The organism is Paenibacillus sp. J31P190 (assembly GCF_059692075.1).
Genome location: NZ_JCAUAS010000005.1, coordinates 1 through 57,671, shown reverse-complemented (window position 1 = coordinate 57,671; position 57,671 = coordinate 1). Strand labels below are relative to the sequence as shown.

The 57,671-nt window shown below is 44.4% G+C and carries 48 protein-coding genes and 1 pseudogene (1 of these 49 running past the window's edge); 40 read left to right on the top strand and 9 right to left on the bottom strand.

Annotation, left to right across the window (positions count from 1 at the left end):
* The 5 genes from AC58U0_RS11910 to AC58U0_RS11890 all read left to right on the top strand — a co-directional run.
* Positions 1 to 1,067: the 3' end of a glycosyl hydrolase family 95 catalytic domain-containing protein gene (locus tag AC58U0_RS11910; protein WP_497379236.1), read on the top strand. It extends 1,462 nt beyond the left edge of the window; the window shows 1,067 of its 2,529 coding nt (coding positions 1,463-2,529); the start codon falls outside the window, past its left edge; it ends in the stop codon at positions 1,065 to 1,067.
* Between the two features lie 364 nt (positions 1,068 to 1,431).
* Entirely contained in the window at positions 1,432 to 1,866 is a 435-nt protein-coding gene (locus AC58U0_RS11905; protein WP_497379235.1) for a MarR family winged helix-turn-helix transcriptional regulator, read from the top strand.
* Positions 1,867 to 2,611: 745 nt separating this feature from the next.
* Complete coding sequence (locus tag AC58U0_RS11900) at positions 2,612 to 3,658, top strand: LLM class flavin-dependent oxidoreductase (RefSeq protein WP_497379233.1); 1,047 nt, start codon at positions 2,612 to 2,614, stop codon at positions 3,656 to 3,658.
* 348 nt (positions 3,659 to 4,006) lie between these two features.
* The gene (locus AC58U0_RS11895) at positions 4,007 to 4,252 is read left to right on the top strand and encodes a hypothetical protein (RefSeq protein WP_497379232.1); all 246 of its coding nucleotides are present in this window, start codon (positions 4,007 to 4,009) and stop codon (positions 4,250 to 4,252) included.
* Complete coding sequence (locus tag AC58U0_RS11890; protein WP_497379230.1) at positions 4,252 to 4,950, top strand: response regulator transcription factor; 699 nt, start codon at positions 4,252 to 4,254, stop codon at positions 4,948 to 4,950. Before AC58U0_RS11895 ends, AC58U0_RS11890 begins: the two co-directional genes overlap by 1 nt.
* 1,335 nt (positions 4,951 to 6,285) lie before the next feature.
* Here the strand turns inward: AC58U0_RS11890 and ytxJ are convergent.
* On the bottom strand, positions 6,286 to 6,624 hold the full coding sequence (gene ytxJ / locus AC58U0_RS11885; RefSeq protein WP_497379229.1) for a bacillithiol system redox-active protein YtxJ: 339 nt from the start codon (positions 6,622 to 6,624) through the stop codon (positions 6,286 to 6,288).
* A 385-nt stretch (positions 6,625 to 7,009) separates the two neighbouring features.
* Between ytxJ and AC58U0_RS11880 the strand changes: the two genes are divergently transcribed.
* From AC58U0_RS11880 to AC58U0_RS11800, 17 genes are all read left to right on the top strand, one after another.
* Entirely contained in the window at positions 7,010 to 7,663 is a 654-nt protein-coding gene (locus AC58U0_RS11880) for an ArsR/SmtB family transcription factor (protein WP_497379228.1), read from the top strand.
* A 459-nt stretch (positions 7,664 to 8,122) separates the two neighbouring features.
* Positions 8,123 to 9,085, top strand: a complete 963-nt coding sequence (locus AC58U0_RS11875) for a zinc-binding dehydrogenase (RefSeq protein ID WP_497379227.1) — start codon at positions 8,123 to 8,125, stop codon at positions 9,083 to 9,085.
* A gap of 212 nt (positions 9,086 to 9,297) precedes the next feature.
* Positions 9,298 to 9,618 (top strand): thioredoxin, encoded by a 321-nt coding sequence (trxA, locus tag AC58U0_RS11870; RefSeq protein WP_497379226.1) that lies wholly within the window; start codon positions 9,298 to 9,300, stop codon positions 9,616 to 9,618.
* Positions 9,619 to 9,777: 159 nt separating this feature from the next.
* Positions 9,778 to 10,548 (top strand): SDR family NAD(P)-dependent oxidoreductase, encoded by a 771-nt coding sequence (locus AC58U0_RS11865; protein ID WP_497379225.1) that lies wholly within the window; start codon positions 9,778 to 9,780, stop codon positions 10,546 to 10,548.
* A gap of 82 nt (positions 10,549 to 10,630) precedes the next feature.
* Positions 10,631 to 11,398, top strand: a complete 768-nt coding sequence (locus tag AC58U0_RS11860) for an SDR family NAD(P)-dependent oxidoreductase (protein WP_497379224.1) — start codon at positions 10,631 to 10,633, stop codon at positions 11,396 to 11,398.
* Between the two features lie 85 nt (positions 11,399 to 11,483).
* On the top strand, positions 11,484 to 11,741 hold the full coding sequence (locus AC58U0_RS11855; RefSeq protein ID WP_497379223.1) for a TetR family transcriptional regulator: 258 nt from the start codon (positions 11,484 to 11,486) through the stop codon (positions 11,739 to 11,741).
* Positions 11,742 to 11,819: 78 nt separating this feature from the next.
* Complete coding sequence (locus AC58U0_RS11850) at positions 11,820 to 11,936, top strand: hypothetical protein (RefSeq protein ID WP_497379491.1); 117 nt, start codon at positions 11,820 to 11,822, stop codon at positions 11,934 to 11,936.
* An 81-nt stretch (positions 11,937 to 12,017) separates the two neighbouring features.
* Positions 12,018 to 12,671, top strand: a complete 654-nt coding sequence (locus tag AC58U0_RS11845) for an ArsR/SmtB family transcription factor (protein WP_497379222.1) — start codon at positions 12,018 to 12,020, stop codon at positions 12,669 to 12,671.
* Between the two features lie 2 nt (positions 12,672 to 12,673).
* Positions 12,674 to 13,759, top strand: coding sequence for a flavin monoamine oxidase family protein (locus AC58U0_RS11840; RefSeq protein ID WP_497379490.1), 1,086 nt, complete (start codon positions 12,674 to 12,676; stop codon positions 13,757 to 13,759).
* 206 nt (positions 13,760 to 13,965) lie between these two features.
* On the top strand, positions 13,966 to 14,901 hold the full coding sequence (gene trxB / locus AC58U0_RS11835; RefSeq protein WP_497379221.1) for a thioredoxin-disulfide reductase: 936 nt from the start codon (positions 13,966 to 13,968) through the stop codon (positions 14,899 to 14,901).
* Between the two features lie 5 nt (positions 14,902 to 14,906).
* Positions 14,907 to 15,317 (top strand): rhodanese-like domain-containing protein, encoded by a 411-nt coding sequence (locus AC58U0_RS11830; protein ID WP_497379220.1) that lies wholly within the window; start codon positions 14,907 to 14,909, stop codon positions 15,315 to 15,317.
* A gap of 172 nt (positions 15,318 to 15,489) precedes the next feature.
* The gene (locus tag AC58U0_RS11825; RefSeq protein WP_497379219.1) at positions 15,490 to 15,840 is read left to right on the top strand and encodes a thioredoxin family protein; all 351 of its coding nucleotides are present in this window, start codon (positions 15,490 to 15,492) and stop codon (positions 15,838 to 15,840) included.
* 312 nt (positions 15,841 to 16,152) lie between these two features.
* Positions 16,153 to 16,881 carry a DsbA family oxidoreductase gene (locus AC58U0_RS11820; protein ID WP_497379218.1) on the top strand — a complete coding sequence of 243 codons (729 nt, stop codon included), beginning with the start codon at positions 16,153 to 16,155 and terminating at the stop codon, positions 16,879 to 16,881.
* A gap of 182 nt (positions 16,882 to 17,063) precedes the next feature.
* Complete coding sequence (gene trxA / locus AC58U0_RS11815) at positions 17,064 to 17,381, top strand: thioredoxin (RefSeq protein ID WP_497379217.1); 318 nt, start codon at positions 17,064 to 17,066, stop codon at positions 17,379 to 17,381.
* A 165-nt stretch (positions 17,382 to 17,546) separates the two neighbouring features.
* A complete protein-coding gene (locus AC58U0_RS11810; protein WP_497379216.1) occupies positions 17,547 to 17,888 on the top strand; it encodes a thioredoxin family protein in 342 nt (113 codons plus the stop codon).
* A gap of 100 nt (positions 17,889 to 17,988) precedes the next feature.
* On the top strand, positions 17,989 to 19,038 hold the full coding sequence (locus tag AC58U0_RS11805) for an NADH:flavin oxidoreductase (protein ID WP_497379215.1): 1,050 nt from the start codon (positions 17,989 to 17,991) through the stop codon (positions 19,036 to 19,038).
* Positions 19,039 to 19,208: 170 nt separating this feature from the next.
* A complete protein-coding gene (locus AC58U0_RS11800) occupies positions 19,209 to 19,862 on the top strand; it encodes a carboxymuconolactone decarboxylase family protein (RefSeq protein WP_497379214.1) in 654 nt (217 codons plus the stop codon).
* A gap of 401 nt (positions 19,863 to 20,263) precedes the next feature.
* On the opposite strand, the pseudogene AC58U0_RS11795 reads toward AC58U0_RS11800, so the two are convergent.
* A pseudogene (locus tag AC58U0_RS11795) lies at positions 20,264 to 20,354 on the bottom strand (IS6 family transposase); the annotation flags it as partial.
* A gap of 242 nt (positions 20,355 to 20,596) precedes the next feature.
* Here AC58U0_RS11795 and AC58U0_RS11790 point away from each other — a divergent pair.
* The 5 genes from AC58U0_RS11790 to AC58U0_RS11770 all read left to right on the top strand — a co-directional run bounded on the left by AC58U0_RS11790 (position 20,597) and on the right by AC58U0_RS11770 (position 26,671).
* On the top strand, positions 20,597 to 21,820 hold the full coding sequence (locus AC58U0_RS11790) for a sensor histidine kinase (protein ID WP_497379212.1): 1,224 nt from the start codon (positions 20,597 to 20,599) through the stop codon (positions 21,818 to 21,820).
* Positions 21,810 to 22,460, top strand: a complete 651-nt coding sequence (locus AC58U0_RS11785; protein ID WP_497379211.1) for a response regulator — start codon at positions 21,810 to 21,812, stop codon at positions 22,458 to 22,460. The genes AC58U0_RS11790 and AC58U0_RS11785 overlap by 11 nt, the downstream gene beginning before the upstream one ends.
* 180 nt (positions 22,461 to 22,640) lie before the next feature.
* Entirely contained in the window at positions 22,641 to 22,979 is a 339-nt protein-coding gene (locus AC58U0_RS11780) for an Asp23/Gls24 family envelope stress response protein (RefSeq protein ID WP_497379210.1), read from the top strand.
* A 32-nt stretch (positions 22,980 to 23,011) separates the two neighbouring features.
* Positions 23,012 to 25,237, top strand: coding sequence for an MMPL family transporter (locus AC58U0_RS11775; RefSeq protein WP_497379209.1), 2,226 nt, complete (start codon positions 23,012 to 23,014; stop codon positions 25,235 to 25,237).
* A 258-nt stretch (positions 25,238 to 25,495) separates the two neighbouring features.
* Entirely contained in the window at positions 25,496 to 26,671 is a 1,176-nt protein-coding gene (locus AC58U0_RS11770; protein WP_497379208.1) for a glycoside hydrolase family 43 protein, read from the top strand.
* A gap of 364 nt (positions 26,672 to 27,035) precedes the next feature.
* On the opposite strand, the gene AC58U0_RS11765 is transcribed toward AC58U0_RS11770, so the two are convergent.
* Together AC58U0_RS11765 and AC58U0_RS11760 are read right to left on the bottom strand one after the other, a co-directional pair.
* Positions 27,036 to 28,637, bottom strand: a complete 1,602-nt coding sequence (locus AC58U0_RS11765) for a response regulator (RefSeq protein ID WP_497379207.1) — start codon at positions 28,635 to 28,637, stop codon at positions 27,036 to 27,038.
* Positions 28,615 to 30,159: a sensor histidine kinase gene (locus AC58U0_RS11760; protein ID WP_497379206.1), complete on the bottom strand. Its 1,545-nt coding sequence runs from the start codon at positions 30,157 to 30,159 to the stop codon at positions 28,615 to 28,617. The genes AC58U0_RS11765 and AC58U0_RS11760 overlap by 23 nt, the downstream gene beginning before the upstream one ends.
* A gap of 327 nt (positions 30,160 to 30,486) precedes the next feature.
* Here AC58U0_RS11760 and AC58U0_RS11755 point away from each other — a divergent pair, with 327 nt between their 5' ends.
* From AC58U0_RS11755 to AC58U0_RS11735, 5 genes are all read left to right on the top strand, one after another.
* Complete coding sequence (locus AC58U0_RS11755) at positions 30,487 to 32,196, top strand: extracellular solute-binding protein (RefSeq protein WP_497379205.1); 1,710 nt, start codon at positions 30,487 to 30,489, stop codon at positions 32,194 to 32,196.
* Positions 32,197 to 32,258: 62 nt separating this feature from the next.
* Positions 32,259 to 33,173, top strand: a complete 915-nt coding sequence (locus tag AC58U0_RS11750) for an ABC transporter permease (RefSeq protein WP_497379204.1) — start codon at positions 32,259 to 32,261, stop codon at positions 33,171 to 33,173.
* A gap of 18 nt (positions 33,174 to 33,191) precedes the next feature.
* Complete coding sequence (locus AC58U0_RS11745) at positions 33,192 to 34,067, top strand: carbohydrate ABC transporter permease (protein ID WP_497379203.1); 876 nt, start codon at positions 33,192 to 33,194, stop codon at positions 34,065 to 34,067.
* Positions 34,067 to 34,711 (top strand): histidine phosphatase family protein, encoded by a 645-nt coding sequence (locus tag AC58U0_RS11740; RefSeq protein WP_497379202.1) that lies wholly within the window; start codon positions 34,067 to 34,069, stop codon positions 34,709 to 34,711. The genes AC58U0_RS11745 and AC58U0_RS11740 overlap by 1 nt, the downstream gene beginning before the upstream one ends.
* A 213-nt stretch (positions 34,712 to 34,924) precedes the next feature.
* Positions 34,925 to 36,511: an MDR family MFS transporter gene (locus AC58U0_RS11735; RefSeq protein ID WP_497379489.1), complete on the top strand. Its 1,587-nt coding sequence runs from the start codon at positions 34,925 to 34,927 to the stop codon at positions 36,509 to 36,511.
* A gap of 124 nt (positions 36,512 to 36,635) precedes the next feature.
* Here AC58U0_RS11735 and AC58U0_RS11730 read toward each other — a convergent pair whose 3' ends face one another.
* The 4 genes from AC58U0_RS11730 to AC58U0_RS11715 form a co-directional block, all read right to left on the bottom strand.
* The gene (locus AC58U0_RS11730) at positions 36,636 to 39,071 is read right to left on the bottom strand and encodes a glycoside hydrolase family 2 TIM barrel-domain containing protein (RefSeq protein ID WP_497379201.1); all 2,436 of its coding nucleotides are present in this window, start codon (positions 39,069 to 39,071) and stop codon (positions 36,636 to 36,638) included.
* Positions 39,072 to 39,085: 14 nt separating this feature from the next.
* Positions 39,086 to 41,857 (bottom strand): family 78 glycoside hydrolase catalytic domain, encoded by a 2,772-nt coding sequence (locus AC58U0_RS11725; protein WP_497379200.1) that lies wholly within the window; start codon positions 41,855 to 41,857, stop codon positions 39,086 to 39,088.
* Between the two features lie 71 nt (positions 41,858 to 41,928).
* The gene (locus tag AC58U0_RS11720; protein ID WP_497379198.1) at positions 41,929 to 42,189 is read right to left on the bottom strand and encodes a hypothetical protein; all 261 of its coding nucleotides are present in this window, start codon (positions 42,187 to 42,189) and stop codon (positions 41,929 to 41,931) included.
* Between the two features lie 28 nt (positions 42,190 to 42,217).
* The gene (locus AC58U0_RS11715) at positions 42,218 to 42,718 is read right to left on the bottom strand and encodes a nucleotidyltransferase domain-containing protein (RefSeq protein WP_497379197.1); all 501 of its coding nucleotides are present in this window, start codon (positions 42,716 to 42,718) and stop codon (positions 42,218 to 42,220) included.
* A 374-nt stretch (positions 42,719 to 43,092) separates the two neighbouring features.
* Between AC58U0_RS11715 and AC58U0_RS11710 the strand changes: the two genes are divergently transcribed.
* From AC58U0_RS11710 to AC58U0_RS11675, 8 genes are all read left to right on the top strand, one after another.
* Positions 43,093 to 46,338, top strand: coding sequence for an S-layer homology domain-containing protein (locus AC58U0_RS11710; protein WP_497379196.1), 3,246 nt, complete (start codon positions 43,093 to 43,095; stop codon positions 46,336 to 46,338).
* Between the two features lie 188 nt (positions 46,339 to 46,526).
* Complete coding sequence (locus tag AC58U0_RS11705; RefSeq protein WP_497379195.1) at positions 46,527 to 47,885, top strand: MFS transporter; 1,359 nt, start codon at positions 46,527 to 46,529, stop codon at positions 47,883 to 47,885.
* Positions 47,886 to 47,923: 38 nt separating this feature from the next.
* Positions 47,924 to 48,751 (top strand): helix-turn-helix domain-containing protein, encoded by an 828-nt coding sequence (locus AC58U0_RS11700; RefSeq protein WP_497379194.1) that lies wholly within the window; start codon positions 47,924 to 47,926, stop codon positions 48,749 to 48,751.
* Positions 48,752 to 48,838: 87 nt separating this feature from the next.
* Positions 48,839 to 51,676, top strand: a complete 2,838-nt coding sequence (locus AC58U0_RS11695; RefSeq protein WP_497379193.1) for an alpha-L-rhamnosidase — start codon at positions 48,839 to 48,841, stop codon at positions 51,674 to 51,676.
* 30 nt (positions 51,677 to 51,706) lie between these two features.
* The gene (locus AC58U0_RS11690; RefSeq protein ID WP_497379192.1) at positions 51,707 to 52,693 is read left to right on the top strand and encodes an alpha/beta hydrolase; all 987 of its coding nucleotides are present in this window, start codon (positions 51,707 to 51,709) and stop codon (positions 52,691 to 52,693) included.
* 24 nt (positions 52,694 to 52,717) lie between these two features.
* Positions 52,718 to 54,994, top strand: a complete 2,277-nt coding sequence (locus AC58U0_RS11685; RefSeq protein WP_497379191.1) for a beta-glucosidase — start codon at positions 52,718 to 52,720, stop codon at positions 54,992 to 54,994.
* Between the two features lie 43 nt (positions 54,995 to 55,037).
* Positions 55,038 to 56,231, top strand: coding sequence for a cytochrome P450 family protein (locus AC58U0_RS11680; protein ID WP_497379190.1), 1,194 nt, complete (start codon positions 55,038 to 55,040; stop codon positions 56,229 to 56,231).
* Positions 56,232 to 56,533: 302 nt separating this feature from the next.
* Positions 56,534 to 57,304, top strand: a complete 771-nt coding sequence (locus AC58U0_RS11675) for an SDR family NAD(P)-dependent oxidoreductase (RefSeq protein ID WP_497379488.1) — start codon at positions 56,534 to 56,536, stop codon at positions 57,302 to 57,304.
* Positions 57,305 to 57,593: 289 nt separating this feature from the next.
* Here the strand turns inward: AC58U0_RS11675 and AC58U0_RS11670 are convergent.
* Positions 57,594 to 57,671, bottom strand: a 78-nt coding sequence (locus AC58U0_RS11670) for an IS3 family transposase (RefSeq protein ID WP_497379487.1), incomplete at its 5' end; no start/stop codon positions are given.

Here is a 57,671-nt window from a genome sequence, read left to right as displayed (position 1 = left end):
AATTCACTAAAGACTGGGTATGGCTGGAGGATCGGGCATATCCGATGATCAAAGGGGCCGCGGAATTCCTGCGCAATTATCCGCACTTGCGAAAGGAGGATGACGGCAAATACCATATGCACAACACGATTAGCGGTGAGAAGTACATCGGGGGCAAAGATACGATTCAAGTGATGTCTGCGCTTCACGGGATCATGCCGGTGCTGCTGAAGGCCGCCAATATATTGGATGCGGATCAGGACATGCGTCCGGTGTGGGAAGAGTTTTATCGCAACCTGGCTCCGCTCCCGCGAAGCGATCATCCGGAGGCTGTCTTTAAAACAAAAGAAGATGAGGAGCCTGTTTGGGTTGGTGCGATCGGGCGAGTGCTTGACGATCGGCGGGAAATCGCTAACGATCCGATGCGGGATTTTATTCTCTGTTCCTTAGAGACCGCGAGCGAAAATCCGGATTGGTTCCGAACAGGCAAAGCCACACTTGCCTTTCAACAGAATATGCTGGGAGGTGACTGGAGCAAGGCTGTGTCCGAGATGTCGTCCGTTGCCGTCATGCTAGCCGGTATGGGAATGGCCGAAGGCTTTAAACAAGCTGTGTTGGCGCAGCTGGAATGCGTGAATGCCGATCGTGAATATTGCTACTATGCAGATACGGGGAAAATCAAATATTACGACAATCGGCTGACAGTACGTGAGGGCGTCAACGCCATCAGCGCGCAGAGGCTCGGAAATGTGGCGCACGGTTTGCAGGTTGCGCTCTGTCAAAGTGGGCCCGGAACCCCCGGCAAAGAGACGGTCATTCACTTGTTCCCCACAGTCCCAGATGGGTGGGATGCGGAATTCTCGCTCTGGAGTCACGGAGGTTTTAAAGTGACGTCTGCGATTCGCAAAGGCGTTATCGTTTCGTTAAGCATTGAATCCACGCTCGGCGGTATTTGCAGACTGCGCAACCCTTGGGGGGAACGGCTAGTATCCGTGAAGCAGGGAGACCGTGAAGTTAAGAGTTTGAGCGGTTCATTGTTTGAATTTGAGACCGATGCAGGCGAGTCGTTCGTATTTTCCGTCACATAGTGAGATTATAGCGAGAACCCTACTCCCGCGTCGTAAAAAGAACGGATATAAATACAAATCACTGATGTACGTCAAAACTAAAAAGGACCGTCAGGATCAATCTTCCCTGACGGTTTTTTATTTCCCAGCGTCCCCCAGAGGAAGTTATTCAGGAGCTAGGTGAAGAAATATTACCTTACTCTCACACTCACCAGGTTTCCTTTATTGCATGAATTAGGATGAGATTTTATTATTTAATTAATAAGGTACTAAATTACATTGCAGACTCCCAAAATTATTGATATAAATGATATAATAAAAAAACCTCAATTTATTTAATGTAAAGGGGTGGAATTTAGAAGTTTCTATAGAGAAGGTGAATGATATGGAAAAAAGCAAAATGAATAATGATGTAACGAACTGGTTAACTTTAACTCAGATTCAATTGAACACCGCTAACGAACTGGAAGCCGCTCTTCAAGAGAAACATCAAATAACTTTAAAAGAACTTTACTTACTTTTATTTTTATTTGAAGCTCCAGGCAAAAGATTGAAATTACAACAACTCGAGAATATGGTTGGTTTAAGCCAGAGTGCTCTATCAAGACTTGTAAGCCGGTTTGAAGCAAAGGGCTGTGGAGCCTTAAAAAGAGACATCTGTGATGATGATCGGAGAGCCGTTTTCACTTCGTTAACCCGTATAGGTGAAGAAAAACTTGAAGAGTCTTTAGATACATTCAATTCTATCCTAGCAAAAATGTTTTCGGGAATTGAGATCCAACATTTGTTGCAAAATTTATCCCGTCAGACTAATAAATAAATTTAATGCTCGTACTGAGTGCTTGACGATTTAATATGTGTATGATATTTTATATGCATGTGCATGCATTTTGACATCCTAAGAGACGAATTCCTGATACGGACTGTGCATTTATATATGCATGCACATGCATTGTATTGACTGGTGATCCTTCTGTAAAGGAGGAAATGGATGGTATAATCTTTGTTTTGCTTGGAGCGACAGGGGATTGGCCAAACTAATAATTAGTCAACAACCGTTTTTCCTTGTATGTAGCCGGCAGTATACTGTCCGCGAACAACGTCACGTACGTAGCTCGTCTGCGAAGCATATCACCTTTATACCTATGGAACCATCGATGTTTTAGAATATAGTCCACATAGTGGAAATATTGTGACTTCGGTACTGGATACCACAGATGAAAGTGTATTACACGCTTACAACAACCATGTTGTTGGTGCTATTAATAGTGCGAGGCAAGTCGTTCCTGGAATAGGCCAACTTTCCATTAGTCCATTGATAAGAAGAGGAACCAATTTCGATCCGGATTTTGTAGCTGATATATGGTATCAACTATATGAAAAGAAAACCGTATTTGAAGAAACATACCCGCAAGGAATTATAAAACACTTGAATTAACTGGAAAGCTCAAAAGAATATGATGAACTGGCAAGTTTACGAATGCAATTTGCGGTCTTTTACCTTTGAACCCTTTTAATGATGGATTTATTGCGCATAATGACATAAATGAAATGAGGAAGTCGATATGTCTACAATTAAAACAAACAAACAATTAAGCGATATACCATTTTCTGTTCTTGATTTATCACCAATCGTTGCTGGAGGCAGTCCTACTGAGTCTCTTCGCAACACATTAGACCTCGCCCAGCATGCAGAGAAGTGGGGTTATAACCGATACTGGCTGGCAGAACACCATAATATGCCTTTTATCGCCAGTTCCGCTACTTCCGTTGTGATCTCCCACGTCGCTGCAGGAACATCAACGATCCGTGTGGGTTCAGGTGGAATCATGCTCCCTAACCATTCACCTCTGGTGATTGCAGAGCAATTCGGGACACTTGAAACCTTGTTCCCGGGACGCATCGATCTTGGACTCGGGCGTGCACCTGGCACAGATCAGCGAACCGCACGAGCGCTGCGCCGCGACAGCCGGAGTGACGGACAAGATTTCCCTGACCAACTGGATGAGCTGCGGGCTTATTTCGACCCTACATTGGCACCTGGTACCATGCATGTGAAGGCGATACCCGGTGAGGGCTTGGCTATTCCTATTTGGTTGCTCGGTTCCAGTGAGTTTAGCGCAAAACTAGCTGGTCAGCTCGGTCTGCCTTTTGCCTACGCCAGTCATTTTTCGCCAACTAACACCGTTCCAGCAATGGAATTATATCGACGTTCCTTTAAGCCTTCGAAAGTACTTGAGAGGCCTTATGCGATGGTCGGAGTCAACGTTATTGCCGCCGATACGGATGAAGAAGCGAATCGCCTTGGAACGACTTTACAGCAAATGTTCCTGAACCTTATCCGGGGCAATGAAATGCCGCTACAACCGCCTGTGGACAGTATGGACAACCTCTGGAGCCAGCAAGAAAAACATGCTTTGCAGCAGCAGCTTGGCTCTTCCATCTTTGGTAGTCCAGACACAGTGAAAGAAAAGCTGCAATCTTTCTTGAACAATACTCAGGCTGATGAAATTATGGTTACCGCCCAGATGTTTGACCATAAGGCTCGCCTGCGTTCCTACGAGATCATCGCCGAGATCTTAAAAAAAAATGGCAATAAATTATATCGATAATTAAAAATATACCGATACAGGTAATAAAAGAGTGCTATAAACATGAAAGATTTGGAGGTTCAGTCGCCAAGGCTTTAGTGGAAGCCGACCATACGGTTCGTCGCAAGCCAGCAAATTTTCTGCCACTTCTATTGGAACTAACTCTTGGCGGCTACAACCCTGTAGTTCATAACACCCATTTCTTTATGGCTAGCTCTTTGTCTGTACTGCGAACCAAGCCATATATATTGATGAGGCTAACTATTTTTAAAGAAGTCTACGGCGGCGGTGAACGTTTTCTATTATCTTTTGGACTATCGGAGGCAAAATTAACATCATTAAAGCGCAAGCTGTTAAAGAGATAAAGACTTGCTGGGAGTGACAGAAGTCATAAAATATGGGAAGGAAATCGGAAAAATAATATTCATTATTATACGAGGAGATGAAAATGTGCTATCCTCCTTAAAAAAGCTCGAAAAGTTAAAGAAAGCCTTAGAACGAACTGAATTGCTGGTCATCTATCAGCCTCAGGTGGACCTACGAATAGGAATAATAATTGGCAATAAGGCTTTACTCCTCTGGGAAAATCCTGAATTTGCTTGGGGGAGTTTCTAATGGACAGAGTTCTACTAATTGAGGGCGATGATATTATCGGTGAAATGATCTATATGTATCTGAATGTGGAAGACTTCCTAGTACAAAGGTCCCGCAATGGTCAGGAAGGACTTATAGCATTGCGTGAATTCAAACCGGATCTCATTCTTCTCGATCTCAATCTTCCTGACTTTGAAGGAATTGAGCTGTGTACTTCCCTACGGAATATAACTCTTGTGCCCATTATTATCATTTCATCCGATTCTAGAGTAAGTAAAAAGATTGAAGCATTAACCGTATGTGCTGACGCTTACTTGTGCAAACCATTCAGCATGCGTGAGATGAAAGCCAGAATACAAGCCCTATTACGTCGTTTCAAAATGAGACAACCTCCCGAGACTCCAAAACTTCAAGTAGATCATGCTGTACCAGCCATGGATTTAAACATTAATTTGGAAAAAAGAACGCTTTACGTCCGTGGCGAGTACATCGAAGTGACGTTCTCCGAATTCGAGCTGATCAGGCTGCTGTCCAAGCATCCCGAACGCGTTTACCGAAGAGAAGATCTTATAAATTTATTACGTGGTTTCGACTCCTGCATCAACGATCGCGCTATTGATGTTCATATTAGGAATTTGCGCAGAAAAATTGAAGTTAATCCGAGAAAACCGATACACATAAAAACGGTGTGGGGCGTAGGCTATAAATTTGTCATGTGAAGATGATCCAATCCTTTCGAGGATTGGATCATCTTTTTAATGAACATATAAGAGAGGTTTTGGGTAGGCATATCCCAAAATTCGATTTTTTTTGGAGTAGTTCAGCAGCAAAATGATACATGGGTTATGACAAGCATTTATATTTTCTTTGATATCGTTAACATTGTTTTATTAATTATGAATTATCGAATGATTTTATCGATGTTAGAAATTAATGAAAAAAGTGATTTTCAGTTCGCGGATACATAATTCGTCGTTTATCACAGTCCTTTTGAAATTCCCCTAAACTTTCTATATTGCTTTGTTTACTGGTAATTTCCATATTGTCTATTCAATTAGAACGACTGTATCTAACTTTCCGGGAGAAAACTGTTATTCAGGGCAAGCAAATGTTGCGAATGAGTGAGTAAATGTGATAAACCCTTAAAACCGAGGGACGAGCCTAACGAGGGAGTAACAAGTTCTACAAAAAGCGTCTAACAGCCTGAAAAGTAGGAGATAACAATGAGTAATCTCAACTTTATAACCGAGGATGGTAATGATGGGACCAGCGTCATGATTAACAACAGGTCATGTGGTGTGAAGTACAGGTAGATTCGGCAGAACGAAGACTGGAGGCAACTAATAGAAAAGGTATGCAGGCGGATTATATGCCGCGCGGCTGAAAAACTGGATATGGTGAGAATGTTCAAATAGACTGAACTGACGAACTTCCGAAAGTACAGTTCTAAATGTTAGAACATACGGTAACGTATGTACTATCAAACGATGGGGTGAGTGGCGTAAGTAAGAATTTTTTCAATGAAATACGCTATGTCAAACAATGGTGGCATTGGTCTCACAGGCTTAGAGGGGGCACCTAAGTTCAGAACGGAAAGCTAGGCTTTAAGGGGCTTAGAAAACAAGGGAAGTTGCAACGAGGGCTGTACCCAAAACGGTTGCTATAAGGCATAAGCTGAATTGACTTATGTAAATTATACCGTCATTTTTTGATTTTTTGGCGAGGGACGGGCAGTATACTTCAATTAACAGGGATTTTGGTATTCCAGTTTAAGGTAAATCTCCACACTGCCTACCGGCACTACGCTTTTCAAACGGACAAGCGGTGTATCCCCGATCTGATCGTTGACGTTGTATACGAATTTTTGCCATGACGAATTCCCTCCTAAAAAAGGAGCGTCACCGACGCCCCTTTACTTAATCGACAAAATCCAAAGTTCATAATTTAATGATGTAAATGAAAATACTCCTGCCATTCATCAAGCACTCGTTTGTCATTCCAATATTTTTCTTATTGGATTATACCCTTTTATCGTGCCATTACTTATTTAAAAATTAGTCTAATACTGTTGTTATATGCGCCTTCGTAACCGACCAGTGAGAGGCAGCCCAGTATTTGGCTTTATCCTTAATGTATATGATTTGCGGAGATTCATGTTTGACATTCAAATCCTCGGCAATCTTGTTTGATACCGGGCGGGATTCAATGACTTTGACAAGTGTATAATCTACCTCTTGATTCGGGGTTTCTTTCAAATACTGTTCATACTCAAGAAGCGCGTTGGCGCTAACCGGGCATGTCGTGCTATGTTTTAAAATCACTTGTCCGCGTTCTGACGACTTAGCAATGAGCTCATTCCACTCTTCAAGGTTTGTAATCTCTTTCCAGTTCATATAAGGATACCCCTTTCGAATAATCATTTTATATCAATCCAAAACTAAATCAATTGAATAATTGAATTGTAACATAACCCTATCCTTAGTAGTCAAGTAGAAATTACAATTACCATAAAAAAGATCAATATATTGTTATTTCGGAATGATGAATAAAGGACTGACCGTGCGACATTCATACAGCGAGTGCCGGATTAACAGCGACATTGCTAATGGATTGCTTTCACCCAAAGGAGTCGAAGCGCGTCAGGGAATGGGAATATTTCTCTGAATTTACTCCTCCCGATTGTAATATTTAGGAATACCTATCGGGAATACTTGAATTTTAAAGAAAAGCATCTTATAATTCAATTATTCAGTTGAATAAGGAAGGATGGTGGATCTTATGGAAGATGCTAAATTAGCCGAATTATATAAAGAACAATTATTTTTACAATACGCGCGAATCGGGAAATGCTTGTCCAGTGAGAGAAGACTAGAAATTTTGAGTTTGCTATCAAACGGTTCTAAAGCCGTAGAAAATCTAGCTCTTCAGACGGGGATGAGTGTTGCCAACGTGTCGCGTCATCTTCAAATTTTATTAGATGCCAATCTAGTGAGATTCACAAAAAAGGGAACCTATGTCATTTACTCATTGGCTAATCCAGCGGTCGAAGAATTTTTGATGTCCTTATGGAAAGTTTCTGAACATCAGCTTTCTGATGTATCGCGTCTCAAACAAGATATATTTCAACACTACAATAATGTTCGTACCATATCCAAGAAGGAATTACTGGATCGGATGAAAGAGGGAACGATTCTTGTATTGGATATTCGCCCAAGAGACGAATACGAGACGGAGCACATTGATGGAGCGTTATCTGTTCCAATGGAAGAGCTTGATGGCTATCTACAAGATTTGCCGCAAGATACCGAAATTGCAGCCTATTGCCGAGGACCGTATTGCGTATTCACCACACAAGCCGTTGAACAAATGCAGAAAAAGGGGTTCAAAGCTTATCGTATCGAAGAAGGTGTACAGGAATGGCGCACCAGTTAAGGCAGTTCTTCTTAACCCAAAAAACGCAGGCCAGATGCTGCGTTATTGTATGCTCCAAAACTACAATCAGGGTTAAGGACGGGTGTCATTATTTATACTGGAAGATGTATCCTAACACAATGTATACTGGTCAGCGCTGCACGATCATAAATTTAAATAATACGGTTGCCGCTTTATTTCTGTCTTGGGAAATAGCGGCTTTTTTAGTTGTTAATCTTTATATCGCTATTAGCAGAAATCGTCTAAAGCAGCGGCGGATCTGTTCGCAGGCAGAGGGAATGAACTAGACGATATAAGGTTTATTTATGTTAATTCAAATAGGCGGGAGGAAATAATTTATAAGATAACTTATGGTCTAATCATCTTATTATTCAAATATACAATTAAACAATTGAATATATTTTATTCTTGTCATATACTAAAAGGGTTCCACAACCGAACTGTAGGAGGTAAGATGCAATGAAAATGATGAAAGCTATACAAATACCGTCCAAGGGCGAAAAAATGAAGCTGGTCGAGATCCCAGTGCCTCAACCTGGAGAAGGGCAAGTGCTTCTTCGTGTAGAAGCATGCGGGGTATGTAATGGGGACTCGATGGCCATTGGAGGAGCCTCCCCTGAGTATCCGCGGATTCCGGGTCATGAAGTAATCGGTATCGTGGAGGAGCTTGGGGCAGGTTCGACGAAATGGGAAATTGGGCAACGTGTAGGTATTGGATGGCATGGGGGTCACAACCATGTGACGGGTCTAACCATGGACGGCGGCTATGCGGAATACATGGTTGCCTTTGAAGATGGTCTTACTAGCATTCCAAATGAAGTATCCTCCAAAGATGCAGCTCCGCTGATGTGCGCTGGCGAAACTACGTTTAGTGCCCTGCGAAACAGCAAGGCTCGACCTGGCGATCTTGTAGCCATTTCTGGTATTGGTGGACTCGGGCACCTTGCGGTACAGTACGCAAAGAAAGCAGGCTTTCAAACCGTTGCCATCTCACGTGGTGGCGATAAAGAGAAGCTGGCACGAGAGCTTGGAGCGCATTACTACATTGATTCCGAAAAAGAAGATCCGGCCCAAGCACTAAAAGTCTTAGGCGGTGCCAAAGTCATTCTCGCTACTGCGCCAAATGCTAAAGTTATTTCTTCCTTGATAAATGGGCTGGGTACAGATGGTGAGCTCATTATAGTAGCTGGTTCAGGTGAATCTTTGGAATTGTCCGCAATGGACTTTTTAAAAGGCCCTAATACAGTACGGGGTACGTTTACTGGACAAGCTAAAGAAATTGAAGCGGCGGTTCGCTTCAGTGTGCTGACCGATGTACGGCCTATGATTGAAGTATTCCCCTTGGAACGTGCTAGTGAAGCGTATGATAAAATGATGTCGGCAAAGACACGTTTTCGTGCCGTGCTGAGCATTTCTGAATGAATCGAAACAAAGAGCGGTTCTATAGGTCGCTCTTTGTTCTCGTTTCGAAGATCTGATTCGGAAAAGCATTTAGAAGGGTTGTTCAAGCGTAAAACGGGACCTACTTATGACAAATTAGAATAGACTTGACATAGTCAGATATTCAGCATTATAATTCAACTATTCAATTGAATAATAAAATAATTGATTACTAAAAAGAGGAGGTACTCTCAATGGGTGCAACATCACTGACGAAAGAGACATTTCAAAACCATATTCAGTCTGGCGTAACCTTGGTTGATTTCTGGGCGCCTTGGTGCGGGCCATGCAAAGTTCAACTTCCGATTGTAGAGGAATTAGCTGATGAGCTGAACGGGCAAGCAACACTTGCAAAAGTCAATGTCGACAATGAGATAGAATTGGCTTCGCAATTTGGCATTAGAAGTATTCCAGCTTTGCTGCTGTTTAAAGACGGCAAGCTGGTGGATAAAATGGTTGGTTTAAGCCAAAAGCATGTACTCAAAGAAAAAATCTTAAAGCTCACAGGCAAATAATGCGATATGGAAAGAAAAATCGGTAACACCATAGGGTGAGCTGTTGACGATTTTTCTTCATCTTCCTGAATGCTTTGTTATAGATGCACATTTATAAAATATCTACTAGTAGGTATTTTAGACCGATACAAGTTAAATGAAACCGAGGAGATGAGTAAGATGAAATTTGAAAACAAAACCGTTATTGTCACTGGCGGAGGAACTGGGATCGGGAAAACGACAGCGCAAAGATTTTTTGAAGAAGGAGCGAATGTCGTCATTAATGGCCGCCGCGAAGAAGTTCTGAAGCAAACCGCTCTAGAGATTGATCCATCAGGCAAAAAGGTGCTGGTCGTTGCGGGTGATATCAGTTTGCCGGAAACTTCAAACAAATTGGTACAAGTGGCCGTTGAAGCTTTTGGTGGCATTGATGTACTGGTGAACAACACGGGTAAATTTAGCCCGATTCCTTTTCTAGACCATACGCCAGATGATTTACAATCTTACCTGGATACCTTTGTAAAAGGGACTTTTTACCCTTCGCAAGCTGTCATTCCTGAAATGAAAAAAAGAGGGGGAGGGGCGATTGTCAATACGGGCTCGATGTCTGCACTTAAAGCATGGGAAGGTTCACCATCATCGGCCTACTCGGCCGCCATGGCAGGAAGGCACGCCCTGACTCGAAATCTGGCGATCGAATTCGCTGGGGATCACATTCGAGTGAATGCCGTAGCGCCTGCCGTTGTTGAAACACCAATCTACAACACCTTTATGAGTGAAGAGGAAGTGGCTAAAGTGCTACCGAGCTTTAATGCTTTTCATCCGATCGGACGGAACGGCACCCCTCTGGATGTAGCGGAAGCCATTCTGTTTCTTGCCAGTGACTCAGCTTCATGGATAACAGGTATCGTCATGCCACTGGATGGCGGAGTAACAGCTCGCTTGAGATAATTTATATATGCGGGGTCCAATCTTAATAGGGTTGGCCCTCTTTCATACTGAAGCTAAAATGCATTAAAAGGAGATGAAGTGAATGTTTAAAGACAAAACGGTTATTATTACCGGTGGCGGAACGGGAATCGGAAAAGCTACTGCAAAACGATTTCATGAAGAAGGGGCAAACGTGGTCATCAACGGCCGCCGCGAAGACGTTCTGCAGCAAACTGCGCTAGAGATCGATCCGTCAGGCAAAAAGGTGCTGGCCGTTGCGGGTGACATCAGTTTGCCGGAAACATCGAGAAAATTGGCACAAGCAGCTGTTGAAGCTTTTGGTGGCATTGATGTACTGGTGAACAACACGGGTAAATTTAACCCGACTCCTTTTCTAGACCATACACCAGATGATTTACAATCTTATTTGGATACCATTGTTAAAGGGACGTTTTACCCTTCTCAAGCTGTCATTCCCGAAATGAAAAAAAGAGGGGGAGGGGCGATTGTCAATACGGGCTCGATGTGGGCAATTCAAGCGGTAGAAGCAACGCCGTCATCTGCTTACTCGGCCGCCATGGCAGGAAGGCACGCCCTGACTCGAAATCTGGCGATCGAATTCGCTGGGGATCACATACGAGTGAATGCCGTAGCGCCTGCCGTTGTTGAAACACCAATCTACAACACCTTTATGAGTGAAGAGGAAGTGGCTAAAGTGCTACCGAGCTTTAATGCTTTTCATCCGATCGGACGGAACGGCACCCCTCTGGATGTAGCGGAAGCCATTCTGTTTCTTGCCAGTGACTCGGCTTCATGGATAACAGGTATCGTCATGCCACTGGATGGCGGAGTTACAGCTCGCTTGAGATAATTTGTATATGCGGGGTCCAATCGTATTAGGGTTGGCCCTTCTTTCATACTGAAGCCAAAATGTATTAAGCAAGGAAATGAAGTAAATGTTTAATGACAAAACAGTTATTATTACCGGTGGCGGAACGGGAATCGGAAAAACTACTGCACCAGGAATTTTACCCTATACCTTTTCTGGAAAACACCATGATGATCCTATGAGTATGAAAAAGAGTACTTTGAAAAACATTATGAATACCGGGTATAAGCTGCTGCAGGAACGCGGGTATAATGCTTTCAGTTATGCTGATATTGTGGAAGCTGTCGGCATTCGTAAGGCGAGTATCCATATCATTTTCCTTTGAAGCAGGATTTGATACCCCACTAGCAACACTGGCAAAAGTCAATGTCGAGAAAGAGACGAATTAGCTTCGCAATTTGGCATCAGAAGTATCCCAACACTGCTTTTGTTTAAAGAAGGCAAACTGACTGACACGATAGTGGGAATTAACCAAAAGCACATACTCAAGAAAAAAATCATAAAGCTGGCTGGCAATTAAACCGGATTGAATATAATAAAGTCGGCAATGCTTTGGATAAGCAATTTCCTATTTTCAATGAGAATGGAAAGGGGGGATTTTATGAATCACACACATTCAGAACCATCCATTAAAGAAAGACTATATCAGCAATATGCCCGCATCGGAAAATGTTTATCCAGCGACAAGCGGCTTGAAATTTTGGACTTACTTTCGAACGGTCCTAAATCTGTTGAACTTTTAGCTCAACAGACCGGTATGAATGTTGCCAACGTATCGCGGCATCTTCAAATCTTGTTGGATTCACGACTGGTGAAATTCAGAAAAGAGGGTACTTATGCGATTTATAGCCTAGAAGAACCTGTAGTGACCGAGTTTTTAATTGTTTTATGGAAGCTCTGTGAGAACCGGCTTTCCGATATACCTCGTATTAAAGAAGACCTGCTTCATCAATATGAAGGTATTCAGACGATTTCTAAAGAAGAGTTGATTAAGAGAATGGCTGCGAACACGATTATTGTGTTGGATCTTCGCCCTAAAGACGAGTATGAGGCGGGACATATTGAAGGAGCGATATCGGTACCAATGGAAGAACTCGATGAATACCTTCAAACGCTGCCAAAGCATGTAGAACTTGCAGCTTATTGTAGAGGTCCCTATTGCGTGAATACAACGGAGGCCGTGGAACATATGCGGAATAAGGGTTTTAACGCCTTTCGAATCGATGAAGGGGTGCAGGAGTGGAAATTGAAATGAATGTGAATGACCCAGTGATCGTTGTTGGCGCAGGTTTAAGCGGCCTACGTACAGCATCATTGCTTACAGCACAAGGTATCAAGTGCAGCATACTAGAAGCACGAGGACGTATTGGTGGAAGAGTTTTAAGTAAAGAGGTTGCGGACAGGCCTGACCTCGGCAGATTTGATCTAGGCCCAACATGGTTCTGGCCACGTTATGAGCGAACGATTACCAAGCTCGTTAAAGAACTCGGTTTAGAGACATTTGAGCAGTATAATAAAGGACTCATGCTATCTGAGCGATCTCGAAATGAACCCGCACAGCAATATGTGTTGCCAGAAGGAGCTGTTGAAAGATCGGTTCGGTTTATTGGAGGTGTTCAGTCCCTCATCGATGCCGTAGCAGGCACACTTCCTCCAGGGACGATCCAGCTTAACACGCGAGTGACTTCGATCCGTCAGGAAGGAAACGGAGCCATCGCACTTGAAGCAGATGGCAAGAGGGACAATATCCGTGCAAGTGCGGTCATTATAACCTTACCGCTCCGGGTCGTAGCGCGAAACATCACCTTTTGGCCTGAGCTCTCTCCCGAACTAATGACTAGCTTGGTCAACAAACCCACTTGGATGGCAGCACAGGCTAAAGCAATTGCGATTTATGATCGTCCATTTTGGCGCGAAAAAGGACTTTCTGGCTTCGTGTCAAGCTGGGTAGGACCTTTGCAGGAAATCCATGATGCATCGCCTGATGCAGGCGCAGGTGCACTTTTTGGTTTCTTTGGGATTCCAGCGAAGACGCGCCAAGAGCTGGGGGAGGAAAGAGTTCTCAAACTCGTCGTGGATCAGTTGACTCGGCTTTTCGGACCGTCCGCTGCAGACATGAATGCCCTTCTTTATAAGGATTGGTCCAGTGACCCAGAGACAGCGGTTGATGAAGATGCCGAACCACTTCGCGACTACCCAAGTTATGGCCCCCCTGTAGGCACGGAGAGTTTGAGAAAAAAGATCATTTTTGCAGGCACAGAAACTGCTTATGAACAGGGCGGACACCTTGAAGGTGCGCTTCGATCAGCTGAGCGAGCGGTATCTGAACTCATTGAGTTATAAAAACGATCGTCGACATGCTCAATCCAATCCGATATCGCCCCGTAAAAAGCATAGTTCCAATATAAATGTGTTTTTTGGTTTGAAGCGGAGACATGAAGTCAGGGTAGAAAGTCGACGCTTGACGAAAGGAACGTTTGGTACTATAATTCAAGTATTCAATTGAATAATATAAAATAAACGTTTGGCAACGAATGGAGGAATGAAACATGTATAAATCGGTTATCGTAGGGACAGGTCCTGCAGGACTGACTGCAGCCATCTACCTGGCTCGTGCCAATATGAACCCACTTGTCATTGAAGGGCCAGAACCCGGTGGGCAATTAACCACAACCACGGAAATTGAAAATTACCCTGGATTTCCGGAGGGGATTCTGGGTCCTGAATTGATGAACAACATGCGAAAACAGGCCGAACGCTTTGGGGCCGAATTTTATACAGGTTGGGTTAATAAAACGGATCTATCCGAACGCCCGTTTAAATTGCAAGTGGAAGGGAAAGGTGAGATTGTAACCGAAACGCTCATTATTTCGACCGGTGCGAGTGCCAAGTACCTTGGGATTCCATTTGAACAAGAAAATGTCGGTCGTGGTGTCAGCACATGTGCCACATGTGACGGGTTCTTTTTTCGGAACAAAGAATTGATTGTTGTCGGTGGTGGTGACACCGCACTGGAAGAAGCGAACTACTTGACACGCTTCGCATCCAAAGTCATTTTGGTACACCGCCGCGACGAGCTGAGAGCTTCAAAGATCATGCAAGACCGTGCGCGTGCCAACGAAAAAATCGAATGGTCACTAAACAAGACCCCAGTTGAAGTCATCGCTGGTGACAGTGGGGTAACAGGATTGAAAGTCCGAAATAATGCAACAGGTGAAGAAGAAGTCATTCATGCCAATGGGGTGTTTGTGGCTATTGGGCATCATCCGAATACCAACTTTCTAGATGGGCAGATAACAACGGATGCGAATGGTTATATTGTCACTGCTCCAGGTACGACGGAGACCAATATTCCCGGTGTATTCGCTTGTGGCGACGTACAGGACAACCACTACCGTCAAGCCATCACTGCGGCAGGGAGCGGCGCTATGGCAGCCATCGATAGTGAAAAATTCGTTGAATCTCACGAACACAAAGAGCAGTGAATAATATGTACACTCTATTTATCCTGCTCGTGGTTGTTCTCATATGGATTATTCGTCAAGTTGGACCCGTTCATTACTTATCATGTTTAAAAATGAACTTAAGGGATAGCATAAACAAATTGCCTTCCTCAATTAAGCTACTTGATGTAAGGGATGTTACGGATTTCGATAAGGCGCATATTCCGGATTCGATCAATATTTCGTTAGGCCGGCTACCCTTTGTATGGAATAAAGAACTATCCCCTAAGGATGAAGTTATGATCCTGGCTGATGGTTGTTTCAAAAGCAAGAAGGCCGCCCGGATTCTTCAACGGAATGGGTTCCGCAAATTATATACGGTGCATGGGCCGGTTTTAAATCAGCTCAAGTTGTTCCAACACAAGGATGAAACGCTGGATGAAATGAAAAAAATGTAGCATCAATCTCCCTAGCGATTATAACAGCTGTTTTTAACAGTTCGAAATTGTTGCAGTCTTGGCATTGCTCGGTGTGTTGGCAACGTTCATTCACTTAATGAGCTCGTCGAGTACGAAACAACAGGCGCAACATGTGGAGAATTGTACAAAGCTTTTATCTGGGGGTGGTAATATGAAAGAGCTTCATGAATTAACTTCGCTGGATATGGTAGAAGCGTTTCTAGAGAAGTATAAGTTGAGTTTCTTATACGTATCCAGACCTGAGTGTAATGTGTGTCACGCGATATTACCTAAGCTAAGGGAATTACTCGTTCATTATCCGCAGATACACCTAGGTCATATTGATGTCAATCAGGTCGAAGCTGTAGCGGCAAGATTTTTGATTTTTACAGTCCCAACGTTACTTTTGATGATCGAAAAGAAAGAATATCTAAGAGCAGATCGATTTGTTCGCTTTGATCATTTAAATGAACAAATTGAACAGATTTATGAAATAGTTACTCAAGATGTTGAAGTGAAGTAAATGTCAGTGACCCTACAAAACTCGCCCCAAAAGATGCTTGACTTCAAACTATATCAATTATATAATTCAATTAATCAATTGAATTATTGAACAAGAGGGAGATATCACTAATGGGAGCGAAATTGTTAATAAAGCGACTGTTGCAACAGTAGATGTGGATCAAACCACGGAATTGGCTACTCGCTTTAAAAGAAGAACTGGCTGAATCAATTATGGAAGCTATTGCTTTTCAAGCCGGCACTGCTCTTGCTCATGAAATGAATACATTGGTTGCATTTGACGAATGACTATAATTTGATAAGGGGTGGAAACATGAAAATTGAAATCTGGTCTGACATTGCATGCCCATTCTGCTATATTGCGAAGCAAAATCTGGAGCAGGCATTGGATAAATTGCCGTATAAAGATCAAGTAAGTATTGAATACAAAAGTTTTGAACTTGATCCAAAAGCTTCTTTGTACGATGGGAAAAGTTTTGTGGAAAAATTAGCCCCTAAGTTTGGCGGGATGGAACAAGCAAGACAGTTCCTTAGCCAATTAACAGAACAAGCCAAAAACGTAGGACTATCCTTTCAATTAGATAGTCTGAAGCCAACAAATACATTGGATGCACATCGTTTATTAAAATGGGCGAAAACCCAAGGTAAAGAAGCAACGCTAAATGAAAAATTGCTCATTGCCCATTTTACAGAATCCAAAGATGTAGGAGATATCCATATTTTGGCGGATATTGCCGAAGCATCGGGTTTGAACCGAGAAGAGGCACTTGACGTATTGAGCGATAAAGGTGTTTTTACGGATCAAGTAAGAGAAGATCAGCATCAAGCACGTCAATTTGGCATAGATGGAGTACCATTCTTTATCTTCAATGAAAAATATGCCCTTTCAGGCGCGCAGCCGACAGAAATCTTTTCTGAAGTGCTGGAAAAAGTATGGGAAGAAGAACGTCCGGCAGCCAAATTTGAAATCCTATCCAATGAAACAGCTGGTGTAGGGCTATGTACGGATGAGGGTTGCGCAATTCCACCTAGAAAATCATAAAAACAAATCAAGTATTGAATTGAATAATATTAATTGAGATGTGATCACTGATGAGGACAAAGCCTTATCTAAATAAACGTGACACGAACATAGATTGACAGGGTTGATTAAACTATATTTTTATCAATTAAATTCAATTATTATATTGAATAATTGATAATCAATTGAGGAGGATTCTATTTATGGGAGCAGTATCTTTAACAAAACAGAATTTTGAATCTAATATTAAAACTGGAGTGACGTTAGTCGATTTTTGGGCACCTTGGTGTCCACCTTGTCAAGTGCAACTTCCCATCATAAATGAGCTAGCTGATGAGTTAACTGGACAAGCAACAATTGCTAAAGTTAACGTTGATGAAGAATTCGAATTGGCTTCACAGTATGGAATTAGCAGCATTCCTACACTACTCTTATTTAAAGATGGTAAATTGTCTGAGACAATGGTGGGGATCACTCCAAAACAAGCTCTTAGAGAAAAAATCTTAGGGTTGGTTAATTAATCAATATTCAACAACCAGTTCTTGTAACCTGTGAATACAAGGAAGAAAACGACGGTTTTGGTTTATTAGAACCGTCGTTTTTTAAAAATAATTATCAGGTAAATTCTTGAGCTGTAACAAATCCAAAATGCCATATAACTCGATCTTGCGAAAGGAGCTACTAACATGAGAAAAGTTACCTCTAAATCCGAATTTGATACAGCTATCCGTTCCCCAAAAATTACAGTTGCTGTTTTCAAAGCAGACTGGTGCCCGGACTGCAAATTTATTGATCCATTCATGCCTGAAGTTGAAGAAAAATTTGCGAATGATCTGGATCTCATCGAGGTGGATGTAGATCAAGTAGGGACTGTAAGTGAAGAACAAAATATTATGGGTATTCCAAGCTTTGTAGCCTACGTTGACGGTAAAGAGCTTACTCGATATGTCAACAAGCTTCGTAAATCACGCGAAGATATTGAACATTTTCTGCAAAGTGCTGTTGAGGTATATAACAAACGTCCATAAGGAATTTTAGTTAGGTTGATTTAATTGCTGCTAATATAATTCCATGGTACGTCTACATTATCTAATAATAAACATTAAGTGATAAAACTTGGAGGTCTTTATGAACACGTTTCAATCAGTTGAAGCTCTTTTTAAACCATTCGAAATGGGAAATTTTAAACTACCTAATCGTATTATGATGGCACCTATGACTCGAAACTTTTCTCCAAATGGAGTACCAGGGGAGGATGTCGCAGCGTACTATCGTCGTAGAGCTGAAAGTGGTGTTGGACTTCTTGTGACAGAGGGTGCGTTTATCAATCATTGTGATGTTGTATCCAATCAAGAGAACATACCACACTTATATGGGGAAGATGCGCTAAACGGTTGGTCAAAAGTAGTTGATGAGGTACACGAGGTCGGTGGGAAAATTTTCTCTCAAATTTTTCACATGGGTGCACGAGGCAATGTCAATGATTATTCAAAACAAGAAATTTCGGAAATTGTTGAAGCCTACGAACAGGCAGCAGCCAATTCTAAAAAAGTTGGTTTTGATGGCATCGAGATTATGGCAGCACATGGATTTTTAATCGATCAGTTCTTCTGGGAAAAAACAAACACGCGTAACGATGAATACGGTGGCGACATGGTCAATCGCACGCGCTTTGCTAGTGAGGTCATCGCAGCTTGCCGACGTGCTGTTGGACCAGAATTTCCAATCGTGTTGCGAATCTCACAGTGGAAATATGATTTCTATACAGCAAAATTAGTAGAAACTCCAGAACAACTAAAACATTTCTTAACGCCATTAGTTGATGCGGGAGTTGACATCTTTCATGCCTCAATTCGTCGCTTTTGGGAACCTGCATTTGAAGGATCAGAGCTGAATCTCTCAGGATGGATAAAAAAACTGACAGGAAAACCAACAATTACAGTTGGATCTGTTGGTCTTGACGCTGATTTCTTGGATTTCTTTGCTAACGGGGAACAAGCTAACGGCAAAGCCACCAAGATTGGCGCATTAGTCGAGAGATTAGAACGTGAAGAATTCGATTTAATAGCGGTTGGACGCGCATTATTGGCTGACCCTGACTGGGTAAACAAGATCCGAGATGGACGAACAGAAGAATTACTTCCGTTTACTCGTGAGGCACTCGACACATTACATTAAACCTCGAAACGAAGGGTTCCGGTGCAGAAACTTCAAGATAATTGCAATAAATCTTTAAACGTTGGACATAATATTGCGAAATTAGCATCTATTAAAACATTCCAGAAGTGATACCAAAACAAGTAGAAAATCACAAACGAGAAACATAAAAAATGGAGGTTATCAATTTGATGAACGATAGTTTATATAAAAAATCTTATATAGGTAGATTGCCAGAATTAGGGAAACTTGCACCAGATACATTTAAAGCATTTATCGCATTTGATAAATTGGCTTTAGCTTCAGGTATTATTCCTAAGAAAACTAAGGAGTTAATTGCTGTAGCAATCTCTCATGTCACTGGCTGTCCATATTGTATTGAAATACATGTTTCAAATGTTAAAAAGTTAGACGCTTCGAAAGAAGAAGTAACAGAAGCGATTATGGTGGCTACTGCATTAAAAGCTGGTTCTGCCATTGCTCATGGTTTAAATGGATTAAATGCTTTTGATGGAAATGCTGATGATGAACTTTATAAAAGATCGAATATGATGAGATTCAAAGAATTTAAAGAATTAAATCCAGAAACTTTCAGCGCATTCAATAAATTTGATATGGAAGCGATGAAGCCCGGATTAATAAGCAGAAAAGATAAGGAATTAATGGCGATTGCAGTTGCCCATGTTACTGGCTGTGCATACTGTATTGATTCGCACACAAAAAAAGCGAAACAATTAGGCAGTACATTGGAAGAAATTGCCGAGGCTATTTTTATAGCTACAGCATTAAAGGCAGGTTCCGCACTTGCACATAGTGTGAATGCATTAAATGCTTATGATAATTAATATAATTCTAATTTAATTAAATTTTTGAAGAGTGGAATAGATTAACGTTTCGGCATTCCGTTATTTGCGGCTACTATACGACAATTGGATTCGCAAATGTGGCCGAACTCGAGTTCTACAGGAAATGATAGAGTGCTTCGTGATTTTTGCAATGGGCAACCTATCTACAGTTTAAGAATCCTTGTTGGGAATATCCCTCAAGGATTTTTTTTGTATTTAATAGAAATATTATGAAAATACAATATTGGATTCATGTAATCTTCGAAGTTAAGATAGAACACTCTGTGTTTGTTTTGAGATATTTCGAATCAATTCGAACGGCTTTATAATGAGGTTGCGGAGCGGAGTAGTTTTAAAAAGATAGCAATTTCTTAATATATTGTAATTAACTAAGCCATAATACCATTTGAAACCAAGCATCGGTTTTGTGATTTTCTTAATGTATCGGTGATCTTGCTCCACAAAGTTGTTTAGATATTTTGTCTGTCCAATCACATGTTAATTCTATGGTTTTCCCCATAGAATCTACTGCCCCTATATCTCGATAGCTTAAACAAAATAAGTTGCTCCATCCCATGACATTATCAATTACGTTATCATTAATTAGAACTTTGCACCACAACCATAGGATGTTAGGGTATTATTTACTAATGATTCGTACGAACGTACATGTACGTTCGTACACCAGCAGTTGCGACATTGACGGTATAATAGAACCAAAAAGAGGTGAGTTCATGACAAATAAACGAAATAGTCTCGACCATGCTGGTCATTTGTTAGATACAAAAGCCTTGTTCATTGCAAGGGTACCGATTTTGCTGTGGGTTGGCCTGGTTACAGTGGCTACCTGTATTTTGCAGTGGACAGTAAAGCCTCTATTGGTCTCAAGTATCGTATTCTTGTTGATGATGTCCTTGCATGTCACGCTGCATTGGTTTTCTCATTCACTTGTTAAAAGTAGGCCATGGCTGTATTTTTTTTTGCAAGCCCTTCTGATTTACAGCTGTGCTTATCTAATGCCCGACGGCTTCGTGGCCATTCTTATTGGGTTATACCCGGCATTAATTGGCCAAAGTGTAGGAGTGTACTATAAGAGACGAGAAGTCCTTATCGTGTCTCTTTTTTCCTATAGCTTATTTTGTGTGGCAGTAGGCTTTGTAAGTAAGTGGGACAATCTAAAGATGTATATACCCATCCTTATTTTGATGATGGTCATCGTTGTTGCCTATGCGGTGCTATTCTTCCAGCAGGTGCATACACGAATACGGACACAAGCCTTCCTGAGGGACTTGGAGCTCGCGCATAGGAAGGTTGAGGAGCTGACGCTGGCGAACGAGCGTCAGCGAATCGCCCGGGATCTTCATGATACGCTGGCTCAAGGCCTTGCTGGTGTGATTATGAAGCTTGAGGCTGTGGACGCGCATATGTCCAATGGGAACGTAAATCGAGCTCATCAAATTATTCTGCTCTCCATGTCTCAGGCTCGGAAGACCTTATCCGATGCCAGAGGGGCCATCGATGATTTGCGTTCAACCTCATTAACAGAGAAGGATTTTACAGAGGCAATTCGAGATGAGGTCCATCGCTTTAAGCATGCGACGGGCATTGAGGTTTCTCTGGAGGTGAAGCTCAGTCATTCATTGCCATTGTTATGGATGGAACATAGCTTGTATATCATCAGTGAATGCTTAACCAACATCGCCCGTCATGCTCACGCTAAACAGGTATCAGTCTTGATCCTGAACAATCAGGATGTACTGCACATCAAAGTCCAAGATGATGGGAACGGGTTTAATATTGACCTTATTGGAAAACAGCCAGGTCATTATGGGCTAATCGGTATTTCTGAACGTGTTCGAATTCTTGGTGGAAGGCTGGAAATGATCAGTAAGGAAAACGAAGGAACCCTAATTGATATTGAAGCACCCTTAATAAAAGGAGATCAAAATGACGCATAAAGTGCTGTTGGTAGACGATCATTGGGTCGTTAGAGAAGGCTTAAAACTCATTCTGGAGACGAATGAAAGCTATCAAGTTATTGGAGAGGCCGAGCATGGAGAGGAAGCGCTCCAGCTGCTGAATGAGCTGAACCCCGATGTTATTTTGATGGACCTGAATATGCCCATAATGAATGGACTTGAGGCGATGAAGAAAATGAAAGAGCGTCAACTTGATATTCCGGTCATCATCCTGACAACATATAATGAAGATGAAATGATGATCCAAGGGCTGGGCCTGGGAGCCAAGGGCTACTTGCTGAAGGATACGAGCCGTGAGCATTTGTTCCGTACGCTTGAGTCCGCCATCAGAGGGGAGACGCTGCTTCAGCCAGAGATCACGGCCAGAGTGTTTGCCTCTGTTTTGGGAACGCAAGAGTCTCATGCTCCACGCGTTGTACAATCGACACTGAGTGAGAAGGAGTTAATTATTCTTAGATCTGTTGCCCGCGGCTATCGCAGTAAGGAAATCGCTTTTGATATGGGGATATCAGAGAGGACGGTAAAGGCGCATCTGACCAATATCTACAACAAGCTTGGGGTGGATTCAAGATCACAGGCGGTTGCGACAGCGGTGGAACGCGGATTTCTTAAACTATAATAGTAAGAAACACATCACACCTTAGTTAGAACAATTTTATGGCAACTGATTTTATAGAAAATAGTGCTGCCCTTTCGTACATGAGGCTCTTGCCCTTATGTACGATTTTTTTTGCTGTCCGTTCTATTATGATAATTACATGATGTGATTTCGACATCGAGCTAGGAAGGAGCTAAAAATGTGAAAGAGACGCATGCAGGGATAATTCGCATTTCGGATCAGGTAATCGCCAAAATCGTTCGAAGAACCGTTTTGGAGACAAGTCCAAATGTTTCCATATCCAAAGGTATGACTGAGGGCCTAGTTAACCTGCTGCGCGGCGATCGTGGGCATGGCATATCTGTGGAAACGGATCAACAAGAGGTGGCGCTTGACCTTCGCGTTACCGTCAGCTATGGGTGTAAGATCCATGAAGTATGCTGTGAGCTGCAGCGCAATGTCGCGAAGGCCTTGGAACATATGACCGACCTGTCAGTCAAAGAGATTCGTGTGACAGTGGAAAGCGTGGTACTATCTTGAGCCAATCATCAAACAAAGAGAGGGAGAATGGAATGGCAATTTATTTATATAGGCTAGGAAGTTGGGCAGTAAGAAAGAGGAGAGCAGTTCTTATCGGAACCATTTCTTTATTGATTATATTGGCTGTTGCTGCACTTCAAATGGGGGCAGCATTCAGCAGCGATATGTCGATTCCAGGGACAAAATCAGAAGAAGCGGCCCAAGTTTTAAGCAAGGCGTTTCCATCGACCAGTTCTAATGTACTAGGCGGGGAGGTCAAACTCATCATCAAGGCGCCGGTTGGTTCAACCTTAGAGTCAGCGGATACCAAAGCTATCCTCACAGAGTCGCTTAGCGAGATCACAGGATATAAAGAAGTGGCATCAGTCGTTAGTCCGTATGATAACGGTTCATTAACCGCAGATAAACTGATCGGTTATGCAACTGTTACTTACAACTCACCTGCTGCAGAAGTAACGAAGGAAGCCAAAGATCGTATGCTCGAAATGGCCGAGCATTTGCGTAAAGCTGGCTTGCAGGCGGAATTAGCCGGTTCGGTTGCTTTTTCGGAAATGGAGATCGGCGGTGCCTCAGAAGCGATTGGGGTTGGCGTAGCTTACCTTGTGCTGGCGATTACTTTTACTTCTTTCCTGGCTGCAGGCATGCCTATTATTATGGCTGTTGCAGGATTAGCTATGGGACTATTATCGATTATGGTTGGAACGAACTTTCTTGATATCCCGTCAACTTCACTTTCCCTTGCCGCGATGCTTGCGCTCGCTGTAGGGATTGATTATGCCTTGTTCATTCTTACCCGCTTTAGACAGGAGCTGGCTAAGGGGCAGAACGTTCATGATGCAGCGGCGATCGCAACTGCAACAGCAGGCAGTGCTGTCGTTTTTGCCGGACTTACGGTTGTCATCGCACTTGCTGGTTTGATCGTTGTAAAAGTGCCTTTTCTGGGGGCGATGGGGATTGCGTCAGCGTTTTGTGTAGTGATTGCGATTATGTTCGCAATTGTGTTTGTTCCTGCTGTGCTTGGATTTATAGGTCACAAAATCAGCCCGGTAAAGAAAAATACATTTCTGCTAAAATTAACTCGTTCCCGGTCAGGCAGGAACCCTAGAAATCGGTGGGGCAGCGTTGTTGTCAAGCGCCCGGTGCCGATTGCGTTGGCAGGCATCATCTTACTTGCTGTCATCAGTATTCCGTTCTTCCATATGGAGCTCGGGCTTCCGGATAACGGTACAAAGTCCAAGGAAACGATTGAACGACGCGCGTATGATCTGCTTGCTGAAGCCTATGGTCCCGGTTATCACGCACCGCTCGTCATTGTCGCACAAGCAGACGGACAAACGGATCCGCAAGCAGCGATTGCGAATGCGGTAAAATCGTTGAACGGTCTGCCCTTTGTGGCAAGCATGACGCCTGTGGTTCCTAGTCAGTCCGGGCAAGAAGCCATAATCACGATCACGCCGAAGGACGGCCCAAACGCTTCAGAAACGAAGGAGCTTGTTCATCGAATCCGGGATATGGCGGATGAGATCAAGGAGAGCCAGCATGTTACGCTGATGGTAACTGGGGCAACTGCTGTAAACATCGACATCTCCCAAATGCTGAATGACGCACTCCCCAAGTTCGCATTGGTTATTGTTGCACTAGCATTAATATTGTTAACACTTGTGTTTCGTTCTATCCTAATCCCGATAAAAGCAGTGTTAGGCTTCCTGCTGTCGCTAGCAGCAACACTTGGATTCGTCGTCTTCGTTCTACAGGATGGACATCTGCTCGGCTTGTTTGGGATACCGGAAGCGGGGCCTATCCTGAATTTCTTGCCTGTCATTGTCGTAGGAATCTTATTTGGATTAGCAATGGACTATGAGGTGTTCCTCGTAAGCCGGATGCGCGAGGAATATATCCATACCGGTGATGCACGTCGTGCCGTTACTGCAGGGATTGGACACAGCGGTGCAGTAATAACAGCAGCAGGACTGATCATGATTGCCGTATTTTCCGGGTTTATTTTCGCCCCTGATCCTATTATCAAATCAATGGGATTGGCACTCGCATTTGGTGTTTTGTTTGACGCTTTTATCGTTCGAATGGCCATTGTACCCGCGGTTATGACCCTAATGGGTAAGGCAGCGTGGTACTTGCCGAAGTGGCTGGATCGGTTCATACCGAATATTGATATTGAGGGTGAGTCGATCATGAAAGAATTAAAATCAACCGAAGAGGAAATGAAGAAAAGCGAGTTGAAGCAAGCGGCAAATTATTGATCCGATATCTTGGCTAAGGCAGCATTTCGAGTAGACGAAATGCTGCCTTTTTGCAGTGTACCACGTATGGCAGTAAATTAGGTGGTGAAGGTCTTTGTATCTTCCGCGTGAAAAAAGCGGAATGACACCAGGGCAATTTCGACTTTTGCATCATGCTGAGGAAACCTTCTGAGAATGGCGCGATTTCACATAGTTTATAGGCAAACAGACTGGTATGATAAAAAATGAAGAGAATGAATTATAACGGAGGAGATCCGAATGAACTTCAATGAAAATACCAAGCTTGCAGATCTTTTGTCCAATGCGGATGCGGTTAAGGTACTTGAAAAACATTTGCCGGGAATTTCGACAAACGCTATGATTAGCTCGGCTGCTTCGTTTTCACTCAAAATGTTAGCTGCATTTCCTCAGGCGAATCTATCTGAAGAAATTATTGCCGCTATCGTTGCTGATTTAAAAATGATAACTTTTGAATCGAGCAGTGTCCAAACGACGAATGCAGATAAAAAAACAAATAAAGTCCTGCAAACGATCGAAGAAGAAGATGTCACCATCAAGTCAAAAGAACATATTCAAATTCGGGATCCGTTCGTTCTGCGTAACGAGTCCGATCGACTTTATTACCTATATGGGACAACGGATAAAGATACATGGAACGGACCAGGCACAGGCTTCAATGTTTACCGAAGTAAAGACTTGGACCAGTGGGAAGGACCGTATCCCGCGTTTAGGCCGCAGCCTGACTTCTGGGCAACCATGAACTACTGGGCGCCGGAAGTTCATCAATATAAAGGTAAGTATTATATGCTTGCTTCGTTCAAAGCGGACGAAATTGCCAGGGGAACACAAGTTTTGGTTTCAGACGAGCCAATTGGTCCGTTCCGCCCTCATAGCAAAATGCCCGTAACGCCTAAAGATTGGGAATGTCTTGATGGAACGTTGTATATTGATGAAACCGATCAGCCTTGGATGGTGTTCTGTCACGAATGGACGCAAATTGAGAATGGAACCATTGACGCTATACGTTTAACTGAATCATTGGATGGTTCGGTCGGTGACCCCATCACTTTATTCGCGGCTACGGAAGCAACATGGGTGAGCGAGATCAATCCTGGCGTTCCTTTTTACGTCACTGATGGACCTTTCATGCATCGCTGCAAAGATGGAACTTTGCTAATGCTTTGGTCTAGCTTCAAAGACGGAAAATATGCCCAAGCGATCGCAAAATCGGAGTCCGGTCAGATTCAAGGACCATGGAAACAAAATGAAAATCCGTTGTTCGAAGGTGATGGAGGTCATGGAATGTTATTCAAATCCTTCGATGGAGAGTTGATGCTGGCATTACATTCACCTAACGACACGCCAAACGAGCGTGTGATGTTTATCAGACTCAGGGAGGAAAACGGCAATCTTTTTGTCGTTTCAGTAACTTAACTAACGGCCGGAAGCTGAATACCCGTTCGATTAATTCCGCCCAGATTTTCATCGGAGCGATTCCAGTCCTATTGATGTATCCTGTGCTGCAAAGGTTATTTACTCAAAGTATCGTAATTGGCGCCGGGGATATAGTCCATCCGGATCAGGTTTATTCTCATTCATACTAGCGTATGGGTGAGTTTTTTTTTGATTTCAGACATATAATCCTTTATCTCGAAGTTTTTTAAGGCAAGAGGAGGAACTAAAGTGAGGTTTCAGAGCTCTGTATACATTGCGTAATGAAACCAGAAAAGACTTTTTTGGAACGGAGCAAATATCCCGTACCCATGCATTCGTATGGTTACGGGATATTTTTAAAGTATTACCCTCTGTTTCTATACTCTTGAGGTGTGTGCCCGAAATGTTTCTTGAAAATTTTGATGAAATGGGGGGGAGCTAGAAAGCCAAGTTTGCCGCTGATCTCGGCAATTTTAAGGTCAGTTTGCTCCAATAAATAGGAAGCTCTCTCCATTCTAACGGAAAATAAATGATCTCCAATCGTTTCACCTGTTACGGTTTTATATACTTTTGATAAATAAACTGGATGAAGGTTAACGTGCTCTGCAATCCTTTGTAAGGATATGCCTTCTTCAAGATGCTCATGGATATAGGCTTGTACTTTTGCTGTGATTTGTTGATGGGAATCCTCCATAATCTTCGTTGAGTTTTCTTTCATAAATCCGATAACCTTCTCAGCCCAATGATACAATCGTTGACTTGTCAAAAATCCTGCTTTGCGTAGAAATAATTCAAAGTCTTCTCCCAACTGTTCTTGCAAGTTACCTTTCTCTTTTTGGAGCACCGAAGAAAATGCGGATGAAAGATAGAGGAAAATCGAGAAAAGTTGGTCATAACTAAATTCTTTTTCTGTTTCAGCGATATGAAGGATGCGTCTGATTTTCGCAATGGCTTCATCCCAACTGTTTGAATTCAATAAATGATTTAGATGCGGTGGCTCATCCACAAACATATGGTTATAATCGTGATGGTAATGAATTTCATCATGAGACGTAAGGAAATAGCTTTTATTTTTGCCGACATTACGGTTTATGGAAAGGACAGCATTCTGATAAGATAAAGCGATATCCTGAGGAAATAGACTTGGACTGCCAACGAATACCGATATGCTTCCCTTCAAGAACGTTTCCACATGATTCTGCACTTTTATCGCTAAGGAATGGATCAGCTTTTCGGAATTGGGCTTTGTACTCTTAATCAGAAATACGAGATACCCTTGCTCGCAAGAGCCGTACCATAGCTCGAAAATATCGCTGAATACTTCTTCAGCAATATTTGTTACCGCATACTCAAGCAGGGAGAGTGATTGCAGGTCGTAACCAGAAAAGTCTTCTTCTAATCGAACGAGCATCATGACGAAGGAGTCTCCAGATTGGAATGAAAGTCCAAGCATCTTAAGGCGTTCTTTGAAGATATGGGGAAACATCGGTTTATTGTTCAGCAAGTCGTTTAGCAGTTGGTCTTTAAGCAGTGGAAGATTAGATTTCAGAGTATATTGAATACGCTGGTAAGAACTGATTTCTTCCCATTCTGATTCTAGAACTTCCATTGCTCTTTGAACTGTCTCAATTAATTCTTCAATAATGACGGGCTTTAGCAAGTAATTAAACGTATTTGTTTGCAGTGCTTTTTGAGCATATTGAAAATCATCGTGACCAGAAAGAATGATGCACTTCATTTTCTTAGATATTTGATTGATGTGCTTGATGAGTTCAAGCCCGTCCATCTCAGGCATTCGTATATCCGTAATCATAATATCAATTGCTTGGTGTCCGGCGATTTCAAGCGCTTCCGCGGCGGAATATGCCCGGTGAACTTCCTCTATGCCATAGTCGGACCAAGGAATCGTTAGGGCCAGACTATCCACCACTGATTTTTCATCGTCAACGATTAGTAATTGGTACATCCGTTTCACATCCCTTTGCTGTAGATTTAGTCCAATATAAAGTTACAGATAAACCGCCTAGTGAGTTTTTAGAAAACTCGATCCCAGAAGGACTAGTAAAATAAATATTCAAACGTTGCTGTATGTTCCATAATGCGCATCCCATGGATTCATCCAAGGGCAGTTTAATTTTCTGCTGCAACACATTGATTTCCTCATCTGATAAGCCTTTTCCATCATCCTCAACAGTAATGCGATAGGTATCTTCATCTTCGCAGCCAACAATTCTAACCATGCTTGCCGCTTGTTTTTTCTCAATGCCATGTATAATGCTGTTTTCAACCAGAGGTTGAAGGAGTAATTTAGGTATTAGCAAACAATGCATGGAAGCAGGAATTTGGATTTCAAAATGTAATCGATCCATCCTCAAGCATTGAATGGCTAAATATTTTTCAATGACTGAAATTTCTTTCTGTAGTGTAGTCATGGGCTCATCCAGACGAGTCGTGTAACGGAAATATTCTGCTAGATTTTGCGTCATCGCTGTGATCGCATCCGTATTTCCCAAACGAACCATATTATTAATGAAAAAGAGGCAATTATAGAGAAAATGCGGATTAATCTGAGCCTGAAGCTGCTTTAACAAAGCTTCCCTTGAAATGATTTTTTCTTTATATACTTTTTCGATCAATTCTTCGATTTGTTCAGCCATTTCGTTAAAGTTGTCATACAGGTAACTGAATTCATTACCAACCTTTCGATTAATCCGGAAAGAGAAGTTTCCCTGCTTCAGGAACTTGACACCTTTCATAAGATCAGTAAGCGGGATTTGTATTTTCCTGTAAAGAAAGAGTGATATGACAATGACGGAAATCAAAAGAACAAAGCATGCCAAATAAAATAAGTTTTTTGATTTCACAATAGGGCTTAGCGCTTCATCTAATAGCGTATAATCGACCATGTACCATTTCATGGTTTGTGATTGTACATAATGTACAAAATAGTTTTGATGATTGATGGTGAAAATCTGGCTGCCCTGTGCACTTAATTCCTGTTTTCCAATCAGTTCGATAATCTGGTTAGCAATTTGTAGATCCGAGCTTGAATTAAAAATTGGTTTTTTTTCAGCGGTATAAAAAAATGGATCACTATGACGTTCAACTTTCGTGCTGTCGAGCAGAGATGACATATTGCTCTTAGGAAAGGAAACTTGGATCCAAAAATCCGGTTCTTTTATATATTTAATAAAATTGGTTTGGGCGGAATCCATGTGCCAATCTAGCGCTGCAGATGCTAAAGGTGGATCTTTTGCAAGGGGTGCTCCGATCCATTTTTGAAGGATAGGGGAATAAATGGCAAGTTGATTATTCCAACCCTCCGAAAAGCTCTGTAGATTCATTTTTTCAGAAAGGTCCTGCTGCAGCTTTATTTGATCATAGGAATCCATGGCGTCTATGGATGGTAGCAAAGAAACGGTTCGATCCCTGTCGAGCGCATTAATCAGCATATTTAATTGTTCGATGTTATGGTCCATGGTATTCATGACGAATTTCAGTTGGTTCTGACTGTTATTTTGGATGTCGTTCCGAACGATATCCAAACTGGAATTAATGGAATAGGAGTAAACAGACAAGATACAGGCAAATAGAAACAGTGTCAGAAAGATCATTTTATAGAAAGTACTGCTTTTTTTTCTCATAAGGACATTCCTTTCACAAATGGAATACCTTCATTTTAGATATGATATACGAATAAAACAACTGAAGTTAATAATGAGCTATATGATGTTTGTTTTGCGATATATCGAGGTAATTGTCTCGGTCTTATAATAAGGAAGCAAGGCACACAGAAAATGAGAGGGGTTACATGAATGGCTAAGAAATTAAAATTTGCAGCATCTTCCCTTGTGGTTGTCATGAGTTTGGGATCCATGGTTGCCTGCAGTTCCAACACTTCCGAGACAACGCCTTCTGCTTCAGCATCGGTTAATCCGTCTGGTTCCAAACTCCATATGGTGAATGGAAAAATTGATCCGCCAGTTACGCTGACCACGGTGAGAGGAATTGACAACACAGCCAAGTTCAAAAATGGAGAGACTATTGAAAATAACATTCATACCAAATGGGCGAAAGATACACTCGGGGTTGATATCAAAACGCTCTGGTCGTCTCAAATGATGGATGCTTCCTACGACACGAAGCTGAAATTGATGCTTTCGTCTGGAGACAAGCTCCCGGATGTCATTTTTACCACAAGTAAAGATACTTTGAATATGTTCATTGAATCCGGAAAAGTGATGTCGGTAGACAGTGCATTTGATAAATATGCAGGGAAAGTTTGGAAGGATGCTGTGGCCGAACAGCCAGATGCATGGTTGCCTTTCCAACGCGGTAAACAAAAGATGGCGATCCCGCGGCTTCAAGCAACCACTACTTCCGAACCGGTTCTTTGGATCCGCAAGGATTGGATGGACAAGCTTGGGCTGCAGGCACCTAAATCACTGTCCGACCTAGAAACGATTATGGACGCTTTTACGAACAAAGATCCAGATGGTAATGGAAAAAAGGATACAATGGCACTTGATTTTGCAATTAAAGATCAAATGGTTGGTTATCCTGTTGGCGACATCTCTTGGCTGTTCGGTGCTTTCGGTAGTATACCGGATCAATGGACGAAAGATTCTAACGGAAAGCTTGTATTTGGATCCACTCAGCCTGGTGTCAAACCTGCCCTTGCAAAGTTAAAAGATTGGAAGGACAAGGGATATATTGCTAACGATATTGCACTTCACGATTGGAATAAAATCGTTGAGGACGTAGCCTCAGCCAAAGTGGGAATTGTTGCCGGGGCGAACTGGTTCCCAGCGTATCCAGGTTCCATGGTGTACGCGAAAGATCCGAAAGCTAATTATCAACCGTATTCTTTCCCAGCCGGACCGGATGGGAAAAAGGGTCAAACCGTATCCGATCCTTTCAATGGCGGTTTTATCATCAGCAAAGATATCTCGCAAGAGGCGTTGGAAGCATTCTTTTATTATATGAATACGTTGTGGGATGCTAGCAGCTCTAATGACCCGTTTGTGCTGAAAGGCTTCCAGGAGAACTATGATTATGTTATCCAGGATGGAAAAGCCGTATTTGATAACGATAAAGTTCCGGGCGGACAAGTGCAGACGATGAAATATACGCTTCAAGGGAATATGCCACAACCCATGTCCAAATTTGTTGAAGTGGGTAAGAAGGTTGCAAAAGGGGAAAATTTGACCCCCAATGACATCGCATTCAACAACGCGAATGGTGTAAACCCGAAAGACCCGCTGCAAGGTATTCAAGGAAAAGCAACATTGATTGCAATTGATCAAAAGGGCTCAGACATGCCTAATTTGTTTACAGGGCCAACAACATCCACACAAAGTTCCCGTGGAGAATTCTTGAAAAAGTTAGAGCTGGATACGTTTAATCAAATTATTTACTCGAAAGTTCCGATCGACGAGTTCGATAACTTCGTTAAAAAGTGGCAGTCTTCAGGTGGTGATCAGCTCACCAAAGAAGTAAACGATTGGTACAGTTCCGTAAAATAAAGCAATAGGGCAGGCAGAGTCTTGCTTGCCCTTTCTTATTAATGTGAGTGGGAGTGGTAGATATGGAAGCCGTACAGAAGGAAAATAGACGGAGCGACAGCTGGCAGTTATATCTGATGCTGCTGCCGGCAGTTATTTTAACGGTCATTTTTATTTATGTTCCGATGGGCGGGGTTGTCATGGCCTTTCAGGACTATAAGCCTTATACAGGACTTCTTCATTCAAAATGGGTTGGGATGGACAATTTTAAGTTCTTGTTTACCTACCCGGACAGTAAACAGGTTATTTGGAATACGTTTATCATTGCTGTACTCAAAATCTTTTTTGGTACAATCGCAACGTTCACATTTGCTCTCTTACTTAATGAAGCCCGTCAAAAGTTCATGAGAAATTCAATTCAAACGATTGTTTTTCTTCCGCATTTTTTATCATGGGTTGTTCTAGGCGGTGTGTTTATAGAAATTTTGGCGCCAAATGGTGGTTTAGTGAATCAGTTTTTGGAAAACGTGTTTGGGATCAAACCAGTATTCTTTCTTGGGGATAATCGTTTTTTTCGAGTGACCATGGTCGTAACTGAAGTTTGGAAGGAATTTGGATATGGTTCAATCCTTTTTTTAGCTGCGCTTGCAGGTATTAATCCTGCGTTATATGAGGCAGCAGAAATCGATGGAGCTGGCAGATGGAAGCAAACGCTAAATATCACGATCCCATCGATCATCCCGACATTGGTCGTTGTCGTTACCTTGTCGCTCAGTCAAGTATTGAATGCCGGCTTCGATCAAATTTTCAATTTGTACAATCCGCTTGTTTATCAGACAGGTGATATCATAGATACGTTTGTATACCGTATGGGTCTCATCAGTGGAAACTATAGTGTTTCAACCGCAATTGGACTGTTCAAATCCGTTGTCGGCCTTGTGTTGATTATTACCTCGTATCGAATTGCTGGGAAGTTTGCAGGCTACAAAATATTTTAAAGATCGGAGATAACTGCCATGCATGCAATGAGTCCAGGCTTCAGAATTTTTCAGGGCGCCAATTATATTTTCTTAAGTTTACTTGCTGTACTTTGTCTGATCCCAATGGTTCACGTTGTTGCCGTTTCCTTTAGCTCCGCACCTGCGGTTGCCGCACATGATGTTACTTTCTGGCCAATTGAACCGACATTGTTTTCTTATAAGAAAGCACTTGGAAACCCTGAACTATATCGGTCCTTTATCGTTTCGGTAGAACGAATCGTTCTCAGCTTTGTCATCGGGCTAACGATCACGTGTATGGCTGCTTATGTCATGTCCAAAGGAGGAGGGCGCGACGGGATCGGAGGTTATCGATTCTTCGTCGGATTTTTCGTTGCCGCGATGCTGTTTAACGGCGGATTGATCCCTACGTATCTGGTGGTAACGAAGATCGGGCTGTACGACTCCATTTGGGCGCTGGTGCTTCCCGGGGCCGTCAGCATTTTCAACCTGATTCTCGTGATGAATTTCTTCAAAGCCCTCCCCAAAGAACTGGAGGAAGCGGCTTTTATGGACGGTGCGAATCATTGGATCGTATTTAGCAAGATTTTCTTGCCCTTATCTCTTCCTGTCTTGGCGACGGTCGGGTTGTTTTTGATCGTGAACGACTGGAACGAGTGGCTGGCTGGAAGCATCTATATGAAAGCCAACCATGTGCCGCTGGCCACTTATCTCAAATCCATCATTGCCATGCCTGATGTGAATTCCAATAACGCCAAAGAATTGGCGCAAACCAATTTTCAGGCTCTTATGTCCGCTCAAATTGTTATTGGCGCGCTGCCCATCCTAGCCATTTATCCAGTACTGCAGCGATTTTTCGCTGCCGGAATCGTTATTGGGGCTGTTAAGGAATAATGAAACTGTATATTATTCGTCATGCGGAATCGTTAGAAAATATCGGTGAAACCAATATTGCGGATTGTGATCTATCGCCTCGTGGATTGCTGCAAGCAAAGGGTGTAGGCCGTTTTTTTGAGAATTACCATGTAGATTACATTTACGCTAGTCCTTTAAAGAGAACGATTCAAACGGCTATACCTCTTGCAACTGATAAAAGGTTATCCATCACATTGGTACCAGAAATTTGCGAAATATTTTTAGAGCATATGATTCCTTACAAAGTATTTCCTTGGGTATCATGTAGTCGATGGGAGTTTGGAGAATCTCCATTTGGTAGTTTTACTCCAAGGCATATATTAGCTGAGACAGAAAAGTGGTGGCCGACTTGGCCTGAGACGATTGATCAGGTCGTTGAAAGGGTTAAAAGTTTCAAGTCAGTAGAGCTATCTGAACATTTTTGCTCAGAGGATCAAGTCGTTATTTTCGGTCATGGCGCAACGGTTGGGATATTGATTGGTCTATTGTGCCCTAATAATAGCCTTGTAAATTTACATCAAATTGATAATGCTGTAATTTTTGAATTAGATCAAGATGCTGTTGGTAACTTCGAGGTGACTCAAATACACATAGAGCATCTTTCTGAATCAAGGGAACTGTAAAGGGCATGTGGAAAAAAGAGAATAATTATTGAATGAATGAAGTCCTGCTCTTTCAAAAAAAGAGGCGGGACTTCTTTAGGTAGAGGCAGGAACCGAAAATGGCACGATTCCACATAGTTTTCCAGACGGGTTTCTTATTATATTAGAGGGGAAGCTGAAAGTGAAAGTCAGGAGATGACAAGTATGGATTTGACTCAACCATTATTACAGCCTGTGACGAAACATGAAGTTAAGCATCAGGGATTATTACTTGCAGGTCTATTCATTGCGATGCTGTTTGGAGCGCTTGACGGGACGATTGTGGGTACCGCAATGCCAAGAATCATAGGAGAGCTCGGGGGACTAGGATTGATGACCTGGTTAACGACTTCTTATATGTTAACCTCAACGGTAATCGTTCCGATTGCGGGAAAATTATCAGACTTAATCGGTCGTAAAACAGTCTATGTAACCGGGCTTGTGATTTTTATTATTAGCTCTGCTTTATGTGGAATGTCCCAGAATATGACCGAACTAATTATTTTTCGAGCGATACAAGGGATTGGCGGGGGGATCATGATGCCGATGGCCATGATCATTGTCGGTGATCTTTTTACGGGTGTTCAAAGAGCACGGTGGCAGGGGATTTTTGGGGCGCTTTTTGGACTATCCAGCGTCATTGGACCTCAAGTAGGAGGCTTACTAGTCGATAGCTTGAACTGGAGATGGGTATTTTATATTAATTTACCTGTAGGGATCGTTGCTACGATCCTGATTGCTGCGGCACTTCCGAAGCATCATTCGGTGGAAGCAGTTCGTTTTGATGTGGTAGGCATGTTCACGATGATCGTAGGGGTTGTCGGTTTACTTCTCGCCTTAACCTTCGGAGGGAAAGAGTTCGCTTGGGGGTCATGGCAAATTATTGGCTTGTTAACCGTTTCGATTCTATTTATCTTGGCATTTGTTTGGGTAGAGACGAAGGCGGCTGAGCCCATACTACCTATGCGTTTCTTTAAAGATCGTACGTTTACCTTGATCAATGCGATCGGTTTTCTGATGAGTGTGGGGATGTTCGGAGCGATGATGTTTGTCCCTTTATTCATGCAGGGAATTCTGGGAATCAGTCCATCGGCAACGGGAACTATCATGATGCCGCTTACCTTAACCCTGATCGGTGCGAGTATCCTTAGTGGCTTAATCATCCAGAAAACAGGTATTCGCTTGCAGATGGCGGTTGGCTTATTGATCATGGCGATTGGTTTTGTCTTTCTCGCAAGGATGGGGATTCATACGAGTACGTTAAGCGTTACGATTATTATGTTTGTATTGGGACTCGGGATGGGGCTGGTATTCCCAGGATTAACTGTAGCCCTGCAAGAAAGCTACCCGCAATCTGACCTAGGAATCGTGACCTCTTCCAGCACGTTCTTTCGGCAAATTGGCGGAACGTTCGGGATGACGGTACTTGGAGCTATTATAAATATGAGGTCAAGTCAATACTTGACCGATCATCTCATTCCCGTATTAGACCGGATGCCAGAGAAAGGACCAGAGATTGATGGAATTATAACTCAAGTGAATCGTGATCCGCAGCAGCTATTTTCGGCCTTATTAAGTCCGGGTAGCATCAACAAAATGCCTAAAGTAATCCACGAAGAAGTAGTTCCTATCATGAAAATAGCACTTGTTGATTCCCTTCAATCGGTATTTCTTTGGTCTCTTGGTTTTATTGTGATCGGTCTTGTCATCTGCCTGTTTATAGGAAAAATCAAGATTACTTCTCAAACTAAGACCAAAAAGAATATGACTCATTTCCATTGAAAAATAGAAATATTGGCACGGCATCTCGACCTGGAGATCGTAAACTAGTAACGAACACAGACAAAGCGAGGAGGCTATCACCAGAGATGGGGATAGCCTCCTTTGCTTGTTTCTTCATCTTCAACTAACGTGCATGGATTTGAATGGTCTTCTGTGAGCAACCTTCAGTAGCGACTGTTACGGTGATCGTGCCGGCGTCCGTTGGTCGAACAACCGCCAAAACCTTGCCGTCAAAGGTAGTTCTCTCATCGTTGAAGAAATTCTCCTCAGATGCAGGATCGGCGCTACCAAAGCCCTGAAGTATACCCGTGCCCTCAACCTTGACCAACACCTTACGGTCAGCAGTGTTATAGAGATTTCCTTCCTTGTCGACCAAACTGATCATCACGAACGATAAATCACGATCTGATGCCTCAATCTCCGACCGGTCCGCTTCAGCCTTGAGGATCACGTTGCCGCTTGCCGAGTGAAGCGTCATTCGACCGGTCTCTTGCCCGCCACTATACGCCACCGCGGTTAATTCTCCCGCCTCGTAAACTGTGTCGAACTCCGCTTTGAACCGATTCACTTCGCCTGCTGGAGCTTTACCGACCGATCGGCCATTAACAAGAAGTTCGACTTCTTCAGCATCGGCATATATTTCTACCTTGACCGGTTTGCCTTCGTTACCGTTCCAAGACCAGCTGGAGACTGAATCGCTCCAGCTCCATGTCGACAGATTGGCTTTCTTGGAGTAATGCTCAGGCCGTTGAACAGCGATGTAGGGCTCCATCCGAAGCCCGAAAACGATCTCTCGGTAATACGAAACTGGCCGCCGGTTACCGATAATGTCAATGTCACCGCACCAAGCTGTGAGCCAAGGATATGGGGCTTGGACGATAAATCCCGCTTCCTTATCGTCATAAAGAACTCTTCCAATACCCGCTTCACCCAAATAGTCCCAGCCCGTCCAGGTAAAGTCGCCGATCACGTGGACGTTCTCTTTCACGAGTCCCCAATTCTTGTCAATTTTACTCGGGAAGGTCTCGCTACCGACAATGATCCTGTTCGGAAACAGTTCTTTGTCCATGATGTAACGGGCATCTGCGTAATTATATCCGGCGACGTCAACGCAGGAGAACGACTCAGTTGTTTTCTCGGTACACAACTCGCTGACGACGACCGCTGCCATTGCTTCTCCCATGTTGTTCATCACGTTGTTAATGCCAGTGTTTTCGATTTGGCCACCACCCTGCATGCTAGATGTATAATGCTTCACCAAATCATCCATGACGGAAAGCACAAGGTTAATGGAATTCGTGATAAACCGGGAATTATCGATGGAACGGATTTTCTCCGCGATCTTACGTCCCCACATGGAACCAATCAGGCGGCCGGTCTCCGTAATCTCATTGCCAATCGAATACAGGATAACGCAAGGGTGGTTATAATCCTTGTCCACCATGGCCTCGATATCTCTCTCCCACCAAGAAGGAAAGTTCATTGCATAATCATTGTCGGTCTTGGAAACTGTCCACATGTCGAAGCTCTCGTCCATGACGAGCATGCCGAGACGGTCGCACGCATCAAGCAATGCTTTACTAATCGGATTATGTGCACTGCGCAGAGCGTTGAATCCTGCTTGCTTAAGAATCTCTATCCGCCGTTCTTCTGCTCTTTCAATTGTCGCTGCACCGATTATGCCATTGTCGTGATGGATGCAAGCACCCCGAAGTTTAACAGTTTCTCCGTTGATACATAGTCCTCTCTCGGTATCTAACGTAAGTGAACGAATGCCGAAGGTCGATGTTTCTTCGTCTAGTTGCCCCTCGCTCGCTGTTAACGTCGTTCTGCATGTGTATAGATTCGGCTGCTCCACATTCCAAAGCTTCGGTGCCTTCACAAGCAAGCGCTGTCGAAGTGTTGCTGACTCTCCAGCGAATGTCGTGATTGGCGCCCGGTCCTTTGCAACGATAGTGCCATCGGTATCAATGAGTTCAGTCAGCACATATGAAGTCACAGTACCTAAACTTTCATTTTCAATTACTGTCGCCACACTTACTAGCGCATGCTCCTGATTAATATCAGGTGTCGTAATCTTGACGCCGTCCATGGCGATATGCACCAGATCGCTAACGATCAGCTTCGTATTGCGATAGATCCCCGCACCCGAGTACCAGCGTGAATCTTTCTGATTCACGGCGATAACCTTGATTTCATTTTCCTCGCCGTATTGCAGAAAACGGTCCGCCTTCACGTAAAACTGGCTGTAACCGAAAGGACGCTGGCATGCAAAATCGCCGTTGATATAGACCATTGCTTGGTTATACACGCCTTCGAACTCGATCGTGACCCGCTTATTCCGATATTCGGCAGGAACGAAAAACGTCTTCTTATATTCATATTTGCCCTCGGGATAATACCCGATGTCGCGATTGCCGCCTTCTTTAAGCCTCACGTTCTCGATGAGGGCATCATGCGGCAACGTGATCTGCTTTTGCTTTTGAGCGACCGACCATACGTCCATTGCGCCCATTTTCGGGCCAAACATCCAGTTAGCATTAAAAGATTTTCGAATCATAGAATCTCCTTCATTTATCCGTTGTTAATTTTACTTTGTTTTTTTTCGATCCGAACTCTTGTCCATTCATATTCACCGTTACCAAGTTGTATAGGCTCCTCGTCATCGAGCAGCAGTGTTGCAGTTGAGTTGGCTGGAATACGAAGTTTGACCTCTCTTTTCTCTTCGTCTTGTTTCCAATCCACTCGAATCGGGCCATGTACACTGTCGTATGAACCGCTTGCGTAGTCGAGTCCGCACGAAAAGTCGGGGTTGATCACGATGTGATCGTATGCGATGCCTTCTTGTTGAATGCCGAGCATTCTCCGGTAGATGAAGTCGCCGACGCAGCCGAAGGCATAATGATTAAACGAACAACTTCCCGCCTTACCGTCCTGCCGGATCGCGTCCCACGATTCCCACATGGTCGTCGCCCCGTTCTTGATTTCATATAGCCACGACGGATATTGATTTTGGTACAGCAGTTCATAGACGACGTCTCTGAATCCGTTGTCATACAAGACGTCCAATAGGTAAGGAACCGACATGAAGCCGGTATCCAGTCGATTGCCGTTTGAACGGATTAACTCAACGAGTTTGGCCGCCAAGAGCGGCTTCTTGGCATCCGACACCATGCGCATCTGCAAGGCCAGCACGTAGCTTCCTTGCAACGGATTTTTCAAGCTTCCATCTTCCGCAACGTATTCCTCTTCATAAGCTTGACGAATTCTTTCGTTCAAGCTTTGATATTCGTTCGCTTTATCTGCATACCCAAGCGTCCGGCAGATTTGGCTGAAAATATCTGTAGAGTTCGCATAAAGCGAAGTACTGACTAAATCCTTGGTTAAATACGCAGACATCGGGCCATCCGCGAATCCTGCTTCGTTGACGATGCTGGGGACTAACCAATCTCCGAGATGAAATCCGGTGTTGATCAGATAACGTTGATTTTCTAACCGCCTGCCTTCCAGTGACGCAACTTCCGGCGGAAGTTCCGAGGCGGTCTTCTCTAAATGCTTGAGCCACTTCTCCATGGCATCGAAATGCTCCGATAACACTCGGATATCGCCATAGCATTGATACAAATGCCATGGTAACGTCACGATGATGTCGCCCCAACCGATCGATCCTGAAAAGTGCATATGCATATAGCTTCTAAGCTTCGGAACGATATTGAGTACTTGTCCGTCTTCCAGTTGGTCCGCTTTGAGATTTCGAATCCAAGGTTCGAAGAAGCCGATGAGGTTCTGGTTATAGAGCGCCGTCTTCGCATATATGACGACATCCCCGGTCCAACCCGCTTTTTCCCTTGTCGGACAATCGGTCGGGATGCCGATCATGTTCGAGCGTTGACTCCAAACAATGTTCGACTGAAGCTGATTGAGTTGTTCGTTCGAGCATTGAAAGTCGCCCGCGATGGTATTATCCGAACTGATCGCGACAGCTTTAAATTGATCGAGCGTTGGCTCTCCTTCATATCCCTTGACTCGTACGTATCGGAAACCATGGTAAGTGAATTTCGGTTCGAACACTTCCGGACCCTTTCCATGACAAATATAAATATCCGTTTGATTGCGATGTTCATTCAGGAAAGGATAGAAAAAGTTGCCGTTCTCATCCAACGTTTCGCCGTGTTCGAACGTGACTTCCATTCCTTCGTAACCGGTCATTCGTGCCCGAACATATCCAGCGATATTCTGACCGAAGTCGATGACCGTGTCTCCAGCGGGCGTTGTTATAATGCGTTCCGCATCAAGCACGGCAACGGCTCGAATAGGCGGATGCGACTGCGCGAATAACCGTTTCTTATCGAAATCCACCGCCCGTACGTTGCCCCACATCGAATCATCGAAGCCTGCAGCGGAAAAGCCGTTCTTTTCCATTCTGGCATCGTATTTAACGCCGCTAAATAAATCCGCATAACGGTACGGTCCATCGTAACTGAATCGGAAAGTTTCGTCGGAATTGATCGTTTCCACGGTCTCGTCCTCATAAATGATTTCTAATTGTAGCAGCAATCCGAGCGTATCCCCATAATCGTTGCCGCGCCCAGTCGCTAACTTGCTTTTGTACCAGCCATCCGCTATGGTGATGCCCAACGCATTTTCTCCTTCGAGCAGATGATCCGTTACATCGTAGGTTTGATACTTCAGAAGCTTATCGTAGGAAGTAAATTCCGGAGCCAAAAGCGCATCGGTGATCGACTTTCCGTTGATTTGGATATCATAAACGCCATGGGCCGTCATATAGATTCTGGCTTTTTTGATTTTCTTGGAAACGCCGAATGCTTTGCGAATCATGACGGCCGGATGATAGGGCTGCAACGGGAGACTTGCCATGACCGCATCCAAATCGACGTATTCCGGTTGCTCGCCCCTCATCATCTTGCCGACGAATTCATGCCAAATCCGCTCCGCGGTCGTATACGGGTTATGTTCCAATACGCTCAAAGGCTCGGGTTCTACGAAGGATGCCGTCCAATCGGCTTCGTTAAACAAAGCCGTTTCGAACGTATTCACTTCGCTTTCGGCATGTTGATCGGTGTCGTCCCATATCTGGATTCGATAATGGTATTCCGTTCGAGAAACCAAAGGATCGCCATCGTACGCAATGGCGTACGTTCGTCGGGATTCGACCCGGCCGCTATCCCATACGACACGATCTTCTTGACGAACGATGATCCGATAAGAATACTGGAACGTGTTGCGCCTATCCGAAGATATTTGCCAGCCGAACACCGGCGTCTTCTTATCGAGGCCGATCGGATTCGTTAAATATTCGCATTGAATGCGAGTAATGCTTAACATAAGATATTCCTCCTACTGGTTAGCCGAAACGGCTTCTCATGTTGATTTCAGGTCTGCGCCGTTGAGTATTATTATCTGTCCTGTAAAGGCGGGGTATGGTCCATCCAATTCCATTCATTATTCTCGACAAAAAGGCTGACGGCTTGTTCAAATGAAATTTCTGGCATTCGGAAACCTAGCATCATCTTTGCAAAGTCCATGCATTTTTCAAACGTCGGACTCTCCACGAGATCATTTGCCTGCTCAATGAAACGGTCCGGCTTCTCAGTGGCGTTTTCAATGGCGGCCATCATTGACTTATGACATGGGAAAAGGATGCGGTTGTGCGCCAAAATAATCCGCCCGCTAAATAACACCAAGTTACTGACCGAGTGTGACAGTAGATAAGGGTTGTTCTTCTTGACGGCTTCCCCTGCGAAATAGAAGGCGTACAGATACACTTGTGCAAAAAAAAACCGTCAGATTTTTTTCTCTGTTTTTCTCAGGATAAACGGGAATTTGCGAAAGGAGCGCATCCAAATTCGGAATTTTGGAATAAATCGCTTTAGACCCAATAAACGAAGCGCGGGTTGGCTCGCTTCCTCGCTCAGCGGCCAACTCCAAAAAACGTCGATTGATAATCTTTCCGTCGATGTATCCGCCTTCATAATCGCATACTTCGTGGTTGCTGTACGAGAGCAGATTATCATTTTTTCGTTCGTCATAGGATTCGTCTGTTACAAGCAGGTAGACATCAACATCCGAAGTTTCCTTTGCTTTGCCCTGTGCGATAGAACCAGCTGTAATCACCGCTTGAATGGATGCATCCGTTTTAAGTATCTCGACAAGTCTATCTAGTGAGCGCCTATGATGTTCAAACATTGTTCTTGTCTCCTTTACAATTGGATTGGTATTCACAATTACATTAGCCGAATAAGGGAATGGTGGATATGTTTAATCCTGCCAATATCAATTGATTTTTGATCTTCTGGGAGCGATCTCAAAGCTTTGTCTCGTGTGGATTTCTTAATAGAGGCTGCCACTGAGCGCCTTTGTTTATTTTCCCTTAAACGCAGGCAGATGTTAAGAAATAGCTATTCAATCTTTGTTATGAGCTATTTCGATGCCATACAAATCCAACATATAATCAAAATGCGACTTGTAAGCGCTTTAAATGCGGGGTGATGATCGTAATTAAATAGATTTATTCTGGTTTTGATTTTTTGGGGGTAAGAGTCGACAATGGAGGGTGAACAATGGCAAAAGTACGTACATTTAAAGAAGTATCCAGTATACTAGCAGTTTCCATGATATTATCTGCTTGCTCTGTATCGCCTGTAATGGGGGCAGAACAGGTAAAATCATCCGAACAATTCAGCGATCTTCGCGACCTTGATGTTCAAACGAAAGCTAAATTTTCAGAAATGATTTCATCAGGCGTGTTCGATGGTATAAATGACGATCGTTTTGGTATTAACGAGTTTATGAACAGAGCTCAATTTGCCAAAGCAGCTGCACTAATTTTCAATTTACCAGTAGATTCGTCGCTGAAAGCTTCCAGTTATAAAGATGTGTTAGCTGATGATCCTGCCAATGGATATGCCTTACCTTTCATTGAAACGATCACAAAAGCCGGAATAACCACCGGAGATACGCCAGAAACGTACAACCCTGCAGGAAAGGTAACGAAAGAGCAGCTCGCGGCATTCTTAATTCGTGCACTTGGTAAGGAAGCAGAAGCAAAGATTGCAATAGGTGTGGAGGACAAGACGGTGTCTGATTGGGCCAAAGGATATGTGGAGTTGGCTATAAAGGAGAAGCTGCTGACTGTGGACGGAGACGGCTCATTCGGGGGCAGTTTGGCGGTGACCCGCAAGGACCTGGTCATTGCTTCTTATGAAACCAAGCATTATAAGAAGGCCTATGCGATTTCTTCCTTAATGGCTACCGACGCCAACGCTCTTTCTGTTCAATTGAATCAGCCAGTAGCGGATACGAGCGCTGTAACATTATCCGTTTATAAGAATGGGGTAGAGGCAAGCACGGGCTTTAAAACGAGTTGGAGCGAGGATAAAACAACTGCAACACTCGTATCTGATAAGAAATTTGAAGACGATACGTGGAAAGTTAGCCTAGGCGGAGCTTATCAGGTTGACAGTAAGAATAGTACGGCTCAAATCACGACAACAAAAGAAAAAATCACAAAGCTAGAATTCGTAACAGCAGATGAACATTTACCGCTTCTGTCCTCGGGCCAAAAGCTGCGTCTTGATTTCAAAGCACTTAATCAATATGGTACCCCATCTTCAAAAACTGCCAACAATCTGGACATCATGGTTATGAATGCTTCATTTACTCCAATACCGGGTGAACAAGCCATAAATATCATTGAAAATGCCGGTGTAAAAACAAATGACGTCATTTCGGTTATTATCAGAGATATGGATAGCGGAATTACGCTAACAAAAACATATCAAGTCGGTATTCAACCCATGGTAACTAAAATTGAAGTCGGAGATTTAAAAAACGACTCGAACGCTAAAATGGAGTATTTGCCCTCTCAATCATCCGCTTATCTGGATTTAAAAGCCTATGATCAATACGGTCTCCGCGTTATGGACAAAGCCTTACTAAATCAATGGGTCTCCGTGGTGCCATTAGATCCGGATCTGCAAAGAGGAGACGGTTCAAATGCCTTCATCGACACATTGATCGGAGATGAAGCACCTGATATTAAACTAACCTCCGTTGGTGACAAAGAAAAAGACATTACGGTTGCATTATATGCTAATGGTTCAGGTCAAACTATAACAAAGTCCGTCCATATCCGGACAACTGGGGTTCCGTCGGCTATACAGTTCAGCAATTATGCATTTGAACTTGCACAAGGCGACAAAGTGCATGAAGACGACTCGGTCGATGCGAAAATGTATATCCCCCTTGAGATTAATGATGCACAAGGGACTAAGCTGACACCAGATCAAATCGTGGATAAAGCAGATAAACTACTTATCGTTAGCAATGGAGTAGTAACGCTTGAGACCGATCCATCGAAAGCGAAGAACTTTATTTCAACTAGCGGGAAAAATAAAGGTAAAATCGCATTGAAGTCGGTTGATGCAAAAGGTTCAGCGGTCATAACTGTATTCTTGAAAGACAATCCAGAAGTGAAAGCTCAGTTCCAAATGAATACCGGCAATGCCCGCAAAGCCGATTATTTAAAATTTTCTACGGCTCCGAGCAAGTACCAAATGCCCTTCTGGGGCAACGAATTCAGAATTAAGGTTTATGATCAGTACGGTCAAGAAATGAAATATGATGATGCTAATCAATACTATGTGCGGATGACTTTCAAACATAGCAGCGGCAATGCATTCGGCGCTTTTATGGGAAGTAAAGAAAAAGACTTGTCAGTGAATCCGCTTTATACAAATTATAAGTATGTATTCCAAGCATATCCTAATGGTATGGGTGACGCATCTGGACCTATTGGTACTGTTGCGAATGCTGTTTATCAAGATTTTGACATCAATACGATGTTTGACAAGACGTTCAGATTCTACACGGGTAACGCGGGTGAATCTGAATTTGCATTCAAAGCGACTTTGTTTACGAAGGTAAGCAATCAGGAGATAAATTCTTTAACAACAAATGTACAAACCTTTGATCCTAAACTCTCTACGGATTCGATGGGTAAATCAATATTTGAAGCACCGGTACTCTTGCCATTCAACTATTTGTCGACGGTGGTTGCTGTTAGAGACTATTGGGGAGAGACAGTCACAGATGCGACTTATTTGATAAACAAATACGAAAAATTTGCGAAAGAAATCAATATGATTCCAATGAAAGGCAGCGAGTTCGTATCCGGTAATATTTACACCGTTCACTCTGCAGCATCGAGTAATTCATCCGTAGCGCAAGCGGTGAAAGGAAGTAACGGTCATTGGTACGTATTAGGACTCAAAGAAGGAAAGGCCACCATTCTTGTTGTTTATAAAGACGGGAAGGGTGAGGATAAAATAGCAAGCTTTGATATCAATGTGAAAAATGAAGTTCCTTCGATAACATCCATTGCGCTTGATAAATCTAGAGCAATGAATGTATCCAAAACAGATCTTGCTGCAGGACTCTACCTATGGGATGAGAAGTTGGCCAATAAAATAATGGTTTCGGATCAATTTTTTGACTCCATTGTAGCTTATCATGCACCCGGAACTTTTGATGATGAATTGAATCCTACCGATAATTGGCTGGTCCAAGACCCAACTGCTCTTACCTCTAGTCATGATGGCAACGAATTGTTAAATCTAATGTTCTATATTGATAAAATTAATTATGGGCCATCTGCAAGCGGTACGGCCGATTCCGTAACTATTGATCCCAAACGTGGTTTTATTACTTACACTTCTTATGGCGGTACGCAGATTACAAGCTTCAGAGTGAAGGTGCTTGCCCCAAGCGGAAGCTCTGCATCATTTGATGTAGTCCTTCAGCCATAATGCAGCACACAAAAGTCGCGTGAAAACGCGGCTTTTTGTCATTCTTTGGAGCGAGGGGGAAATTGGAGATTCTTTCTTAGGTTAAGATTCAACTATCCTACCTTTGTATATAGTTATTTAATCACATTGATTTGTCCTTTAAACTTGGCTTATACAGATTTGGGTGACTGACTTAGGAGGAATAATGTATGGACAGAGAACTATCAAATAAGACATTGATGGGAGATGGGATGGGGCAATTCTCCCTTAATATCTCAACCGGCTTGCTCGGGATGATCACATACTACTATACGGATATCGCCGGGGTTTCTGCAGGGTTGGTCGGGACGATCATGCTGTTGACCAAAGCGCTGGACGCCGTGGCCGATGTCGGGATGGGCGTGCTCGTGGACCGGACCCGATCCAAACATGGGCAGGCGCGCCCATGGCTGCTGTGGATGGTCATTCCAATGTTTGTATCGATTTTACTTCTGTTCTCGGTACCTAATGCGGATCCCGGAGTGAAGATTGCCTACGCGGTTGCAACCAATATCTTGTTCTTTATAGGCGTATATACACCCCTTTCCATTCCTTATGTGAGTCTGATGGTATTAACGACAAGAAGCCCGGCAGATCGATCTCTCATGGGCATCTATCGTTCGGGATTCGGATATTTGGCAGGGATGGTTGTGGCAATTGGATTCATTCCGATGGTGAATGCGATGGGAGGCGAAAAGCAGGATTGGATGCTGCTCGCTGCGATATTCGGAGCAGTTGCCTCCATCGGTATTTATATTACCTTCCGTGCGACGAAAGAGAAGTACAATACGCAACAACTGAAAGAGATGGGCGAGGTCAAGAAGTCGTTGTCCTTATGGGCAGGGACCCGATTGTTGTTCACGAACAAATTCTGGCTTATCATCGCTGCTGCCGGCATGTTAGCCAACATTTTATTTGCTCTGTCTGGCACTGCCGGAATGTATTATGCCAAATATATCTGGGGCGATGTCAATCTGGTCAGCATCATGGGCGGCATCGGTCTTATTCCCGTCATCGTCGTCTTCTTGCTCTCTGGACCGGCTATCAAGCGAATCGGCAGGCGGAATACGGCAATCCTTGGGCTCATTATCGGGGTGCTCGGTTTGCTCCTTCGTCTTATCGATCCGGCGAGTGTTGCACTCGGTCTAATTGGTTCCTTGATCCAAGCGTTCGGGATGATTCCGCTGATGATTGTACTCTCGCCGCTCATGGCGGATACGATCGAATACGGAGAATGGAAGCATGGACAGCGCATCGTCGGACTAACAAATAGCGTTAGCGGCTTCTTTGGCAAAATCGGCACTGCATTCGGGACTGCCTTAATCGGTTGGCTGCTGGCCTGGGGTCATTACCAGGAAGGGGCAACGGTTCAGATGGAGTCCGTCAAGCAGATGATCATTATTTTTAATATTTATATTCCGCTAGTCATTTATGCATGTATTGCCGTTCTGCTGTTCTTTTACTCGCTGGAAAAACAATACACGTACATCTTGGACGAGTTAGAGCGTAGAAAAGACATCATAGGTTAATGTGATTACGTTTGCTGATGAAAGGAGATGCAGTTAGGATGGATTATACAATATTTCCAGGAAGCTTTTTCATCAAGGACAATGTACCTTTCCATACGGCATTGACTGAAGAGGCACCTTATCTGATGAGACATCAGCATGATTGTATCGAAGTCGCTTATGTTACAGAGGGAGAGGGACTGCACTATATCGGTGAAAGTACCCTGAGCGTGACCAAAGGCGACTTGTTTCTCATTCCGGCCTACGTATCTCACGTATTCCAGCCGAAGGAGTTAACAGGTGAACGACCGCTAAAGCTCATCAATTGCTTATTTTATCCCGATATGCTGGACGCAGCGGAGTTGTGTCAGATTAAGCATTGGCGGGTATACCGCGAGACAGGTGACGAATTCAAGCAGCTTCTGGATTGTATGCTTACAGAACAACAGAAGCAAATAGAAGCTCCCATTGGGCTTTTGACGTTATGGAAGAAGCTGATGGTAATGCTTCAAACCAAACCGCAGAAGACGGATTTGAATTGTGTTGAAAGTAATGAGGTTCCGATTCACCAAGCAGTCCAACATATGGGATTTCGATTCGTGAACCCGCTTCCTATACCGGAAATCAGTCGGTTCGTGTCCATGAGTACCCGGAATTTTCAACGCTTGTTTAAATCCCTTACCGGACGATCCTATGTACGAATGCTGCAAGAAATTCGAATGCTCCACAGCTGCGGAATGCTTCAATATACCGATTGGAGCGTTCAGGCTGTCGCTGAAAAGGTCGGCATCTATGATATGAATTATTTCTACAGGTTGTTTAAGGAGCATTTCGGTACGACGCCTGCAGCGTTTCGGCAGCTTCACAATCGCTTGGGAGCGTTATGAAAATGGCGTGATTTCACATAGTTTTTCAGAATGAGGTTTTGTTATCTTTAGTTAAGAAATATGAACTGCAAAGAGAGGAATATGACTATGAGAATCACTCGATTGAAAACCAACCGTATCGTAAATCCGCTAGGATTCGCGCTCGACAAGCCGCGTTTATCCTATGTCGTGACGGAGACGGACGCAAAGAAACAGACTGCCGCTCGTTACCAGGTCGCCTTGGATGATAAATTTACAACCGTTCTATACGACAGCGGCAAGAGAGAGGATATCGATAGTATCGCGTTTGAGCTATCGATTGCACTGCAACCGCGAACCCGTTATTACTGGCGAGTGGAAGTGTGGGCGGATAACGGTGATCATGCCGTCAGCGAGACCGCGTGGTTCGAGACCGCGAAGCTAGAAGAACCGTGGGTCGCCAAATGGATTGTTCCAGAGATGGACAAGGACATTCATCCGGTCCTTGCGAGATCGTTTGAGTTAAGTGCGCCGATCACGTCTGCACGTGCATATGTTTGCGGACTGGGATTGTATGAAATGGAAATCAATGGCGAGAAAGCCGGTGACGAGTACCTCGCTCCCCATTTTAACGCTTACCAGAAATGGCTGCAGTATCAAACTTATGATGTGACGGAATTGCTGCAGCAAGGCGAGAACCAAGTAGCAGTCAGTCTCGGTAACGGATTGTATAAAGGAAGATTCGGCTTCGACGGACATTCGGCTGAGTTGTACGGAAACGAGTTCGCCCTTCTATGTGAAATCGTTGTAACGTACTCTGACGGATCGAAAGTTGTTATTTCATCTGATACGGACTGGAAGGCAACCAAGAGCAAAGTGATGGACGGCAATCTTTATGACGGTGAAGTTTACGATGCGACATTCGAATCATCGGAAACCTTCGCTGTCCGCGAAGGCGCGATCGGTTACGACCGGTTAGAAGCACGGATTAGCTTGCCTGTTGTCATTAAAGAAGAACGTAAGCCGATCGAAGTCATTCATACTCCGGCAGGTGAAACCGTACTTGATATGGGGCAGAATATGGTCGGTTTGATGCGATTCCGTACCAACGCTCCGAAAGGCACCGTCATCCGTCTCCAACATGGCGAAGTGCTGCAAGATGGCAACTTCTATCGTGAGAACCTGCGAACTGCCAAGGCGGAATATCAATATACAGCTGATGGCTCAGAAGCATTCGTGCGACCGTATTTCACGTTCTATGGCTTCCGATATGTGAAGGTTGAAGGCTGGCCAGGCGAACTGAATCTGGATGACTTCACCGGGTGCGTCCTTTACTCCGATATGGAGGAGATCGGAACCATTGAAACGAGCAATGAACTCGTAAACCGTTTATTCCTAAATGCGTTGTGGGGACAGAAAGGCAATTTCCTCGATATTCCGACGGACTGCCCGCAACGGGATGAAAGAATGGGGTGGACGGGGGATGCACAGGTGTTCTCCGGCACGGCAAATTTCAACATGGACACGTATGCCTTCTTCAGCAAATACGGATACGATATGGGCCGTGAACAAGAGGATCGGAATGGCATGGTTCCGATGGTCGTTCCAGCTGCTAATGTGCAGGGAGGCGGCTCCAGCGCCTGGGCAGATGCGGCGACGATTATTCCATGGAACGTATATCTCCATTACGGGGACAAAGCCATTCTGGAACAGCAATTCGAGAGTATGAAAAGTTGGGTCGACTTTATTGTCCGTGCGGATGAAGAATCTGGTGGACGGAGACTATGGACGACTGGCTTCCATTTCGGCGATTGGTTGGCGCTTGACGGAAGTAATCCGGATTCTCCGATGGGCGGAACCGACACGGACTTTATCGCTTCGGCCTATTATCGTTATTCCTCACAATTGGCGGCGAAAGCGGCAAGAGTGCTCGGGAAAGACGAGCTGGCTGACTACTATGGGCGTATATCGGATGAAGTGAAAGCAGCTATTGAAGTCGAATTTTTCACGAAAAGCGGGCGGCTCGCTCTCGATACGCAAACGGCTTATGCGGTGGCCTTATTCATGGATCTGGTTCCGGACGCTTACAAACCGAAAGTGGTTGATGGGCTTCGCAAGCGGCTCAAGATCGATCGGAATCACTTGAAGACCGGCTTCGTCGGCACCCCTTACCTCAATCGAGTACTGTCGGAATACGGATGTAACGATCTAGCCTATACGTTGCTATTAAACGATGACTATCCGAGCTGGCTCTATGCCGTGAAAATGGGTGCAACGACGATATGGGAGCGTTGGAATTCGATTATGCCGGACGGCAAAATAAGTAGTACGGGCATGAATTCGCTTAACCATTACGCATACGGGGCGATTGTGGAATGGATGTACCGTTCCGTTGCAGGTATCAATCCGACGGAAGATGCACCGGGCTTCCGTCGTGTGGAACTAGCTCCTCAACCGGATTTCCGTTTAAAGTGGGCAAAGGCTCAAGTGGAGTCGGCGGCAGGATTATATAAAAGCGAGTGGACATTTAGTGATGAAGGGCATCTTACATTTCATTTCGTCATACCGTTCAATGCAGAAGCAAACGTTAGATTGCCTTATGCGGACTTAACAGCCATCGAGATTAACGGCAAGAGTGTAAGTGAGAGCTTGATCGCTGGCGTTCAGCTAGGTGAAGAAACGCAGCTGGAACTGTCCAGTGGCAGCTATATCATTTACTATGCACCAACTAAGAGTTATATCAAGCAGCTTAGCACCAAGACACCGCTGATCGAGCTGCTTCGCCATGAAGGCGCTCGTGCCGTGATTCAAAGCGTTCTTCCTCCGGGCATGGAGTCGCTCAATCCAGATACGCTTAGCGCTTCGATCGGAGATGCAACGCTTCGAGATCTCTCTGCTTATTATCCGATGGAAACGAATATGCTCGATCGATTGGATGAACAGCTTATGGCATTGCCCATCGGATAAAATTTTATTAAGTTTGCGAGGGAAACGTAGATGAGAACTTTTACCCAACTGCTAACCAATGAAAATGTTACATTAACGGCTTATCTCTTGGATTCATCGCAAGAGATGCCGAACACCCACATCCGGCCGGCCATTCTTATCCTTCCCGGAGGTGCGTACCGGGGTTGTTCGGACAGGGAAGCCGAACCGGTTGCAATGGCCTTCCTGGCGGAAGGATATCAAGCGTTCGTGCTAAGATACTCCGTCAATCAACATGCCGCATTCCCGAAACCGCTTCACGATGCGGAAGAAGCTTTGGAGCTGATCCGGGAGCACAGCCGCGATTGGGGGATCGATCCGGAGAAAGTGGCAGTCTGCGGGTTCTCTGCTGGAGGACATTTAGCCGCGGCATTAGGCACAATGGGGAGAGTAAGGCCGAATGCCATGATCCTCGGTTATCCATGCATCTTGGCGTCGATGAGCGCCATCTTCCCCGTACCTGTACCGGGCGTGGATGAAGAGGTCGATGCTTCCACGCCGCCCGCGTTTATCTTCCATACGTTCGCGGATACGCTTGTACCTGTTAACAATGCGTTGGCATTCGCGGCGGCTATGGATCGCGCGAAAGTACCGTTCGAGCTGCATATATTCCGGAACGGCGTCCATGGCTTGTCCCTCGCAAAGCCAGTTACTTCAGGCGGATTGCTGTCAATGGCGGATACAGATGCTGCCAAATGGTTCGGTTTGTGCACGGCTTGGATCAAGAATGTATTCGGTGAATTTGCTTCGAATCAAGAGCTGTTGTTGAACGAAGAAGTCCATGAATATAGTGTGGACGTTCAACTGGGCGTACTTTGGAAAAATCCCGCATGTAAACAATTAATACAGACTGAGCTGCCTATTCTTGAAGATAGTCCGCAATTGCAGGATGCAATGGGTGTTCCACTGCGTACCGTAATCGAATTCGGCGGGGGGCTGCTGTCGGCTGAGGCTATTGACCGATTGAATCAGGATCTCAAAGCAATTCAGGTCGACTAGATTAATAGCTGAGGAGAGAACCACATGGAAAGAAACATCAACGAATTGATAGCTGCTATGACACTGGAGGAGAAAGCCGGACTTTGCTCCGGAGCTACCTTTTGGTCAACGAAGGCGATTGACCGCCTTGGTATTCCATCCATTATGATGACGGACGGACCGCACGGCCTGCGCAAGCAGGCGGGTAATGCGGATCATCTGGGGCTGAACGAAAGCGTTCCGTCTACCTGCTTCCCGTCCGCAGCCGGATTGGCAAGCTCCTGGAACCGGGAGCTCATCCACCGCGTCGGCGAGGCGTTGGGCAAGGAAAGTCAGGCGGAGAACGTTGCCATTTTGCTAGGTCCGGGCGCGAACATTAAACGTTCGCCGCTGTGCGGCCGGAACTTTGAATATTTCTCGGAAGACCCCTATCTGACGGGGGAACTGGCAGCCGCTCATATCGGAGGCGTGCAAAGCCAAGGCGTAGGGACATCGCTGAAGCATTTTGCTGTTAACAATCAGGAGCATCGCCGGATGACAACAGATGCGGTCGTGGATGAACGCACGCTGCGCGAAATTTACCTGACTGGCTTCGAAATTGCCGTCAAAAAAGGGCAGCCTTGGACAGTCATGTCGGCGTACAATCGACTGAACGGGTCGTACTGCTCCGAGAATGAGAGACTTCTAACGCACATTCTGAAGGAAGAGTGGGGGCATGAAGGATTCGTCGTTTCCGACTGGGGGGCCGTGAATGAAGCGGCAGACAGTGTAGCTGCTGGCATGGAGCTTGAAATGCCGTCCAGCAATGGTGTCGGTCAAGGGAAAATTGTAGCGGCTGTGAAGAGTGGGCAATTGTCCGTTGAGGCGCTGGACAGAGCGGTTGTGCGTCTGCTAACTGTAATTTTCAAAGCCGTCGATAACAATAAAGCTAATGCAGTCTATGACAAGCAAGCGCATCACCAGTTGGCGCGAGAAACCGCTCGGGAGACGATGGTGTTGCTGAAAAACGACGACAGCCTGCTTCCTCTGCCGAAAACGGGCAAGATCGCGATTATCGGTGCCCTGGCTGAACAGGTTCGTTATCAGGGCGGCGGCAGCTCCCATATTAACCCGACGAAGGTGGATAACATTCGCGATGAAATCGAGAAATCGTCCGGCAACGGGGCAGAGATCCGTTATGCACAAGGCTACGAGCTGGATATTGACGACACCGTCGAAGCTAAGCTTGAAGAGGCCAAATTGTTGGCTGAGGATTGCGACATTGCCGTCTTGTTCGTCGGTCTGCCTGACCGCTACGAATCGGAGGGCTATGACCGGACGCACCTCAATTTGCCGGCAAACCAGGTGCACCTGATCGAAAAAATCGCATCGGTCCAACCGAACATTGTTGTGGTGCTGAGCAACGGCGCACCGATTGTCATGCCTTGGCTTGGGAAGGTTAAGGCAGTACTAGAGGGGTATTTGGGCGGGCAAGCTGTCGGGGGAGCCGTGGCTGATATATTGTTTGGCGACGCCAATCCGAGCGGCAAGCTGGCAGAGACGTTCCCGAAGAGCTTGAAGCAGAACCCGTCACACCCTTACTTCCCTGGCGAAGGGGACCGGGTGGAATATCGCGAAGGGATATTAGTCGGTTACCGGTACTACGAAGCGAAGGATATCGAACCGCTCTTCCCATTCGGTTATGGACTAAGCTACACCACGTTTGCTTATTCCGACTTTACAGTGGACAAGAGTGATATTACAGATCAAGATACCGTTCACGTAAGTGTGAATGTGAAGAATACGGGCAGCCGATCAGGGCAAGAAATTGTTCAGCTGTACGTCAGCTGCGCGACTTCAAACGTGATTCGTCCGGAAAAGGAACTCAAAGGATTCGTCAAGGTTGCGCTTGAGCCAGGGGAAAAGAAAAAGGTTTCGTTCTCACTTGATAAGCGAAGCTTCGCCTATTACAACACCGAACTGAACGATTGGCATGTTGAATCGAGCGAATATGAAGTCTTGATCGGCAGTTCTTCCCGCGATATCTTGCTTAGGTCAACCTTGAACGTAAAGTCAACGACGGAGCTCGTACCGACGTTTCATCGCAACACAACACTTGGTGAAATAATGGAGAATCCGAAGACTCGCCCGATCCTGGAATATTTGCAAGGGATGTTTTCTCAATCGGCAGAGCCTTCTGACGCCGTTTCTTCAGAAATGATGATGGCGATGATGCGTTATATGCCGTTGCGTGCCCTGTTGCCATTTTCTGGAGGAGCGATGACAGAGGAAGCGCTTGGCATGCTTCTGGAGCAATTTAACAACGCGGTTAGAAACAATTAATACCTTCAAGGATTTAACCCAAATCGTATAGCGGAGGGAACCAATGTCAAAAATCGATTTTCTGAACGAAACATTTATTCGCAACCCGTATCCTGCCTACAGCGAAGTTCGCGATCAAGACCCGGTGTACCGTTTTCTCATGCCGAACGGACACTATGCATGGATTATCACTCGATACGACGACGCTGTGGAAGTCTTGAATGACTCGCGTTTCGTGACGAACCCTCCATACATGGCCGAGAACAATGGACCATCTGGTCCGCTGCACAAGGAGATCATTTCCCGCAACTTGCTGAGTGTGAATCCTTCGGATCATCGCCGCTTGCGTCGTCTGATTCAGAAGGCGTTTACGCCGCGTATGATCGAACGGCTCAGAGGGCGTATCGAGGAGATCAGCAATGAACTTCTCGATAAGGTGCAGGACAAGGGGGAAATGAATCTTATCGAAGATTTCGCATTCCCGCTTCCGATTATTGTGATCTGCGAAATGCTGGGCGTTCCGATCGAAGATCAGGATAAATTTCACGAATGGTCCAATGTGATTATGGAAGGGTTTAACAATCCTCAATTTGAAGAGCAAAGCGATGCCGTGATGATGGCATTCGTTGATTACTTGCAGGACTTGATCGCAAAAAGACGCAACCATTTGCAGGAGGATTTAATAAGCGATCTGATCAGCGTCGAGGACGAAGGGGATGTCCTAACCGAGCATGAGTTGTACGCACTCGTATTCGTACTTATCATTGCTGGTCATGAAACGACGGTGAATTTGATCGGGAACGGCATACTTGCTTTACTGGAACATCCGGAACAGAAGGAAAGGCTGCAAAGTCAACCTGAGCTTATTCATTCTGCGATCGAAGAAATTCTTCGCTATAACGGGCCTGCTGAGGTTAGTAACATTCGATGGGTGACGGAGGATGTAGAGCTGAGAGGCAAGCAGATTCGCAAGGGCGAGATGTTGTTTATTTCTTTCGCATCGGCAGATCGGGACAGTGAGCAATTCACAGAGCCGGATAACTTCGACATCACCCGAGAGGCGAATAACCATATCGCCTTTGGAAAGGGGATTCATTACTGCCTCGGTGCGCCTCTGGCCCGATTGGAAGGTGAAATCGCCATCGGCATGGTGCTTCGACGAATGCCAGAACTGCGGTTGAAGACGACAAGCGATAACCTGGCATGGCGTCCTGGGATGATTATACGAGGTCTAGAGGAGATTCCTGTCTTGTTCTAAATGTAACGTTAGCAGAAAGATCATCATATAGGAGGTAAGATATTATGACGTACAACGCGAATATCAAAATTGGGGAGCTTCTGAATCATGAAGAAGCGGTAGCGGTGTTGACCAGACATTTGCCCGAGTTTGTCAAGGAACCTACCTTTAAAATGGCTTCTTCCTTCACCTTGGATCAACTGGCGGCATTACCTCAAGTAAACATTCCGGCAGAAGTACTGCAATCGTTGCAAGACGACTTGTCGAAGCTCATCTTTGACCACCCGTCTCCTGAAGCAGCACCGAAAAGTGAAGTACCGAACCTGGCTGCTGCTCCCAACCTTGAAGGCAAGGTCGTTATTGTTACCGGGGCTGGTAGCGGGATCGGACGGGCGAGCAGCTTGAAGCTTGCAGCAGGCGGTGCTAAGGTTGTTGTCGTCGATTATAACGAGAGCACTGGACTGGAGACGCTTGAACTTGTCAAGCGTATGGGCGGAGAAGGCATCTTCGTGCAGGCGGATGTATCGAGCAGCTCGGACGTTCAGAACTATGTGCAAACGACCGTTAAGACGTATGGCAAAATCGACGTTCTATTCAACAATGCCGGTATGCTTCAGAAATTTGGCCGGTTCCAGGATATCTCTGAAGAGGAATTCAGCCGGGTGCTGGATGTCAATCTGAAAGGGGTTTTCCTTGGCATGAAGTACGCTCTTCAGGTTATGGATAAACAAGGGTATGGCAATATTATCAACACGGCTTCGACGACCGCACTACGCGCGGAGCATAGTCTAGCCGCCTACACAGCAAGTAAGCACGGGGTGGCCGGATTAACCAAAGCAGCCGCCATCGAATATGTGCGAAAAGGGATACGGATCAATGCAATCTGTCCGGGTGGAGTCGCGACAACCTTGACAGATTCCGTTCCAAAGCAGCTTCAAGAAAGCGGATATGTGCCGGAGGAGTTCCCGAATATGCGAATTGGACGCTATGCTGAGCCGAAGGAACTGGCTGAGGTGGTCGCTTTTCTGGCCTCCGATAGCTCCAGCTATATGACGGGATCGATCATTGTCGTTGACGGCGGATTGACCCTATAAAAGAAGAAGTAAAAATCATGAGAATCATCTTTGGCGATCTCATGATTTTTTTGTTATTAGGTTAAATATGAAAAAGCTCCACCACAAGATGTGAATGAACGGGCATGCACTATTTGTGGTGTATGAATATTTATGCATACACTTCATAAGTGTAGATTCATTATTACAAACAATTTTGAAACAGAGGCTCTATCGGGAAACAGAAGAAGGCAATTGCTTTTAATTATGAAACAAAATTAACGGAGCCACGCAGGTTTGAAGTGACCCCCAAAAGTTAGACAGTATATAGTTAGACTGCCTTTAGCGCATGAGTTCGGTACTGTACCGGGCTCATGCCTTTTAGTTTTGCCTTTATTCGTTTATGGTT

Bases quoted from the DNA above. Each gene is read 5' to 3' on its own strand.
- AC58U0_RS11905 (WP_497379235.1), top strand. From the start codon at position 1,432: ATGGAAAAAAGCAAAATGAATAATGATGTAACGAACTGGTTAACTTTA.
- AC58U0_RS11900 (WP_497379233.1), top strand. From the start codon at position 2,612: ATGTCTACAATTAAAACAAACAAACAATTAAGCGATATACCATTTTCT.
- AC58U0_RS11890 (WP_497379230.1), top strand. From the start codon at position 4,252: ATGGACAGAGTTCTACTAATTGAGGGCGATGATATTATCGGTGAAATG.
- ytxJ (WP_497379229.1), bottom strand. From the start codon at position 6,624: ATGAACTGGAAAGAGATTACAAACCTTGAAGAGTGGAATGAGCTCATT.
- AC58U0_RS11880 (WP_497379228.1), top strand. From the start codon at position 7,010: ATGGAAGATGCTAAATTAGCCGAATTATATAAAGAACAATTATTTTTA.
- AC58U0_RS11875 (WP_497379227.1), top strand. From the start codon at position 8,123: ATGAAAATGATGAAAGCTATACAAATACCGTCCAAGGGCGAAAAAATG.
- trxA (WP_497379226.1), top strand. From the start codon at position 9,298: ATGGGTGCAACATCACTGACGAAAGAGACATTTCAAAACCATATTCAG.
- AC58U0_RS11865 (WP_497379225.1), top strand. From the start codon at position 9,778: ATGAAATTTGAAAACAAAACCGTTATTGTCACTGGCGGAGGAACTGGG.
- AC58U0_RS11860 (WP_497379224.1), top strand. From the start codon at position 10,631: ATGTTTAAAGACAAAACGGTTATTATTACCGGTGGCGGAACGGGAATC.
- AC58U0_RS11855 (WP_497379223.1), top strand. From the start codon at position 11,484: ATGTTTAATGACAAAACAGTTATTATTACCGGTGGCGGAACGGGAATC.
- AC58U0_RS11845 (WP_497379222.1), top strand. From the start codon at position 12,018: ATGAATCACACACATTCAGAACCATCCATTAAAGAAAGACTATATCAG.
- trxB (WP_497379221.1), top strand. From the start codon at position 13,966: ATGTATAAATCGGTTATCGTAGGGACAGGTCCTGCAGGACTGACTGCA.
- AC58U0_RS11830 (WP_497379220.1), top strand. From the start codon at position 14,907: ATGTACACTCTATTTATCCTGCTCGTGGTTGTTCTCATATGGATTATT.
- AC58U0_RS11825 (WP_497379219.1), top strand. From the start codon at position 15,490: ATGAAAGAGCTTCATGAATTAACTTCGCTGGATATGGTAGAAGCGTTT.
- AC58U0_RS11820 (WP_497379218.1), top strand. From the start codon at position 16,153: ATGAAAATTGAAATCTGGTCTGACATTGCATGCCCATTCTGCTATATT.
- trxA (WP_497379217.1), top strand. From the start codon at position 17,064: ATGGGAGCAGTATCTTTAACAAAACAGAATTTTGAATCTAATATTAAA.
- AC58U0_RS11810 (WP_497379216.1), top strand. From the start codon at position 17,547: ATGAGAAAAGTTACCTCTAAATCCGAATTTGATACAGCTATCCGTTCC.
- AC58U0_RS11805 (WP_497379215.1), top strand. From the start codon at position 17,989: ATGAACACGTTTCAATCAGTTGAAGCTCTTTTTAAACCATTCGAAATG.
- AC58U0_RS11800 (WP_497379214.1), top strand. From the start codon at position 19,209: ATGAACGATAGTTTATATAAAAAATCTTATATAGGTAGATTGCCAGAA.
- AC58U0_RS11790 (WP_497379212.1), top strand. From the start codon at position 20,597: ATGACAAATAAACGAAATAGTCTCGACCATGCTGGTCATTTGTTAGAT.
- AC58U0_RS11785 (WP_497379211.1), top strand. From the start codon at position 21,810: ATGACGCATAAAGTGCTGTTGGTAGACGATCATTGGGTCGTTAGAGAA.
- AC58U0_RS11775 (WP_497379209.1), top strand. From the start codon at position 23,012: ATGGCAATTTATTTATATAGGCTAGGAAGTTGGGCAGTAAGAAAGAGG.
- AC58U0_RS11770 (WP_497379208.1), top strand. From the start codon at position 25,496: ATGAACTTCAATGAAAATACCAAGCTTGCAGATCTTTTGTCCAATGCG.
- AC58U0_RS11765 (WP_497379207.1), bottom strand. From the start codon at position 28,637: ATGTACCAATTACTAATCGTTGACGATGAAAAATCAGTGGTGGATAGT.
- AC58U0_RS11760 (WP_497379206.1), bottom strand. From the start codon at position 30,159: ATGAATACCATGGACCATAACATCGAACAATTAAATATGCTGATTAAT.
- AC58U0_RS11755 (WP_497379205.1), top strand. From the start codon at position 30,487: ATGGCTAAGAAATTAAAATTTGCAGCATCTTCCCTTGTGGTTGTCATG.
- AC58U0_RS11750 (WP_497379204.1), top strand. From the start codon at position 32,259: ATGGAAGCCGTACAGAAGGAAAATAGACGGAGCGACAGCTGGCAGTTA.
- AC58U0_RS11745 (WP_497379203.1), top strand. From the start codon at position 33,192: ATGCATGCAATGAGTCCAGGCTTCAGAATTTTTCAGGGCGCCAATTAT.
- AC58U0_RS11740 (WP_497379202.1), top strand. From the start codon at position 34,067: ATGAAACTGTATATTATTCGTCATGCGGAATCGTTAGAAAATATCGGT.
- AC58U0_RS11730 (WP_497379201.1), bottom strand. From the start codon at position 39,071: ATGATTCGAAAATCTTTTAATGCTAACTGGATGTTTGGCCCGAAAATG.
- AC58U0_RS11725 (WP_497379200.1), bottom strand. From the start codon at position 41,857: ATGTTAAGCATTACTCGCATTCAATGCGAATATTTAACGAATCCGATC.
- AC58U0_RS11715 (WP_497379197.1), bottom strand. From the start codon at position 42,718: ATGTTTGAACATCATAGGCGCTCACTAGATAGACTTGTCGAGATACTT.
- AC58U0_RS11710 (WP_497379196.1), top strand. From the start codon at position 43,093: ATGGCAAAAGTACGTACATTTAAAGAAGTATCCAGTATACTAGCAGTT.
- AC58U0_RS11705 (WP_497379195.1), top strand. From the start codon at position 46,527: ATGGACAGAGAACTATCAAATAAGACATTGATGGGAGATGGGATGGGG.
- AC58U0_RS11700 (WP_497379194.1), top strand. From the start codon at position 47,924: ATGGATTATACAATATTTCCAGGAAGCTTTTTCATCAAGGACAATGTA.
- AC58U0_RS11695 (WP_497379193.1), top strand. From the start codon at position 48,839: ATGAGAATCACTCGATTGAAAACCAACCGTATCGTAAATCCGCTAGGA.
- AC58U0_RS11690 (WP_497379192.1), top strand. From the start codon at position 51,707: ATGAGAACTTTTACCCAACTGCTAACCAATGAAAATGTTACATTAACG.
- AC58U0_RS11685 (WP_497379191.1), top strand. From the start codon at position 52,718: ATGGAAAGAAACATCAACGAATTGATAGCTGCTATGACACTGGAGGAG.
- AC58U0_RS11680 (WP_497379190.1), top strand. From the start codon at position 55,038: ATGTCAAAAATCGATTTTCTGAACGAAACATTTATTCGCAACCCGTAT.